We start from the raw sequence: 57,671 nt of genomic DNA on the forward strand, positions 1-57,671 counted from the left end.
TCACCCCAGGCGCAGGTGTAGGCGTAGTAGGGCTCACCACCGTCGAGGATGCACTCCAGCGTGGCGAGTGCCTTGCAGCGGTCCCGCAGCACGCCTATGGAAGGCAGCTTGGCGGCGATGTCGTACACAGTCACCTGGGGAACCTACGCCGAGACAGCACCAATATCGTCACGTACCTCCAGGCGTCCGCGAGACCTCGGCGGCGATGCACGCTCACTGCCGCATCCGCGCGCTACGCAGCGTCACGACAACCGGATCTCCGGCACCCGGTCGTGCCGATGAGCGTGCGTTCGCTTCTCGATCTTGGGCCTAGTCGACCACCGCTATCCTGATCATGGCGGGAGGTTCAGCGGCTCGCCATCCAGCGGTCAGCCGGGGCGCAATGCATATCAAGGAATGGGTCTTGCGCATAAGTCTATCTAGGTAGACTATAGCGTCATGGTCCGCACCCGACATCCCTCCCCGCAGACCGCGGCCGTACTCACCGCCCTCGCAGAGGCAGGCAAGGGCTGGAGCCACGGCTACGACCTGTGCCGCGTCCTCGACCTGAAGGCGGGCACCGTCTACCCGATCCTGATCCGCCTCGCCGAGCGGGGACACGTGGAGACCTCCTGGGAGACCGACCCGCCGCGCGGGCGGCCGGCCCGGCACCTGTACCGGCTCAGCACCGCGGGCGCCGAACTCGCGCGCGCCGTCGCCGCGACGGCACGTGCCGGGGACGGCGCACCCGCCCCGGGCGCGGCTCGGCTCGCGCCTGGGACCACCTGAGCTTCGACCGCTCGACCCCGACCCGCCCCTGCCGTTCGGAGGCCCTCGATGCTCGCTTTCCTCTTCATCCTGGTGCTGCTCCTACCGGTGCCCCTGCTCGCGATCGTGGTGCTCGCGGTCCGGCTGCGTGACGCCTTACGCCGGGGCGGTGCGCGCACGCTCGCCGCCCGCGCCCGCGCCGCGTGGCGAGACGGCACCAGACGCCCGGTGTGGCCGGGACTGATCGCCGTCGCCGCAGCCGCCGCGCTGCTCACCGCCGGCCTGGAGCGCCTGTACCTCGCCACGGTCACCAACGGCCCGCGCTGGGGCTTCGACGTGGTGCTGCTGTCCATGATGCTCGGAGTGCTCGCGGCCCTCGGGTGCGCCGCGTTCGTCGGCGCAGCTGCGGCCGCCGTGTCCCGCGCTCGCGGATTCGGGGCCGGCACCGTCGCCGGGCTGCTCGCCCTCACCGCCGTCGTCGTCGGCACCGCGGCCGCGTACCTGCCGCTGCGCGCCGCCTATCTGGCCGAGCCCGGCGTGTTCCCGGTCGTCGCGAACCTCGGCGACGGCGACCTGCTGATACCGTTCGACGTCCTCCTGGTCGCGCTGGCCTGGAACATGCCGTGGCCCGTCCTCGGAGCCGCGCTCGGCACCCGCACTGCGGGCCGTCAGCATGCGGCACGCGACGTCTGGCAGGTCCTGCTCGACCTGGCCACCGCCGACCTGCCCGACAACCGGTCCGCCTGGGGTGCCGCGCTGCGGGCCGAGCTCGCGGCGATCGACCCGCCAGCCGAGCGCCGCAGGTTCGCCCTCGGCGGGGTACGGGCCGCGTTGCGGTCCGCGCTGCCGCACGGCGCATGGCTGCTGGCCGCAGGGACGGCGGTCGTCGTGGCAGGTGCCACGTTGGCCGCCTCGCGCTGGTCGCTGGCGCACGACCGCGGCGGCATACTCGGCTTCTGGGTGTTCCTCCCGATGCCCCTCCTGCTGGCCGTCGCGCTCACCACGGCCTGGCGCAACCGATCCTTCGGCGCCGGGCTGCGCACCGGAGCACTGGCCGGGCTCGCCGCCCTGGTCGCGGTGCTCGCGGTCAGCCTCCCCGAGGCCGTGGTCTGGGCGAACCAGCACGCCGGTTACTTGAGCACTGGCGACGCCGTGCCGCCGACGTGGCAAGCCGCGATCCTCGACGTGCTGCGTCCGGAGTTCCTCCTCGGCATGATCTTCGAATGGACGGCGGGTACCGCTACCGGCGCGGCCCTCGGCACGGCGCTCGGAAGCCGGCGCACCCGCGTCCCTGGCTGACGTAGCCGGACACGATACTTGCCCACCGAACGTATACCGGCCCCCGATGTGAGGACGGCGTTCATGCTGTGCGGCGGCGCCGTCGAAGGCAACGTCAACCGCATCAAAATGACCAAACGGCAGATGTGTGCGGCCGAGCCAAGCTCGACCTGCTGCGCAAGCGCGTCCTCACCGAGACGTGACCATCGACTCCGGCCGATCACGGAATTCGTGCCAGAGCCAATTTCAGCCGGAGTTGACAATCGAGCCGCCAAGGTGGACGGCCACGCCAGCAGCGCCTTCGCCGGCACGCGCTGCGAGGCCGATCTGGGCTTCGTCGTGAACTCGCCCACCTCTCAGCTAACTCAACTGCCGATGAGCGTGCGCGGCGGATTCCGCCGCCACACACACCGGTTATCGGATTTCGATGATGACCTTTCCGAACGGGCTGGCCGACTCGTAGTGCCGGAACGCCGCGCCGGCTTCCTCGAACGGGAACACTCGGTCGATGACGGGCCGAAGCTGGTGCGCGGTGATGATCTCGTTCAGCTTGGTGAACTGGGCGTGACTTCCGACTGCCAACGCCCGGACCGTCGCGGCGACACCGAACAGCAGGCGAGGGTCGAGTGGTGGCCAGTCACCGGAGAGGGACCCTACGAACGCGACGTGCCCGTTGATGGCAAGCGACTTCAGTGACTGCTCCAATGTTCCGGCAGTGTCGACGACCCGGTCGACCCCTCGCCCGCCGGTGATGTCGCGGACCGCGGTGTGCCAGTCGGGAACGGCGCGATAGTTGACGACCTCGTCAGCGCCTAGCTAGGTCACGAAGGCGCTGCTCCTTTTCCGCCTGGCCGGTCGTGGCGATCACTCTCGCCCCGAGAAGCTTGGCCAGTTGTACCGCGAACAGTGATACGCCGCCCGAGCCGGTGGTCAGCACCGTGTGCCCGGGCTGGATCCCAGGACCGTCCCCGGTCAGCGCGTTCCACGCGGTGACCGCAGCGCACGGCAGCGTCGCGGCTTCGGCGTCGGAGAGGTGTTCGGGGACCGGGACGAGGGCTTGCTCCGGCAGGACGGCGAGTTCGGTGAGCATGCCGTCGAGGGAGCCTCCCAGTTGTGGCAGGTATGACGGTTTCAGGGGGCCGTCCAGCCATTGCGGGAACAGCGGGCGGTGACCCGGTCACCCGGTCGCACCCGCTGGACACCTGGCCCCACGGCGATGACCTGCCCGACACCGTCGGAGACGGGGATGACGTCCGGTTTGACCGGCAGCACGTACTGCCCCCGCAGCACCAGCAGTTCGCGGAAGCTGAGCGAGACGGCGTGGACCGCGACTGCGACCTCGCCGATACCTGGCGTGCGCGGTTCGTGGGTACGCAGCGACAGGCCATCGATGCCGTCGCCGCTGTTGACATGGTAGCTGCGCACGTACGGGGGCAGCGTCGCAGTCATCGCGGTCATCCCTCGATGAACTGGTAGTCGCTGGCGATGCGCCCGTCCGCGTCGAGCACGAGGATCTCCAGCCCGACACCGGCCACGTCGCCACCGTCGCGAGGCACCATCTCCCAGCGAAACTTGACCACGTCGTGGAGCCGCTCGGCATCCCCGCGGGAGCGGAACACGAAGGTGCCCGGGGCGATGAACTCCTCGTACGCGCGCGTCACCCGCACCTCCAGTTCGTCATGCCCGCGCGCCTCCAAGACGAGGCGATCGAACCCCAGGCCCTCGGCGGCCTGTCGCATTTCCTGAGGCGGCCGCAGGACATGGACCCCGTCGGGGGACCAGAGCTCGCGAACGGCGGCGCGGCGACGTTCCGGGTCGGGTTCGCTCCACACCGCGACGTAGCGGTCGGTGAGGTTCTTCAGGTCGATGTCAGCCATAGTGATCCTTCGGTCGTGGATGATCGTTGTGACCACGACTGTTCTGCGCCGGACGCGCCGCGACAATTCCCCGGAGGGAATCGCCAACCGGCGCGGCACCCGGTACACAGGAAGAATGATCACCGAATCCGCGAGCGGCGGACTCGCGGGTGCGTTGCGCACATGGCGCACCCGACGCCGCGTCAGCCAACTCGAACTGGCGGTGCGCGCCGGCACCACGCAACGGCACGTCAGCTTCATCGAGAGCGGACGCTCAACCCCCGGCCGGGCGATGATCATACGGCTGGCCGAAACGCTGGAGGTGCCGATCCGCGAACGCAACGAACTGCTCCTCACCGCCGGATTCGCGCCCGCGTACCCACAGCGCGAACTGGACGACCCTCAACTGGCACCGGTCCGAACCGCCCTCGAACGCGTCCTGCACGGCCACCTGCCGTACCCGGCCGTGATCGTCGACCGGCACGGCGACCTCATCTCCGCCAACGCCGGCTTCCACATGATCACCCGCGGAGTGGACCCACACCTGCTCACCCCACCCGTGAGCGTCCCCCGAGTCCTGCTGCACCCCCGCGGTCTCGCACCCCGCATCGTCAACCTCGACGAATGGGCCTGGCACATCATCGACAGCGTCCAAGCCGAAAGCGTCCGCAACCCGAGCGACCGGCTCCAGCGCCTCGCCGAGGAACTCGTCGACCTGGCACCCCCGCGGCCACGGCAACTCTCGCCACACCACCTCGGGTTCGCGGTGCCGCTGCACCTGCGCACGAGCGACCCGGACAACCGGGAACTGCGGCTCATCACCACACTCACCCACTTCGGCACCGCCACCGACGTCACCATCGCCGAACTGCGACTGGAAGCATTCCTCCCGGCCGACGAAGCGACCAGCGCCGCACTGGCCGAGCTCGTTACGTGGTGAACACCATCCGCTTATGGCCGCGAAGTGCTCGTTACGTTCGGTGACAGTTCTCCGGGCTGACTCGCCTCCGAACGTGCCGAGAAGTGCATCCCACCTCGAGGCGTTGCCACCGTCCGGTACCCCCGGGCGTTACTCTTCAGCGTTCAGCGTTCAGCGACGGACGGGCCGACTGTGCCGAGCCGTATGCGCGTGCGACCGTGGACGAAGTGGCGGCCAGCTGCGGACGGGACGGCAACCAGACGGTCTGAATGCCGAGTTGCTCGTTCATCGCAGCGAGCTGGTACTCGTGGCGAAGGTCCGCGGCCGTACGTAGGCCGCGGACGATGACCGTGGCGCCGCGGCGCAGGCAGTAGGCGGTGGTCAGGCCGGTCCAGGTGTCCACCTCGACATTGCCCCAGGCTGCCGGTATGGCGTCGCGCACGTGTACGGCCCTGGTCCTGGCCTCGGCGGTTGGTCGCTTGTCGGCGTTCACCGCCAGCAACACGATGATCTGGTCGAACATCACCCGGGCACGGGCCACCAGGTCGCGGTGCCCCGGGGTGAACGGATCGAACGTACCGGGATAGACCGCCAACGAACCCTGTACCGGCACCACTCCACGATCCGACGTAGCCGTCACCGCGACTCCAACCGCATGGCCACGATTATCCCAGCCGTACATGTGCCGACCCGACTTTGGGCCTTGTCGTCACCGACGACCACCGCCGACATCCTGATCTGCCGCCGTGCGTGCGCTGGGCCGAGGCATTTTCACAGGGTGCTGCCCCGAGGAGCTCATGTCGCCCGGAGCCAGCGGCTATGGATGTCCTCGTAACGCAACGGGTCGACGGCGGCCGGGTCGTCGAGGAGGGTGACCAGCAGTGCGCCGTTGGGGAGTCGGCGCGTGCGGGTGGCGACCTCGGGCAGCCGTGGCGGTGGCAGACGGCAGTCGGGTCCGAGGTAGGTCCACCAGCCGAGCTCAGCCGGCCAACCACCGGCCCGGTGCTGGGCGTCGTGGATGCCCCATTCCCATATCTGATCAGTCGACCATTCGTCGAGGACTCGGCCGACGTCGGCGTTCAGACGCTGCGCGACATCAAGCCACAAGCCGGTCAGGCGGCCGTGCAGCTCGCGGAAGGTGTCCGCCTCGGGCACCGGGCGGCGATAGCAGAAGCATCCGTCCAGCGCCCAGACGAGGCGCCCGTCTTCCCAGTTGACGAAGATGTCGACGTCGCCGTTCGTCCAGAACTGGCCGTGCTCTGTGCCCGTCGCCATCGCGGCGAGCGCCGTGTCGGGGTCCTCGACCGTGCGTAGGTGGGCGTCGGTATTGGTGAACAGGTTGATCAGCCCGTCGGGTCGCTGCGGGCGCAGGTTCCGCTCGGCTGCCAGTGCATACAACTGGCGAAGAGCCGGCCCGGCCGCCACAGGTACCCGCAGTTCCCAGATCCAGTCCGACCCCACGACCGCATGGTGCCGACACGCCCCTATCCCGGGCAAGCAAGTTACAAGATCCGCTCATGCCGGCGTCTACTGCTTTGGAGCAGAACCGAACGGGCGCTACTGAACAGCATCCTCTTTTGCCGCGAACCCCGCGCTGCAGCCCGTTACGGCAAGCGGATCGCGTCGGCGGCGGGTCGCGCCGATGCGCGGAAGATTGTCATCCTCGATGACGACGTTCGTAGACGCGGATTACTCGAAGCGTGGGATCCGCGCTCTCTGGCGTACGCAGCCGATCGGTCAGAAGGAAATCGGGCAAGGTGAACCCGGACGCATGCTCGTGCTCGGACAGCACGAACGTTCCGCCCCGTCTCTCAGGCTGCCATCCGTGCTTCAGGGCGTAGCTGATGACGGCTCGCACGTCGGCCGATGCCGGGTAGGCGCCGTCGGTCGCGCATGCCCCCCACGGTGCCGGCCAGGCGACCGACAGCAGGTCCGCCTGGAGGGCCTGGCTCGTCTTTCCAGCGCCCCAGACCCGCAGGCGAATGCACCGGTGGCAGTCACCGCTGCCCTGTACGTGATGAATCTCCGCGCGCCACGCAAAGATCCGCGCGCCGATTCGCAGCTGTCGTAGTCGGCTTGTGGGCAGCTGAAGGCGGATCCAGCGGTGCGGGCGATCGGCCCGGAGGCGGGTTGCCCGCACCGCCGGGAACGGCGCTAGCTGCGGTAGCGGAAGACGATCCGGCCTCGGGTCAGGTCGTAGGGGCTCAGCTCTACGAGCACCCGGTCGTACGGAAGGATCTTGATGTAGTTCTTACGGATTTTTCCGCTGATGTGGGCCAGCACCTTGTGGCCGTTCTGGAGTTCCACCCTGAAGGTGGCGTTGCGCAGGCATTCGAGGACGGTGCCCTCAAGTTCGATGCCGTTTGATGTTCTTGCCATAGTCAGCGCCTCCTCTCGTTCGCGGTCAGCGGAGGACCAGTTCGAGGTTGCTGCCGGTGCGCCAGGCACCGATGCCCTCGAACAGCGCCGTGGCGGCCATGTTGGATTCGGTCACCTCGGCCGATGCCGTTTCCTTGCCGATGCGGTGCAGCGCGCCCAGCGTGTGTGCCAGCAGCGCCCGGGCGATGCCGCGGCGTCGACGGTCGGCCCGGACGGCGATCAGCCCTATGCGTGGCAGCCGGGTCACCGTCGCGACCCGCAGCAAACCCAGGTATTGGCCGGACTGTGCCGCCACGGCGTATTTCGACAGGTCGAGCACGGGGCGGGCCAATACTTCGGCCGGCATGTCCTGCCATCCAGGGCCGGCCTCGACTTCGTCGCGGATCGTGCGGTCCAGGGCGCGTAGCGGAGCCTCCTCCGCACTGCCGAAGGCCCTTATCGTCACGCCGGACGGCGGCAGAGCCGAGTCGAGGCCCGTGGCGCGTGGGTCAGTGGGCACCGAGTACTCCCACTCGCGGCGCCGCGTCGTGAAGCCGGCTCGCTGCCACTGGGCGGTCAGGTCGAGGTCGGCCTCGTCGACCACCGTGTGCAGCGGCCTCCGCAGGGCCGTCAGCATGGCCTCGGCCAGCCGGTCGAAGGCCGCGCCGTGCCAGGCGTCGATGCTGACGAACATCCGCCCGTCGGGCCGGCGCGACGCCTCGCCGCGGCCGACCACGAGGTCGTCCTCCAGCGCATGCCATTGGCCGGGTGCGACGCGCGAGATCAGCACGGCGTGGCTGAATTCCACAGGATTCATAAGTTGGTGCCTTTCGGGATCGCCATTGTTGAGGGCGCTCCCGGCGACACCTACGTCAGTAGCCGGTCCGTGACGACGAGGGGAGCACCCACATCGATACAAACGTTCACGGGTCTCACCTCCTCAGGCAGTGTCACGGCGCGACGGAAGCTACCAGCCCGCCCGTCACACCGTCCAACCATTTTGCGGCGCGTGCACGATGCCGCACCCATTCCATGATCAAAAGAGGGAATGGCCATATCCCTACGGCCACGGCGCGGGCAGACCGCGCTCGGCCGCCGTCACGGGCGGGTGAGCCGATCCGCCGTCCGTCCACCACACAGCGTCACGGCGAACCTGCCGGCAGACGCGCGGACGTGCCGATGACAGCGCGTTGGCTCGGTCCTGCATGTCGTACCAGCGTTAGGGTCACGAGCATGACCGATGGAGAGGCTCGCGAGATCGCATTCGCCTTCCTTGCTGACCGCGGTGACAAGATCCGCACCGGTGAATGGGTGATCACCGGTGGGCGAGAGCACGAGACCGCATGGTCCGTTGGCTACCAGTCCCGCGCCTTCATCGAGTCAGGCGACATACACGATTCGTTGGTAGGCAACGGACCTGTGGTCGTGCCCAAGTCCGGCCCGGATCCGTGGCTGGCCTGGTCCGGTCAGCCGGTGGAAGAACAGATCGCCGAGGGGCGGCCCACCCTCGGCTGAACGCACTGATGGGCCGCGGAGCGGACGCTACGCAGCGTCACGGTCGTCTGCGCGACCGGCGCCCGTACGTGCCGATGACCGTGTTGCGGTGGTGCGGGTCGGCTGGCCTTCCGGCGGGTTGGTGATCTCGGCGGCATTGACTTCGTGCGGCGTGCCGCTGTTGGAAGGGGTGGTCGACATGACTCTGTTCGCAGCGGAGCTGAGGAATGGGAAGTATCGCCTCGCCGGGACCAGGAGCGAGCTCTACCACGCCGGTTACATCTACCTCGCCGAGCCGGAGACCGGGCTGGTGTCAGTGCTGCAGCCATCCAGCGGACGTCTCAGGTTCGTCACCTCGTCGATTAACCACTGGCTGTGCTCGCTGCACTTGGCCGGCATGTGGTTCTCGGGCTCGACAGCGATCCAGACTTGGGACGAGTGCCTGGCAAAGGAGCTGGCGTCGCGTAAGCCGAGCCTGCACCGCATGGTGGCAACCGGTGTCGCGCATGTCGGCGACCCCGGTTCCTGGGCCGAGCGATGCGGCAAGTTACTTGCGGGCGGTCCGCCCCCGTTGACGGAGGCGGACCGCCGGTGGGTCCGGTATGGGCTGACCGACCTGCTCGACGACCTGGAACACGCCAACGATCAGGGGGAGACAACCGTCATCGGAGTTTTCGCCTGGCGCCTGGCGGATGGCGGGTAAGGCGGCCCTGAAACTCAACGATCACTGGTCCCGCACCGGCAAATGGCTCCTGCGGGAACTGCGCGAGTTTTCGCCCGGAACGGCGGCCGAATGGCTTGCGGTCCAGGGAAACCCGGACGCCATCCTGGACTACGGGCGGCGATTGCTGGCGCGCCATGGTGGGCCGCTGTTTGAGGGGTACCACGCGAAAGGCGACATGCCGTAGGCTCACGCCTTGCCGTGCACGATCCACTGCTTTCCGTCGATCAGTTCCCGGACGGCGTCCAAATGACCGGCGTGGCAAGCGGTTTCGGTGATCACATGCAGCATGATCTCGCGGGCGGTGTGCAGCCGGAAACTGCCAAACTTGTTCGCCGGCCACCAGGCGGGCGGGGTGTCCATCGGGGTTTCGCGAATGACCGTGTTGGCCGCGTCGATGGAGGTGCGATACCGGTTCAGGATATCCTCCGGCGATACGGACGGGTCGACGTTCCACACGTTTTCGGTGTGCGGCAAGGCTTCGATCACCGAGGTTTGGCCGGCGATGACGGCGTTGAACCAGAACCGCTCGACGTCGAGGGCGAGATGGTTGACCAGACCGAGGCAGCTCCACCCGGACGGCAGCACGGGGCGGCGCAGGTCCTTGTCGCTCAAGCCCTCCAGGGCTCCGGTGATGTGACGGCGCTGACCGTCTAGATAGGACAGTAGGGTGGCGGCTTCGGTCTGCATCACAGGTTCTCCAGGTTCTCGTCGTCCCGCTCCAGCGGGACACGGCGTTCGATGTCGGTGGTTGTCAGGTCGGCGGTCGTGGCCGACGATTTCGGCGCCAGCACGTTGCCCTGCAAGCGGCGGCCGTTGGCGTCGTTCTCGGCTACCCAGACGTCGATGTCGGGTTTGTTTTCTTTATCGGTGTCCGGTTCCGGGTCGGTGCACACGAACATCAGGTACTTCATCAGGCTCTCCTTTCTCCTCATCTTGATCGCTACACCACAGTGACGAACGGGCCGGACCGGTCCGGACGCGTGCGGACAAAGTATTTTGAGAAGTTGAGTGCGTGCGCCTTCCTCAAGAGAGACGGGCTTGCTGGGCGTATGCCATACGGCCACTCGTGATCTTCTTGGTGTGGAGAATCTGACGACTGCGGCGGCCTCCTCTGCCGCCTTCCGCGCGCCCACTGTCGTAGATCCGTTGGCGGACGAGCGTCGCGCATCAGTCGACGGGGTACAGGCCGGCGGTCGGCTGCCGGCGATGTCCAGCCCACCACGTGCTTGACGTATCCGTCCCAGCACATGCACGACAGCCGGCCTTGGTGCTCAGCCGTCCTGGTTACAGTCGATGACACCCGAGCGCCGACGGGCGCACTCGCATGCCGAGGAGAGCTGGCTCGCCATCAAAGGTGCACGTCGAGCTGAAGTCGGTAGGCGGATGAGCTTCAACCGTGACCGGCGTGGATGAGTCTCGGGGACGTGGAGACAAAGAGGAGGCCGCGTTGGCTGCCCTGGGTCACCGCCGCAGCTCTGCTCGGCGGGTGCGGGTCGGCCGGGGGGAGTCCAGCCGGCGACGACCTTGACAGGCTGCGCCAGCAGGCGCGCGCCGCGCTGGACCGCTACGACCAGGCGGTACGCGAGGCGGGCGACACCGCCCGGTTCGTGCCGGTGGGGGAGCTGACCCGGCAGCTCGGCGACTGGGAGCCGGCAAACGGGATCTACAAGGCGAGCCTGGGGGCCGGCCGCGTCGAGGCCATCGGGGCGCTGCCCGCGGCGCCGACGCCGACCGGGAACCTCGTCTGGGCCAACGGCACCAAGCAGTCCGTACCGTTGATCTCGGCGGACGAGGCGCTGGCGCAGCTGCGCCAGGCCGGCGCCGGCGAATGCGGTGACTGCGCGCCGCTGAGGGTCACCGGTGCCCGCCTGACCACGATGAGGATTTCGACCACCCGCGGCGCCGCGACCGTCCCGGCCTGGGAGTACACCCTCGACGGGAGCGCGGTGCGGCTAGCCCGGCCGGCGGTGGCCGCCTCGTCCGCGGTCCAGGTGACGCCGCCGTCCTGGGACCCCTATCAGCCGAGCGGCGGGCTGGCGATCGAGTCGGCGACCACGACGACCACCGGCCGCGAGCTGACCGTCACCTTCACCGGTGCCCCCGACCCGGGCAGCCGGCCCTGCGGAGCCGACTACCGCACCGAGCCGGTCGAGTCAGACCTGGCCGTCGTCGTGATCGTCATCGAGCACCGGCACGCCGACAACGAGTCGTGCGCGGACGTCGGGGCGCGGCGCAGCGCCACCGTCGAACTGGCGCGACCGCTGGGGGAGCGGGCGGTCCTCGAGGTGCAGCAGGGCCTGCCGGTCCCGCTGACGATCCGCTGACGGTCCCGGGTCAGCCGAGCGGGACCTGGACGGCCACGTCGCGCCTGGGGTAGAACGCCTCCACCTGGTCCGCCCCGTACTTGTCACGGAACATCGCCACCACGTGGTTGACCCGGTCCGCCTCGGTGATCGGGGTGACGCTCGAGCTCAACGCGGTGCCGTTCGCGGCCAACTGGATCATCGGGGTCCGTTGGACGTTCTTGTACCAGTCGCTGTTCGACCCGGTGACCGGGACCAGGAACACGCTGTCTTCCTCCTGTACGAACCACACCGGATGGGTAATCTGCCGTCCGGACTTCCGGCCGGTCACGGTGATCTCGACTTCTCGGACGCCCTGCAGAGCGTCACTGATCGCGTTGGCCACGATGCCCTCCGACAGCTTCCCGACGTGCTCCCACCTGCCAGGCTATGGACGCCCGCGCCCACCTGCGGCGGGTTCCGGGACGTTGTCACCGGCACGGGCCACCGGGCCGCGTACGGGACGGGATCCTGGCCGCCATCGCGGCGCCGATCGCGGCACCGCCGGATCCGGCGCCCCGCCGGGCCGGCGGCCTGCGCCTCAGCCGGCCGCGCGAGTCGCGCTGACCGGAGAGCGGCCCCGTTGCCATGCCGCCGCCACCATCACCACGCCGGCCACGATCGCGTAGACGCCGATCACCTGCGCGATGACCACCGTCCCGACGTCCGGGCGGAACAGGATCAGCAGCCCGGCCAGCACCGACACGACCCCGACCACCGCGAGCAGCCGGGCGGCGCGCCAGCGGACCGCCGCCCAGATGTCCAGTACGCCGATGGCGACTGCCCAGAGGCCGACCAGCACCGCCAAGGCGAACGCGGTGATCGACGGCCAGAAGAAGGTAAACCCGGCGATCAGCACTCCGGTCAGCCCGGTCAGCAGAAACAGACCTCGCAGCCCGGGGGTCTGCCGGCGGCTGAGCCCCGCCCCCAGATGCAGTAGCCCGGTGGCCAGCGCGTAGACGCCGAACAGTGTGGTCAGGACCACCACCGTCGCCGACGGCCACGCCACGGCCAGCAGCCCGAACACGATCGCGGCCACGCCGCGCACGGCCAGCAGCCACACTCCGTTTCGCATCGCGTCACTCCTCGACGGCTGGGCGCCTGGGGTTTCGCACCGTTTACCTCGAAGGCTACGCACCTTTTGCCGTGAATGGAGAGGATTACTCACATCGGCCGGCGGGCGTGCGTCGAGCGGGCTCCGCTGCGCAAACGTGGGCGAGCCGGAGCCGGAGGAGGCTGCGGTGGCACAGCCGTACCCCCAGCCGTCCGCCCCGGGGCCAACGCGGGACCGTGAAGGGCCGTGCCGGGAAGATTCAGGTGCAACCCTGACCGGCGTGGAGACGTCTCAAGGATGTGGAGACGGCGAGGATGCGTCGGCGGCGCGTGCTGCCCTGGATCATGGTCGCGGCCCTGCTCGGCGGTTGTGGGTCCGCTGGGAGCAGCCCAGCCGTTGACAGGCTCGACGGGTTACGCCAGCAGGCGGGCGAGGCCCTGGCCCGGTATGACGAGGCGGTTCGCGCTGCGGGCGGCGCGCCCTTCGTGCCGGTGGGGGAGCTGACCCGCCAACTCGGCGACTGGGAGCCGGCGAATGGGGATTACAAGCAGGCACTGTCGGCCGGCCTCGTCCAGGCTGCCTCGACGCTGCCGGCGGCGCCGAAATCGGCGGGGACCATTGCCTGGGCCAACGGCACCAGTCAGGACGTGCGGCTGATCTCGGCGGACGCAGCGTTGGCGCAGCTGCACGCGGCGGGTACCGGCGACTGTTCCGGCTGCGCGCCGCTGAAGGTCACCGGCGCTCGCCTGTCCACGATGACGGTCCCGACCACCCGCGGCTCGGCGACCGTCCCGGCGTGGGACTACACCCTCGACGGAACGGCGGTGCGGCTGGCGCGAGCGGCGGTGGATCCCTCGGCCATCGTCCGGGTGACCCCGCCGCCCCGGGGCGCCGATCATCCGCATGAAGGGCTGGCGATCGAGTCGGCGACCACGACGACCACGAGCCGGGATTTGACCGTCACCTTCACCGGCGCGCCCGGCCCCAGCAGCAAGCCGTGCGGGGCCGACTACGGCGCCGAAGCGGCCGAGTCGGAACTGGCGGTCGTCGTGATCATCATCGAGTACCGACACGCCGAACACGAGGCATGCCCGGCCGTCGGAGCGCAGCGCAGCACCACCGTCGAGCTGTCGCGACCGTTGGGGGAGCGGGCAGTCCTGGAGGTGAGGCAGGGCCTGCCGGTGGGGCTGACGATCACCGGCTGACCCTTCCCGCTGTCCGGATCACATGACTGAGACATGCCGCACGGCAGGCTCGTCAAAGCACCTCAGATCGCACCACCACCACAATCACTGACGCAACCGTTCGAGCACCCGGCCGAGACGGCTGGGCGCCCGGTCACCGCCTCATCGGCCGTCGAGGCCTGATGCCTGCTACCCGGCCTCCCGCTTGTCCTCATCCCAACGGGCCAGCGCAGCGGAGAGCTCTTCCAGGAACGCGTCGACCTGCTCACGGTCGTATCCGTGCGCGACGACCGGAAGAGCCTTGGGGGCCCGTTCAATGTCTGCCTTCGCGCCGTAGCGCGCCATCACGACGTCCGAGGTCAGCGCCGCCTGGCCCCGCTTGATCAGGCGATCCACCCGGGCCGGGTCATATCCGTACGGCACAAGGGTGAAGCCCGGCGAGTCGAAACGTTGCCGGGTCAGGTGCCGAAAGTCCGTGAAGCGACTGCCGCCGAAGCGGGCCAGGGCCGCCGCTACCTTGCTCGCCGGTTGCCGGATGAAGTCCAGGTCGAGCAGGACCAGGCAGGGACGGTCATCGACGGGACTTCGGTGAGTCAGTGGACGATCGAGAGTCGAAGCGCTGGACGGCACCAGCAACAGCAACGGGGATGGCGCCTTTCGGCCGGCAAGAACCGGCAGCGGCTGGTCGAGAATGATCGCGTCGATCTCGGCCCAGGGCACCAGCCGGTTGAGCCCGGGCTGCCGCACGGTCAGCCCCTCGGGCCCGATGTGGAGCCTGAAGGGCCGGAGCCCGTAGAAGGAGAGCACGCCGCCGATCGACAGGAACAGCGCACCGGTGATCAACGCCGCGATCGAAGGGAACGCGTCGTCAGCTCGGCTGTACAGCGGCACGAACACACCGAACGCCAGCATCCCGATGCCAAACACCAGGAAGGAACGAGTCCTGCGAAGCTCCATGGCCCTGCCCGCTCTCCCGAAGGCCGCTGTGGCAAGCGTCGCACCAGAGCGCAATCGCTAGGGCGAGCAGTCACCCCACAGACCCGGTGTGCGCGGGCCAGCGGGCCGTTGATGGGCCGTTCGCCCTACCGCTCCAAGAAAGACGTGCGGCTGGGACCAACGCCTGTCCTGCACCCATCGATCTTGACTGATGGTGAGGCGGCGATCACACTTTGCGAAGCTGCGGCAGCCGGGGTCCGTCCGCCTCGACTGCGCGGCCGTCAGGATCGCCTCGCGGAAGGACTCTCATGAGGAGTACAAGAAGATCCAACGGACCGCGCCGCCTGTTGGCCCTGCTCGTGCTACCGCTGGCGCTCGCCGTCAGCGCACCCGGCCTGGCAAGTTCAGCGCCGGACAGCGCGGTGCTGCCCGACAGGTCGTCAACGGGCGAACAGAACGGCGTCGGCCTGATGCGCATCGTCGTCGCCGACAAGTCGGGCATCGACCGCCTCAACGAACTCGGCGTCGACCTCGCCGAGTACGTCAAGCCGGTCGACAACGGCATCGAGGTGCACGCGATCCTCAGCCCGGAGGAGAGCCAGGCGCTGCGGGCCAAGGGCTTCGACGTGCAGGACGCCATCTCCGACCAGAGCGACTACGCGGACAACATGGCCGAGCGGTCCGCCTCGATCCGCGCCGCGATGGCGGCGACGGCCAGCACCGACACCTTGACCGTGCTGCGGAACGAATGGTTCTCCAGCCTCGACAACCAGCTCTTCCTCAACATCGAGGTGAAGTCGAGCGCCGGCACCGACTCGACGACGGTGCTGACGGCGAGCTGGGACAGCGGGCCGGGCACGGAGATCGGCTCCGGCGGCACCGCCACCATGTCCCGGTTCACCGACGCCGGCCAGTACATGTACCACCGGTTCAGCAACCCGGTCGCCATCAACGCCGCACCGGCCAGGGCCACCATCACCAGCAACAAGGGTGGCTCGGTCACGGTCGACGTCGCGAAGTGGCTGGGCAGCCCACGTAAGGTCACCGGTGAGCACCCGTACGTGTCGGACTTCGTCGACCACTACATGGACCCGACGGAGGTCACCGCGCGGTTCACCGGGCTGGCCGCGGAGTTCCCGAAGCTGACCGAGCTGATCGACCTGCCGTACAAGACGAACGGCTACCGGCGCAACGCGCAGGCGCAGTTCGGCACCGCCGCGGCGAGCATCGTCTACGTCACCTCGACGGCGTACGGCTCTGAGGGCGGCAACGACGTCACCATGTCGCTGGTCAATCCGGCCACGGCGAACGCCCCGCTGACGGTGAGCGTGTCCGGCAAGGCCATCACGGTGAGCCTGGCCACCAACGGCTCCGGCGCGATCACCAGCACGGCGGCGCAGGTCGTCGCCGCGGTCAACGGCAACGCCGACGCGGCCAAGCTGCTCACCGCCAGTACGTACCGGGGCAATGCCGGCACGGGCGTGGTGGCCGCGGCACCGGTGACCCAGCTGGCGGACAACCTGAAGGCGCCGGCGAGCGTGTCCCGCGAGCCGTTCCAGATGAAGGCGCTGCGGGTCGGCAAGCACCGCGACGGCTCGAAGGTCGGTGTCTTCCTCTACTGCCAGGAGCACGCCCGGGAGTGGGTGACCCCGCTGGTCTGCGTGGAGTCGGCCGAGCGGCTGCTGCGCAACTACGCGCAGGACCCGAACACCCGCAAGATCGTCGACGACCTGGACATCTTCATCCTGCCGGTCGTCAACCCGGACGGCGCGCACTACAGCATGCACGACTTCAACATGCAGCGGAAGAACATGACCAACTACTGCCCGGCGTCCAACGGCGACCCTGGCCGGCGCAACTCCTGGGGCGTGGACATCAACCGGAACTTCTCGGTCGGTTCCGTCTACGACGGCTACGTCGGCGCGTCGGCGACCAACTGCACCGGCGAGACCTTCGCCGGCCCGGGCGAGCTGTCCGAGCCGGAGGCGCGCAACGAGGTCTGGCTGGTCGACCACTTCCCGAACATCAAGCTCTCGATGAACACCCACTCCTACGGCGGGTACTTCATGTGGCCGCCGGGGGCCTACAAGGCCGAGGGGCGGGAGGTGCTGCCGCGGGTCGACCAGGGCACCGAGGCGTACTTCTGGACCTCCTCGGACTACATCCTCTCCCGGGTGCAGGAATACCGGGGCACGGCGATCTGGCCGGGCCGCACCGGACCAGTGACGGACGTGCTGTACTCGGCGGCCGGCAACAGCGCCGACGAGCACTGGTACAACCGGGGCATCATCGGCTGGGACTTCGAGGTCGGCGCGGACATCTACAACCCGACGACCGGGCGGTTCAGCGCGGTCGGTTTCCAGCCGCCGTTCGCCGAGGGGCATGAGGAGGCGATGGAGTTCGCCAACGGCAACATCGCCATCCTCGAGGTGGCCCGGGCGTACGCGACGGACAAGATCCAACCGCAGACCAAGCTGCAGATCGTCAAGCAGGAGGCGGGTGTCACCGCGTTCACCTTCAGCACCAGCGAGCCGGCGAACCTCTACTACACGCTCGATGGCAGCCGGCCGACGTTCAACTCGCCCAAGCTGGCCCTGGCCGGCATGCGTGAGGGGGTCCAGAACATCACGGTGACCAGCGACACCACGGTCAACTGGTTCTCGATCGACATCGCCGGCAACGTTGAGAGCAACTACAAGCCGGACGGTGAGGGCAGCAACTACAGCAAGGAGAGGGTAGGCGTCCAGTAGGCGGTTCATCGCTTGAACACTGGTGGCCTTCGACCACGGGGTCGGCGGCCATCAGCGTGTGAAGGTCGTACGAATCCGGCTCCAGTCCGGGTGGCCGCTGATGAGGTCACCCCAGCAGGATTTCGTCTGGGCGACGGTAGGTGATGGCAACGTCGTAGTCTCCGGTAATCGAACTGAGGAGCGTGTCGAGGTCTCCGTTGTGGTCAGCGGCTGCCATGCGGAGTACCTGCTCGGCGAGGGTCTTCCCATCGATAAGCACAAGTGGATATTGATCCTCTATAACTTCGACTTGAGCTTGCCGGGAGAACGCTCCCGTTGTGACGAAGACTCCGATCCATCCGCGTCGTAGGCGGGCGACAACTCGTGCAACCTGGTCGGGACTAATCGATGAGGAGGGAGTTACGCATTTCGCTTGGCCGAGGATCACCAGGGGAAGATTGTTGGCGGCCGTGCCGACGTCGAGCCGGCCAACGAAGTCGACGCCGCCGTCGCCGCCCGGTCGAGTTAGCCAGCCATCGTGGTAGCGAGCACCGGAGCGGCCCAAGATCTGGGAAGTAACCCGAGCAGCCAGTAGCTCGAAAGCATGTTTGCGTCCCTCAAAGTGTCTGTAGAGACGCTGCAGCAGGTCGGCCTCTGCAGATCCTGCAGCCGGACGCTGGTCTTCCGCCGACCGCACCCGGGAGGACACGACCCGGCGCCGCGCACGAGGGATCGCGGCGCTGCCGTCTCTGATCCAGCGCCGCCAGGACGCGGGAGCGTGTCGCGTTGCCTGCTCGGCGTCGAGCTTTGGGTGACGGCGGTCGTCGATCCAACGCATGTCAAGGGCGTCGCCCGTGTCCGCAAGATCTATGACTGCCAGGTCGAGCACGAGATTCGGGAAGCTACGTCCGGTCTCGGGGTCACGTTGGACGACGTGTTCGAGCCGTTCGATGATTGCCGCACCGCAAAACTCGACGTGACCCTTCACGAGAGTGCGGCCGCCCCTGTTAACCGTGATAGCTCGATAAATCAACAGGGGTGGGGCCTGAAGCCGTTCGTGTGGGTCGGTGGCAGCGTGGAGGGCCCATGCATCGAGCAAAGCGCGGTTGCCTGCTGTTGCACCCGGAAGGCCGATCGTGGTCGGTTTGTGGTCTCCGTAATAGCGGACGTGGCCGTGGTCAAGGTCGAACTCGTCATGCCAAGGGTTGGTGACATGCCCTGCCTTCCAGGGACTCGACCGCAAGCTGATTACCGGCCTGCGACGTCGGTCAGGCGCGTCCACCATTGCTGCCGCGTTGATACCCGCTTCGAGCATCAACCGTGGAGTGCCATCCGCTTCAGGCGCGGCCGTCACGAAGTGATAGTTGAGGTAGCCGTCTAGCTCGACCTCGACTCGATTGGCACCCTGGGCGTAGCGCATGATCTCGAGCATCGGGACGAGGCGTGCGTGATCCACATGCACATACTGCCCGGCCCGCGCCGCAAGCGGTACTCCCCTCCGGCGTGGTCTCTTCTCGGCTGCGACGCTGATGCCGGACTGAGGTACCACTAGACTAGCGGGCCAGGCCCGGCAGGATTACGTCGGCGACGGCGTACGGTGCGGGCCGCCATGCTTCGGGCGGCGGAGTGATCATCGCCGAGTCGGTCCAGGCGAACTCCGTGGTGTCTGGCGGTACGGCCGACTCAATCCATCGGGCACTGACCTCGAAGATGCCGATTATGTGCGCGGGCTTGAGGCAGGGTGCGACGAAGGCCTCGTTTGCGAAGACAACCTGAGTCAGCAGCCATTCGTCGTCATAAGACCGGCTCTTGTCGTACTCGTTCCGGCTCAGGTGGAAGGTGCCGCGGCTGTTCGCACTGCCCCCCTTGACCTCAATGCGGAGCCTAGGGGGGCCGGCGAGCTCGATGTCGTAGCCGAACGCGTCGGAGATTGCCGCGACATGGGTCGGGTGCCGGCCATCGGCTCGCAGCGCCGCTAGGACCACCGCCTCAGCGGCGTCGCCGATGCGTTTACGGACTTCGGCGTCGCGGGGACCGCTCACCGCGCGGCACACATCAATGAGCATGTCGTCCAGCTCGGGATCGAGCCATTCCAGCGCGCGCAAATCGGCCGTTGGGATGTACTGGCGGGCGACCCCTTGGGGCGATACCGCGATGCGTAGCCAGGCGGGCGGGTCGGCGGTCAGCAGCACCTGGGCGATGTGGCGCAGCGTCGCGCCGTCGGCGATGCCGGCGATCCCGGCCAGCGGGGGCGCCAGCACAATGGCCTCGGCCTGCTCGGCGAGCCCGGCGGTCAGCAGGTGCTCGGCGGGGGTGGTTAGGTCGGTGGCGGCCGCGACGAAGGTGCCGTGGACGCGCGCGGCGCGGACCCAGTCGGCGACATCGCGGCGCGCCGCAAGGCGGACGGCATGGCAGAGCAGCAGGACGGCGTATGCCGTGCCCCGCTTAGGCAGCATCGAGCCGTGCCTTGATATGTGATACGACAGCCTGCATATCGTCCGATACTGCCGGCTGTTCGGGCGTGCCCTCGTCCGGCTCGGGAAGAGCGACGCGCACCAAACCTCGGTCGTTCATCAGCGCGGACAGCGCGACGATTTTCTCGCGCAGCCGAGCGTTGACGGTCTCATCGATGCTCTCCTCGCTGAGCAGCAGCGTGAAGCGGGTTGTCACGTGGTCGCCGAGCCCGAGCCGGTGGATGCGATCTTGGCTCTGCAGGAAATGGCCGGCGTTGAAGGTCCGGTCGAGATAGATGGCGTGGTGGCACCAGTGGTGCAAGCTGACGCCCTCGCCGCAAGCAGCCGGGTTGGCGAGCAGGACGTGACAGTCCGGGTCGTGTCGGAAGCGATCCAGCTCGGCCTCGCGGGTCAGCGCCCCGGCCGGAGCGCTGTCCTGCATCGGCACTCCCCCGTGCACGATGGCCGGCTGGCAGCCGTTTAGATAGGTGGCGAGCGACCGGATGTTGCGCACGAAAGTGGACCAGACGATGACTTTCTCGCCGCGGTCGCGCGCCTGCTCGGCCATCGCCTTGACGTGCTCGTATTTCCAGGGCGTCTCGTAGGCGCGGTAGCGGGCCAGCAGCTCGGCGAGCGGCTCGCTGCCGTCCAGGGCGAGCGGCGGGTGCAAGAATCCGCGCTCGTCGGCGTCGTCGGAGCCGGCGACCAGCAGCATCGGGTTGGTCGCAGCCTCCAGCAGGTACATAACGACCCGGCCGAGCCGGTCGAACTGCCGGCGAGCCGGGCGATCCAGCTCAAAGTCGCCGCGGTAGCGGCCCAGCAGAGCGTCGTAAATGGCCTGCTGGATCGGGCTCATCGCCCGGGTTACCACGTCGAAGGTGGTGCCGGGCAGGCCGAGGCGCGACTTGGGCGTGCGAACGAAGTAGCGCTGGATCGCCGTGCTCGTCTCGCTCAGCACGTCGTCGTCGCGGCCAGCGCGCTCGTTGTAGGCGCTGGCCGGCAGGATCTTCTGATCCTGCCCCGGGTAGAGGAAGCGCATGAGGGCAACCAGGTCGAAGGCACCCTGGGGCGCGGGGGTGCCGGTCAAAATGTCGCGGCGCCGGGCGGCGTAGGCGAGGTCGAGCACCGCGCGGCCGTGCACACCCTGCGCGCCCCGTTTGACCCGGTGCGCCTCGTCGAGGATGACGTGGGTGGGGCGTCGGCCAACGTACTCTCGGATGCGGTCGTAGTCGGAGGCGACGCGGTTGTAGTTGCTAAGCAGCACCTCGACATCGCTGTCGATCGACGCGGTTCCGGCGTGGATGGTGATGGGCGGTGGGCGCTCGAAGCAGGCCGCGGCATCCTCCCGCCATGCTTCGAAGGCGGCGAGGGGCGCGATCACAAGGAGCTGCTCGACCTCGCCGCGGGCGCGAGCGAGCGTGTAGTTCGCCAGCGCGACCGTGGTCTTGCCCGCACCAGGCACGGAGAAGTCGGCGCCATGCGGCAGCCGCTGGATTAGCGCGAGGTTTTCCAGCTGGAAGCCGCGCAGCTCGCGGCGGAAGCCGGCGGCGGCGAGCTCGGCCGCGAGCGCATCGGCGGCCATGTGCGGGGTGCCGGCGGCGACGTCCTCGCGACGTTTCTGGTCGCTGATAAGCGAGCGTATCTGCTCCTGCAGGGTCGGGCCGAGCTTGTGCTGCTCGTGGAAGATCGTCCGGACCTCGCGCAGCGCCGGCAGCTCGGCGAGAAACACATCGACGCGCACGTCCATGCGGTCAGCGGTGCCGCCGACGATGCCGCGGGACATGGCGGCCTGCAGGCGGGCCCAGGCGCCGGCGACTGTCGGGGCCTGGCGGGTGACGACGACGAGCGGGCGGCCCTGCTGGTAGAGCTCGGCGACGATCACGCCCGGCGGCCCTCGATCTCGTCCAGCAGCCCCTCGATTTCGGCGATCTTGAGGGCGAAGGCGTGCACGTCCCACTCGGTCTGGGCACGGGCCTTCGGGAGATCCTTGCGGATCCGTTTCAAGCTGTTGATCACCTTGTCGGCCTGGACGAGCGGCGCCTTGGCCGCCGACTGGTCCGCGGCTTCGTCCGCGGCCTCGTCGGCGACGGCGGTGATCGCGCTGCGCAACGAGCTGAGCACCTGGCGGGCGGAGACCTTGTCACCCTCGCCGAGCGGCAGGCTCTCATCGGGTGTCCGGGCGGCGACCAGACCCAGCAGCTCGTTCAGCGGCTGCGCGGGCGGGTCTTCGCCGAGCAGGTCGTCCAGCAGGTCGTCGCTCGGACCAGGAGCCGGGGCGGACTGGGCGGCGTCGAGCACCGGCTTGAGCGCCGCGTCGCGCTCGATCTCCCGCTGGATGAGCTCGGCCGCGTCGGCGCGTTGCAGGTGCCGCAGCTTGCGGTACTCCACGTTGGCCAAGGTGCCAAGAAAGTACGCCGACCGCACGCTGTCGGCCTCGGCCGGCGGCTTGTTCCGAATGTGCCGGGCGAGCTCGGCGAAGGCCGACTCGTTGTCGGTGAAGTCGACGTGCAGGCGCGCGCCCTTCGCCAGGTCGACCAGCTGGTGCACCTGCTGGAGCTTCTCGTGCAGATCCCGCACCTTCGCGACGTCGCTGTGCATCCGCCGGGCGACGCGTCCGAAGTCCTTGCCCTCGCGGTCGTAGAGCTCCTCGATGAGGAACGCCTCGTTGATCCAGGAGTACTCCTGCTTGAAGTCGCGCGCGATTTGCAGCTCCGCCTCAAGGTCGACCAGCTCGTCGGGCTGGGCGTCGTCCGGCAGGAGCAGGCACTGGACGTAGCGCGCTTTGAGCCAGTCGTCGTGCTGGTAGAGCGAGCGGAGGGCGGCGGTGCGCCGGTTGCCGTTGATGAGGACGCCCTCGGCGGTGATGATGGCTGGATCCTGCTGGCCGCGGTCCTTCAGGTCCTCCTTGAGCTCCTTGAAGCCCTCCTGGCCAGTGAGGATTCGATACTGCGCGTCCTGGGCGGCCGGGCCCAGCGGGTCAGCGGTGAACAGGTCTGGCTGGCCGGCCAGGTGGATCTCCCGGCGCTGTTCGGCCTGCGTGCGGTGGTTGAGCGTGGAGAAGCGCACCCAGCTGACCTCGACCTCGACCTGCGGGAGCTCCTTCTGCTCGCGTGGCCAGGCCGGAAGGAGCACGTGCCGGACGGGTTTGCGGGCCTGCAGCAATGCCACACGATCCTGGTCCAGCATCGGATTGGGCAAGCGGATCATCTCCTGTACGTGGTGAAACGGCCGACGCCGAATCTAGCCGAAATTGTGGTGCGGACTTGGCCGCTCCTGCGCTGAAATCCGACGTGCCCGACGTACGCCGGCAGGGCCTGCTCGTCGATGCCGAAGAGGCTGAGCAGGATGCCTGGGAAGACGCGTTGCTGCCTGCCATCCCAGTTCAGATCGGTCGCCTGGGTGTCGCTGTCGGGCGTGACGTAGACGCAGGGCGGGGGCACCAGTTGCGCGCCGATCTGCACAGCTCGGTCATGTTTCGGACAGAGGCGCTTGGGCGTGCCACAGAGGTGGTTGTGGAAGATGACGCCGTCCACCGTACGATCGGCCGGGTCGAGGAGGCGACTGCGCATGCGCTGGATGCCCTTGGCTACATGCTCGCCGGGCTCGGCCTTCATGCTGTCGCACAGCCACCAGAGGTACGTCTCCCGCGCCCAGTCTGGCACCGACCAGCGGATGCTGCTGTGTGTCCCGTCCGGGCAGCCCTTCTGAATGATCGCCACGTGACCGAACCCGGGGACCGCGAGCCGGTACACCGTGTCGTCGCCGTACTGCGGCTTGGTGACGCTGTCCACCAGGCCCGCCTGCTGCAGCGCCTCCAGGATGTCGAGCAGGAACCGGCGGCGGCCAGCGTTGCTTGCGCTCATGCTGCCGCGCATCGCTTCGATCGTCGCCGGCAGGGCATCGCGGTACTCCTCGGCGGTCAGCCCATACCGGGCAAGGATGTCGGTCTCCGCGACAAGCTTCTGTATTAGGTCGTCCACCTTGTGCACGACCTCCGGCGGGGGTGCCCCCGCGTGGCGACATGGCGCAGCGTATTCCGGCAACACCGTCTCCAGCCCTCCCCTCGCGTACGGTCCCGGTCAGTCCATCAGCAGCCGCTGGGCAATCCGCATCGGATTGCGGTCGAGTTCGAACAGGTCGCCATGCTCGATCCGGTAGCCGAGCTCCTCGGTGACCCAGGTGGCGACGAGCTCGTGGCGCGGCGTGCGCAGCTCCGGCTCGGGACGCCATAGCGGGTGTCGCAGGATGACGGCTTTGCGGCTGCCCGAGTGAGCGAGCACCGCGATGCCCTCGACCTCATGGTGCTGGATGCCCACGGGGGTGAAGGAGCTCATAAAGCCGGCGACCAGCGGGCCGGTGCGGCTCAGCCAGCGCTCCCAATTGATTGGTCGGCCCAGTCCCAGCTCGGCCATGTCCAGGGCCAGCCGCCAGTCCAGTGCGCCATGGATGCGCTGGTTGTCGAAGGAGCGTAGGCAATCCGGGCACGACGCGGTGCACTCCTCGGCGTGGCGCCGGCTCCGCCACATCGCGCCCAGGTCGTCGATGGCGCTTGCCAGCACCTTGGCGAAGAACTGGGGATCGCCGAGCAGGGTCGCGTACCCGGCACCGTTCTCGAGGGTGTCGGCTAGGAAGACCCGGTGCACCTGGTCGTCGCCGATCCGGGCCGGGTGCAGGCCCGCCGACAGCTCGTTGGGGTCGATGTCCAACTCGGCTTGCACGCCCCGGCGCAGCACCTCTGCGAACGACCACATCGCCGGCAGGCCGGCGGGCAGCACGGCCGGATCGGTCGGCACGATGCCGCCGGGAATGTCCAGGTGATCGGCGGTCACGACCAGCACGTCGGTCTTGCGAACCTCGCCGATCGCGGCGTCGATGCGGTGTCCCTGGGTGTTGGGAAGCTTGACGTCGTTGCCGTAAAGCGAGCTGTCCCGGACGACGATCGACCGGCCGGCCGCCTCCTCCATCGCGAACAGCCGGCCCAGATTGTCGTTGATGCGCAGGATGTCGGCCAGCTCATACACGTCGACGCGCAGGCCCTCCACCGTGGCGGAGCGGTCGGGGTTCGAGGCGACGCCCAGCTCCGGGAAACCCATGACGGCCACAGTCTCGCCGTCGACGTCGTAGTCGCGAGCGTGGTAGTCGGTGCGGAAGCCGAGCGGCTGGAACATCACGAATGTGGTGAGCTCCCCCTGGCAGGCCGGGCACGCTCCGGCGTCCACCCCGACCGACGTACGGCCGCAGTTCTGGCACTTGGTGATGTCGATGGGCTTGCCCAGCGGGTCGACGGGCAGCACCCGGGGCCCCTTAACTTCGTACGCGGCGAAGCCCACGGCCGTGTGGATCTCGCCGTCGCGGACGACCTCCGCGCCGGGCACGAAGCTGGCCACCGCCATGTCCAGGGACCTGTCGGACACGACCAGGTCGGTGAGGTCGCGCTTGTCCTTCGGGTAGCCCTTATAGAGGTTGCGGACGCGGGTGGGAAAGCCAAACATCGGCAGGACGCCAGCGTTGGCCAGCACCTCGCTCAGTTCGTTCTGCTGGTAGAACGGGTTGTCGAGGGCGGCGTCGATGTCCGTCACGAGGTCGTGGCGGGCCCAGCGTTCCAGCTCCGCGGTCTCCGCCGCGGTCATGCCGGTGCGCACGGTCAGCGCGGCGATGACCTCCGGCACGTCGGGCGCTTGGTCGAGCCACAGCTCGATCTGCGGCCGATAGGTGTCGGCCCACTGGTCGCGGACGCCGAAGATGCCGTGAATGCTTTCACGGGAGCGCGCCGGCTTGGGCAGGCACACTGCGAAGGCCCGGCGCAGCAGCTCGGCCGCCACGACGCGGCGGGCGATGCGGGTCCGTTCCAGGTCGAGGAACGGCTGCGGCGGGATGTCGCCGGTCATCCGCTCGGTGGCGTTGAAGTAGTAGTCGTCGTGGGTGCGGGAGCGGGCGACAGTGAGGGCGTACGAGTACGGCTGTCCCTGACGCCCGGCCCGGCCGACGCGCTGCTGGTAGTTGAACCGCTGCGGCGGCATGTTAGCCATGACCGTCGAGCGCAGCGAGCCGATGTCGACGCCGACTTCCATCGTGGTGGTAACGCTGAGCACGTCCAGCGGCGTCGTTAGCTTGTTCTCTAGCGGCTCCTTGAGCAGTGCCTCCTTAAACCAGCGTTGGCGCTGCCGCTGGACCGCCAGGGGCTTCGTCTGGCCGGTCAGCTCGGCAACGGCCATCCGGCGCGGCTCCAGCTCGGCGAGCCACGCGTAGTAGTCCTTCTCCTGGTCGCCGGCCTCGCGCCGCTCAAGATTGGGGTGGTGGCAGCCACGGGCGGCGCATACCCCAGCCGAGGGGTGCAGGTGCCGGTAGCTGCACCGGCGGCAGAACCAGACCTCTGTGCCAGCTTTGGTCAACAGGAACGGCGCTTCCACGCTGTCGACGCGCAGCCCCCACTCCGGGGCCACCCGGCCGCCGATCTCGCGTGTCACCCAGGTCTCCAGGACGCCCGAGCCGGCCAGGCCGTGTCGTTCGGCGACCGCCTTCAGGTAGCGCTTCACGGAAGCCGGGATGTCGAACGCAGGCGAGAAATACTTGTTGCCAGCATAGCGCCCCTGAATGCCGAGGACCCTGATCACCGAGCGGAGGATCTGCAGCGCGACATCCTCAGGGACGCCGGCATCGTCCAGCCGCGGGTTGCGCGGGTCGACCATTACCAGGCCGGTGGACTCCAGGTCGCGGGCGGCGCGGTCGAACACCGCCTCGGCCATCGTCGTGGCCAGCTCCCGGCGGTACCGCTCATAGCCCTTCATCTGCATCTCGGGGTGCAGGGGTCTCCAGAGGCCTGGCTGCGGCGGGTCGTACACCCGGTACCAGGGCTCCCCCTGCCACTTCTGCATCGAAGTGCCGGGGCCGGCGGGGTGGATGCCGCGCTGCAACATGGCCTTCTCGAGCCGGGTGGCCGCGACCGACCACGGCAGCTGGGCTGTTGCCTTGCTCGTCCGGTACGCCGCAATCAACGCTTCCGTCTCGGGCGGGGCGACGCCCAGCGCCGCCTTCTTCATCAGCGCCTGGAACAGCTCAGGATGTTCGCCCTGCATTGTGACGAACGCTGCCTGCCCCTCCGGCGTCGGCGTTCCGGTGAGCATCCCCAGCACGGCGTCGACCGCGTCGGCCGCGGGCTGCTCCAGCTCGTGCCGGATGAGCTGGCGTACGAGGTCGCGGTGGTGGTTCTTGGCGACACCGGCCGCGGTGCGGGCGGCGTCGTCACGACTGTCGGTGAACAGAATGGTGCGCGAATCGGCGGGGGTCGTGCCCATGCTGCGGAACAGCTGAGCAAGGTAGAGCTGGATCGACTGCGACTGCCCAGCGCGGTGTCCCCGGATCGGCGACCGCACGATACCGCGCCAGAACTTCTGCGGGTCGTTGTTGACGTTCTGGGTGCCGCAGCGCGGACACTTCTCCGGCAGTGCGGGTGCCTTGGCCCTGGTCTCTCCCATCGGGCTGACCCGCAGGACATACCCGGTCGGGTCCTGGTCGTCCTCCACGATCAGCCCCGAGGTCGGATCCAGCCGCGCCTGGGCGAACGAAAAGCTGATCTGGCGTCCCTTGGCACCCAGGCCCTCGAGCTTGTGGTTCCACGGCTTGCCCTCGGCTGGCTTCTCCGGCTCTGGCCAGTACCAGATGTATTCGCCGTGCGAGCGGCGGTTGACCGGGCGGGTCTGATCCGAGGGAATCTTGTCGGCCAGCGAGCCGAGGGCAACCATCGGCGGGACGCTGTTGGGGACGCGGTCGATGACGTAGCCGCCGAGGCTGACCTCGCCGCAGTCGAAGCAGTACAGCAGCTCGAGAACCCGCCCGCCGCAAGGGCACGTCGTGGCCGGCCGGCTGTACAACCGGCCGATCTTCCGATCTGCGTACGCGTGCTCCGGCCGCACCTCAGTGCAGGCCCGATTGGCGCAGGCCCACAGCCCGCTTGCCGGGCGTACGAACATGTGGGCGCGCAGCGGGATCGTGGCCGGGTCGCTCCAAGCTTCCGCTCCGGCTTCCAGCACGAGGTCGAACGCCTCGCTTGTGACGCCATCGGGGGTGGCCGGCGGCTCGTCGAAGAGGCGCCGCTCAATGTCGGGCAGCCGGCTCGCGCGCATCGGCGCGCCGGCGTCGGCGCGGCACGCGGCGGCGACGGCTTCGGAGAGTCGGTGCTCGGCGGCCAAGGCGCTAAGCGCAGCCGCGCGGTCGGTCCCGCCAGCGGGCAGAGTCTTGGCCTGTTCCTCGAACGCGGTGCGTGACAGCGGCTTGCGTTCGGGGATGGTACGGGGCGTGCCGGCCGTGACGAAGAAGCTGGACCGGTCGACGCCGAAGAACTCCTCCAGGTAGCCGCGGCCGTTGTCGTCGTCGGTGAGCGAGGCGCTGGTGGCCAGGCATCGCAGCTGCGGGGAGTCCGCGTCCAGCCTGAGCCGCGACAGCAGGTTGCGGACCACCATCGCGACCTCGCTGCCCTGCGTGCCGCGGTATAGGTGCATCTCGTCGATGACGATGGTGAATTTATTGTTCTCGTCGGCGGCGAGCCAATCCGCTGTGGCAGCGAACATCGGCTGTTCGATGTCGCGCATCAGCATCGCGTTGAGCATGGAGTAGTTGGTGACCATCAGGTCGGGCGGCGACGCAACCATGTCCCAGCGGGTCGTCATCTCCACCTGCCGAGGATCGGCGAACTGGGCGAGCATCTGCTCTACGGCGCGGCGGTCCGGGCCGTCCTCGTACGCCTTGGCCAGCTGCTGGAAGTCCTGGGCGGCGCTGTTGATCTCTGCGGCGGCCTCATGCACCTTGTCCTTGTCCTTAGGTCCGGGCAGCTCGCCGGATCCTGGGGTGGCACCGGTGTAGCGGCCGAACCAAAGCGGCGGCACCTCGCCGGTCTCCGCGATCCGGCGCAGCGCGCGGCGCAGCCGGGAGACCTGGTCCTCGACCAGCGCGTTCGTGGGGTAAAGCACGACGGTGCGCAGCGCCGCCGGCCGGGTCTCCGGGCCGCGCAGCGGCCGCCAGCTTAGGACGTTGCCTGCGGCTTCCCACCAGCGGACCGGCTCCGGCTGCTTGGCCCAGTTGAGCGCCTCCTGTACCAGCCGGGCGAGCACGGGGAGCAGGAAGGACTCGGTCTTGCCCGAGCCCGTGCCAGAGGTGACGACCACGTTGCGGGGCTCGCCATCAGCGGCGCTAAGCGACCGGATGAGCGCCTCGGCCTGATGGCGGCGCAGCATCATCTGCTGTCCCGGCTTTACGAAATCGCCGAACAGCGCATCGCCGACGATGCGTGCCGCGACCGGGTCCAGGCCGGCTTGCTGCGCCGCCTCCGACAGCGGGTAATCGGCGTCGTAGGGGACCACCGGTTCGAGCAGCACGTCTGTGAACAGCAGCCCGGGCGCCTCCAACAGCTGCCGGCGCTCGTCGCGCAGCGGCTTGTCGCGCAGCCAGTACGCCGTGTCGAAGTATCGCAGGTACGCGTCCTGCAGCTCCCGGTAGACCTGCGTCGGCGTCGGGAAACGCGGCCTCGGCGTGGCGGCGCCGTTCTGCGACATGACGGTCCTCGTCTCGGTGCGGTTGGGTGGATCAGCTGGTGAGGCGGGCGGTCAGCATCTCGGCGATCTCGGCGGGCACGCCGTGATAGCGCAGCACCCGCAGGGGGCCGAGCCCGCGGGGCGGGCGGCCGACACAGAGCACCGCGGCGCGGCCGTACAGCCCCGGCAAGTCGGCGCCCAGCGGGACGTCGAGGGCGCGTTCCGCGGCGCGGTAGGCCAGCAGCGGGCGGCCAGCCTGCAGGGCGGCGATGTGCTTGACCAGGTTCGCGGCACCGATGCGTGCGGTGCCGGCGGCCACGTCCTCGGCGTCGCGGAACACGTACGTCCTGCCGAAGGACTCCAGCGCGTACGCGCCGGGCTCGTCCGGCCGGGGCTGCGTCACCCAAGCGGCCGAGCCGAGATGGAACTGCTGAACGCTGCGTGCCCCCGGCATGCTCACCCGGGGCAGCGCGGCCAGCACCTCGCTGAGCCCGGGCGCAGCGCCGAGGATCGCCGCCGCCGGCCGTGCCGCGACCGTGACCTCGAGCTCGGCGGCCAGCGCGTGAACCTGGTCGGCGGTCAGCCCGCGCAGCACCCGCCGGCTCGGGCCTTCCGGGTCGGGTTGCACGTTAAGGCGACCCGGCGTGCCGGCGATCCAGTCCTCGACCGTGTTCACGTACCCGGCGGGCCAGTAGCCGACCAACAGGTACGAGCCATCGACGAGCTCGGCCAGCGCGGACGGGGCAATCTCCCAGTCGAGCGGCTCGAGGCTCCGCGGGTCGCGCCGGATCTGCACGTGGCCGAGGGATTCGAGCGTACGGGCGAAGACGTGGACGAACAGCAGCGAGCCCTCGATCTGCAAGGCGGTGCGCTCGAAGGATGAGTATCCTCCCCCGCCGGCGTGCATCAGCGCGTCCAGGCCGATGTCCCAGGTCAGCTTGTCCGGCTGCACGGGGGCTACCTGGTGCACGTCCACGTGGTAGCGAGATTCGAGCTTGTCACGCGCCTTCTTCTGGGCCTCGGCCGCCCAGGGGGTGTTCGGGAAGCGCTTGACCAGGCCGCAGCGACGGCAGGTGCCCTCGACGGCCAGCGCCTTGCCCCCGGCGTACGGCAGATCCCAATAGTGCGCTCGGGTGACCAGGCACGAGCTCGGGTCGGGCGCGGCGAGCGTCGTCGCAGGCAGGGCCGCGCCCGCGGGCGGCCGCGGCTCGGTCCACCAAAGGACCTGCGGCACCGGCCGGCGCGGCGCGGCGTCCCCGCCGATAACGACTACGCCGTCGACCACCGCCGCCGACTCCTCGGCGTACGCGTCCGCGCTGAGCACGCCCCGCCCGTGCTGGGTCCCAGGCAAGTAGGCGAGCCGGGTCGCACGTGCCCACAGCGCCAGGTCGACGTAGTCGCCGGAGCGCAGGAAGAAGGGCAGCCGCTGGGTGGCGTCCTTCGTCCTGTTGACGAAGAGCAGGGCCTCGTAGTCGCCCTCGGCGAGGTCCATGTCGGCGAGCGGGAACACCAGGGCGGCGCCGTCCGACTCGCAGGCGGCGATCACCTGGTCGAGGACGATCGGCGTGGCGTCGTCGAGGGCGCCGAGCGCGCCGGTGTCCTTGCGGATGATCTCTAGCTTGATGTGGTCTGCACCCACGGCCACGGCGCGCAGCTCCGGGGGCGCCTGGGCGGCGTACTTGCGCATCCGGCCGGGCAGCTTCATCCCTCCGGCGAGGGTGAGTTGCGATGAGACCGAGGGCTGCAGCACGTTGAGGTCGTCACGCAGCTTGGCGCGGGCTTCGGGCGAAAGTAGCCCCAGCACCTGAACGTCGGCGAACAGCGTCCAGTTCGGAGGCACGCCTTCCTGGCCTCCAGGGACCCGCCGGTAGCCAGGGCGGGCGACCTGAGCGAGCACGGCGTCGACCTCGTCGGCCAGCCCGTCGAACGCGAAGACGATGCCGTCCTCGGCGAGCTGCAACCGCTCGACTTCAAGAAATTGCCCGAGCGCCTCGTCCTTGCGCATCGGCAGCACCTGGCGCGGACGGCGCACGACGGGTGCTCCGCCGTCGATGTCGGTCAGGCGCAGGACGCCGTCGAGGATGGAGGTCTGGGCCAGGTCCGCTGGGCGGTGCAGGCGGTGCCAGCCGTTGACGCCGGGCATGAAGTCGAGGACCGGCTGCTGGTCACCGACCGCGCTGGCGATCTGAAGGTGCCGCGGCTCGTCGTGGCCGGGCAGCTTGACCACGAGGCTGAACTCGACCTTTCGGCCGAACAGGTTGGAGCGGATGAGGGCGACCAGCCGGGCTTCGCCGCCGCGCGCACCGGCCGCTTGCGATCGGGGCGCGGCATCCCGGTCGTTGCCGTCCCAGGTCTGCAGCTCGAGCGCGACGACGCTGGCGATCCGCTCGCGGGCGGCAGGCTGCCGGGCCCAGAGGGTGGCCAGGTTCCGGCTGATCGGCGGCGGCGTGCGCTTCATCCAGTCGTCGAGGTACGGCTCGATTTCGCGCGGCGTGACCTCCCGGCCAGGGTCTAGGCCGTACGTGGCGAAGAACCGGGGCAGCTTGCCGCGGTCGTGCTCGCGGACCAGGGCCTGTGACATCGACAACCCGACGTAGCGGTGCGACAGGGCCACCGCGGAGGGCAGCCCGAGCATGCCGTCCAAGCCGGTCAGCCACAGCCCGAGCACGTTCCAGAACAGCTCGACGTGCTGCCGGTACTGGGTGGCCAGACGCTCCTTCTGCTGGGGGTCCTCCAGCCGCAGCAGCTGAGAGAGGGGGCCGAAGTAGTTGCTCGCCGCCATGGTGACGTCGCTGCCCATGCGCTCCGCGGCCATGCTGAAGACCGCGAGGAGGGTCAATACAGGCGGGGCCGGCAGGTCCATCCGCTCGTCGCGTCGGGTCTGCTGCCACCGGCGCAGCCACTCGCGGGTGCGCTGCAGGGTCAGGCCGAAGATGTCGCTGTAGCGCGTGTGCAGCGACAGCACGCCGATGACCGAGCGTGCCAGGGAGTCCCACACCTTGTCGGTGGGCAGTTTCAGCCGATGCCCGATGCGAGCGAGGGTGTCCTCGTCGAAGTCCAGGTAGACCGGGAGTCCCGCCATGTCCGGGGTGAAGAAAACGTCTGCAATGGCTCGGTTGAAGGCGCTGTAGATCTTCCATCGATCTACCGGCTGACGTTGCATGTGCTGACCAGCTGTCGCTTCCGTATCGGCGGAATTGGGTCCCAAAGTGTAAGGGACGGACCACGCTCTGAACAATGACCGTTCTCGACGCAACCGATTTGCTGGAGGCTGACGATATTCGGCAAGTTCCTCAGCCACGGACTTGACTTTCGAGCATTCAGCCACAATTCGGACGTTATGGAGTCATCGGCGATATCATGAGCTGACCCTGAACACCAGATTCAGGTGGACACCTCCGCCGCCCAGACGGCCTGACTCGGCAGAACAGATGATCAAACCTCCCACCGGGGTGGCGCGCATCGTCGACCGCGCGCCCCTATAGGCTGCCCAGCGACTATCGACCGAGGAGGACGCGTGGAAGGTACGGCCATCCGGGCGGCGGAGTTCTTCGCCGGCATCGGGCTGGTGCGAACCGCCCTCGAGCCGCTGGGCGTCCAGGTCGTCTGGGCCAACGACATCAAGCGGGCCAAGTTCAACGCCTACCGCGAGAACTACCCGGACGCTGACAAGCACTTCAAGGTCGCAGACATCCGCAAGATCGAAGCGACGGACCTGCCACCCGGAGTAGACCTGGCAACAAGCAGCTTCCCTTGCATCGACCTGTCGCTCGCGGGCAATCGACTCGGCCTCGACGGCGCCCAGTCGGGAATGTTCTTCGAATTCGCGCGGATCTTAGAAGGTATGCCGCTGCGCCCGTCGGTTGTACTGCTGGAAAACGTGCACGGATTCGCCACCAGCCACGGCGGTAAAGACATCGAACGCGCCTTCGAGAGGCTTTCCCAGCTGGGCTATTCCCTCGACGTGCTCGCGATCGACGCCAAGCATTTCGTCCCGCAGTCGCGGCCGCGCATGTTCATCGTCGGCATTTCCAAGGACAAGCTGCCAAAGAACTCCCACGTCGGTGTCCCAGCCCGTAGCGACGTGCGCCCGGCCTGGGTGACCGCCCTGCACGAGCGGCATAGCAACACCTACGACATGCACTACCTGGATCTGCCGCCGCTTCCGGAAGGCCCCAAGGACCTCAGCGGGGTGGTAGATCAGGACGTCCCGGCAAGCGCGTGGTGGGATGCGAAGCGGGTGGAGGCCTTCGTCGACTCGCTCAGCCATGGGCAACGCATCCGATTCGAGGCGCTGCGCGATGGGGACACCATTTCCTACCGGTCCGCCTATCGCCGCACCCGGCAGGGCATCTCCATGTGGGAGCTGCGCCGCGACGCCATCGCGGGATGCCTGCGCACGACCGGCGGCGGCTCCAGCAAGCAGGCGCTCGTTGAGGTCGGCATGCGCCGCGAGCCCCGGGTTCGCTGGATGACACCTAAGGAGTACGCGCGGCTTATGGGTGCCGGCGACTACAAACTGGTGGCGGGCACCCCTAATCAGCAGCTGTTCGGCTTCGGCGACGCCGTCGTGGTCGATGTTGTGCGGTGGATCGGACAGCACTACCTAGTTCCGGTCCTCACCCCCGAGACGACCGACGAAGGTTAGCCCTCCGGTGCCGCTGCTGCCCACGCCACCGCCCTCGTCGGCTACCAAGACGATGAAGGCCAACCGCAGCACCGGAACCAAGCCAGAGCTCGCGCTGCGGCGGGCGCTGTTCGCTGCCGGCCTGCGCTATCGCGTGAACCTGAAGGTGAGCGTCCCGGGCCGGACCGTTCGCCCGGACGTCGTCTTCACCCGGACGCGTGTGGCCGTGTTCCTCGACGGTTGTTTCTGGCATGGATGCCCCCAGCATGGCCGCATGCCGAGCGATCCAAGCGGCTACTGGCATCAAAAGATTGACCGGAATCAAGCGCGCGACAGCGCGGTTGACCAGGCGCTGTACGAGTCCGGCTGGCAGGTGGTCCGGCTCTGGGAGCACACCGCTACCGAGGAGGCGGCGAAGCTGGTACGTGCCGCTGTCGCCGAGCGATCCGGCGCGTACCGGTGACGCAACCCCAGCGGGCATCATCGACGAGATGCGCGCACGGGCGGACTCGCAGCGACTGTTCGCCCTCAAGGAACGCTGGGTGTAAGCCTGCAGGCACTGCTTCATGCAATGCCGCCAACTGCAGACGATGAGCGAATCCACCTACCAAAGGGGATCGTGATCCTCTCGCCCCGCGGCTGGCGTTTGCAGGAACCCGGAGACCGGCCAATCCGGGTCTCGCCCGGAGGAATGGAGCGCCACTAATCTAACTGGCCCAGACTCGTTCGCCCTGGCTGGCCGAAATCCGCCTTGGTTTCCGGTGCCTGGAATGATCCGGGCCACTGGCTCGCCACCCAGATTGCCGACGCGCTTGCTGTAGTAGTAGCCGTCAAGAACCAGATCTGCTTGGGCTAGCTCATCGAAGGCAACTCCCGATCTTTCGGACGAGCTTCCCTGGGCGTAGGCGCTCACTACTGCCGCGCCTGTCGTGGCTCTGCCACGAATACGCCGAGTCCCTGGTGGCCATAGAGCTCACCCGTCTCGATGAGGATTGTGATGGCCTGGCGGACGGTCGACTGGCTGCCGACCTCGTACATCTCGGCGAGTGCCTTCGTGGACGGCAGCTTGTGACCGGGAGGCCACTCGCCTGAGGCGACACGCTCCCTGATGTCGGCGATGATCCGCCGGTAATGCGGCTCGAACTTTCGTGGTGCGGGCATGCGAGGTACTCCCAGCTAGGCCCACACATCTGATCACGGTAGCCGGGAGGACTTCAAGAGCAACGTTGACTTTACCAGTAACGCCGGTAAAGTGCGAAGGCGAGGAAACGCCCCAGCTAGGCACTGTGGTGGATCCTTCGTCGGAGCAGCAACTCGCCTCGACCAGGCGGATGACCCGGGTGTGCGCTGGCCAGCGCGCTGCTCCGACGCTCACTAGCTTCCCGCGACAGCCGTTGCATCGACGGCGGCACGAGCAGAAGAGAGGACTCCCGGGCCGCGACCAAGCGGTGGGAGTAACAGGCAGGCCCGGGGTGGGTGCCGGGCTCCGGTCGGTACGGACGCGCGGTCGTACCGACCGTCCCCGCCCGCCTCGGCGCCGCAACCAACCGACAAGGGAGGGACATGGACTCGATCGACGACATCCTTGGTGAACTACCCCTACCGCCGTACGTCACCGCCGAAGACCTCACCTTCGCCGTCAAGGCCATCACCGTGCACGCCGCCGAGCAGTGGCCCGACGGCCCCCGCTGCCGCAACGACCGCGCCCCGCACCCCTGCCGCCTGCACCGCTGGGGCCGACGCGTCCTGATCCGTCGCGGTCTGAGCGAGCGCGAGATCGAGGCCTTGGTCTCCGAACAGACAGCGATGCGGCCATGATTTACGTGACCGGGGAACGCCTGCAACCGCACCAGATCCGCGCCGCATTCTTCGACACCCGGTGGCGTGGCCTCGACCCCGACCAGGTCCACGCCTACCTCAACCAGCTCGCCGACGAACTCGATCGCCTGCACCGCGAGGTGACCACCGCGAACGCCGAGGCCGAACGCATCCGCCAGGCCCTGCGCCAGTGGCGGTCCCGCCACACCGGCTGCCGCTACACCGATCCAGACTGGTTACTCAATGGCCGGTGGCGACGGTGACCGCACCCCGCTGGATCATCCACTTGCCCACCATGCTGAACAGCCTAGACACCGCAGCCGCCCTGGCCGTCGCGCTACGCGACTCCCTCGGCCACGTCACCGCCGTCGACTTCGGCGAGACCACCCTCAGCGAAGAGGACGCGCAGCACCTCCGCCACCGCGTCTGGTGCGACTCCAGGCTCGATGGCGGCCGGCGCTGCTACCTACGCGACGGGCACCCCGGATCGTGCGGGACCGCGGGGGAGGGCAGACACCGGTAGCGTCCGCAAGTGCGCGACACCGAAGACCTTCTGGTCGCCTTCACGCCCCCCGGCCGTATGCGATGGAGGGCACCACCCTCGCTCGCCCGGCGTGCAAGTGTCCTCGACCGCGGCATGGTGGCCTACGTCGGCTGCACCGCGAACCTGCCGCAGAGACCTCCGGCATCACCTGACAGGCGATCGGGACTTGCCGGTGCTACACGAGCAGTTTGGCCAGCTACGCAACACTTCGGACAGCGCAGCACCGTCTGCTTGTCCGCGAGTATCGGTGGTAGAAGGCCAACGGCTGCGGCGGACCATGCGGCCCGCAAATTTCCGGGTGAGGCCTCTGTGGGCGTTCATGGCCCGATCTCCGATCATAAGGTGAGCCGGCCCTCGACGTCGCCTCCGCGATCCAGATCAGGGAGGACAATGGGCAAATCCGGTGGGCGCAAGAGGCGTCAGGGGTCTACATAGGTCGCGGGACTCTCAACATCGCCGGACCGCTTCTGCCAACGGCAAATGACCGGCTAAGTCCTTTCGGGACACGGGCTCTCTCGAGGGGTCGCTCGATCCCTTCGCGCCCGGTACCCTTGGCGCACCAGCGTCGCATCGGATGGATGGTGTGGTTGTGAGCAACCCCGGCGAATCCGGCAGTGTAGCTCCGACGATGCTACGAGCCGACGAAGAAGCGCTACTGGGGTGTATTGCCGATGGCCGTGCGGTGCTCCTCCTCGGCCAGGGTCACACTGCAGGCCTAGTCGATAACCTGATCCGGGATATCGCCGCCCTTTCTGGCACGGAGCAGCAGGGAAGCCTGCCAGAGCAGCTACAGGAGCTTGGTACGGCCAGTCGAGTTGAGGACGTTCGCCGTGCTTTCAGTCGGCAGGCCCCGGACGAAGAACTACTCCAGGTCGCCAGCTGCCCGTGGAGCTTAGTCATTGCCTCAGCCGTCGATCCCGTACCCGTCGAGGCATTTGCCCGTGCTGGCGGCAGAGCAGGTCGACGCATACGGGTGCTGAATCCGTCACAGGCCACGTCGCTTACAGCTTCCGTCAACCCTGCCGCGTTGACCATCGTTCGGTTGTTTGGCTCCGCAGACGAGCAGGTCCCCGCGCATCTCCCACCACTTACACGGGCTGCGCTCCGCCAGCGGCAGGCCTTTGATGTCGGCCCCATCCTGCAGCAGGTGCCGTTCCTCGCCTCTCGCGGGTGTCTGGTCGTCGCAGGCGTCGGCGAGGACGACTGGCTACCGATGGAACTCCTCGCACTTGCATGTAGTTCGCTGCCACCCGGTTCAGTTCACTGGTTTCTCGGCCACGAAGGCTCCGCCGACCCTGCGGCCTCCCCAGATTTCGGCGATACGCTCACCGTTCACGAAGGCACCCTGGCAGAGTTCCTGGTGCGCGGGGCAGCGGGTGCTGCAGGCGAGAAGCTTGTAGCAGCGCAAGACGCTTTGTTGTCGCCAGACGACCACATCATTTCATTCGGCCGTCCCGGTGACTTAAAGCAGATTGTCCTCTCTGCTCAGGAATGGCGCAGTATGTCGCAGGCCGCAGTGATTCTCGACGACGCTGCGGTGGCACCGCCTCCGCCGCTGCTGCCAGACGAAGACCGTGCGGCCTTTCGCTTTTTTTTGCGGGGTGTACAGCGACCACCAGACTGGACCGGTGTCGTCCGTGGCTACCTGTTTGAGCGGGAGATTGCGGGGCGATTTGCGGAGAGAGTGGAGGAAGCCCTCACCGGGATCGGTGCCGTTAATCCCTCTGACGCTCGTGAAAAGTATACCGTCTACTACTCGCGACGCCCTATCCTCCTGACTGGTCCGCCAGCTTCCGGCAAGAGCCGCCTAATCCATTGGCTCGCTGTGCATCTGCGTCGGCGGGGACACGTCGTGGTCTATGTGGCACCAACCGCTGGTCGCGTCAAGTCGGAAGCGCTGGAGCGGGTGTGTCGTCTATTGGAAGAGAAGGGCGCCCCAGGCGTCGCGTTGCTAATTGACGACCTAGACAACCTGCAGTACTCACAGTTAGCGGAGATGTTGGCGGCGGCAGGGCGCAATGCCGTGGTCGTTGGCTCGGCCCGCGTCGCCCCGCAGACCGTTGATCCCAACGTTGATCCCCGTAAATCGGGCGGCAAGGAGCCGGACTTTACGTCCGTTAGCGTTGGACGTCGTCTCGCGGGTCGGGAGATCGAAGGTTTTCGCAGATACCTGAATGAACGTGGTGAACTTTCGGAGGGCTTGACCCCAACCCGCATGCGCGAGCCCTACTTCCTGCTGCTGCTGTATTTCTTGCTGCCCGACACTAGGGGCAACGTCCGACTAAGGGTCGGCGAGGCATATGACCGCCTCGCTCGCGCGTTGGATCTTGCAGCCCGGGCGACCGATAGCGGCAGTAATGGTGGGGACAGCAGGTTCCAGGAACAGCTGCGAGCGGCGGCGCGTCAGCTCTTTCCGAACATGGAATTTGCCGGACGGCAGGATAACCGGTTGGGTTCACCGTTCGATCACTCAGACTACACACGCGATGCCCTCGACCTGTGCCTGGTCTGCGCCCGGCTCCACCGTCCAATCTCGGTGGACCTGCTTCTGCGTGCTCTGGGAGCGGACTTCGTCCGCCGGTATCCGGCGTTCAGCCGAAGCCTCGGCGAGTCCGAATTGTTGAACGAAATGGTGGACGAATACGGTACTGTTACGCTTAACACCGATCATCCGGAGCTCGCTCGTTTGGCGCTCGGAAGCGTTAGGCCCTCGCCGCCGGATCAGCTGAAGCTAATCGAATTACTCGTGCAGGCTGTGCGTTGGAGTGAAAGTAACTATCCCGGCGACGACCAAGGTCAGGACTTTTGTATAGAAATTTTGCAAACGATCGGACCGCGGGGAGAACATGCGGACGCTTACTCCAGCCCGGATAGCTTATCCCTGCTAGCCCGGATCCTCCGAAACATCAGACAGGACCTGCAGGTTCGCATCCCTAAATTGCTGCTGCTCGAGGCCCAGGCACTACGCCTACTCGCTGACCGCGACGGGGACCACGGTGCCTCACTTGGATACATCGCGCTTGCAGTTGATGTGCTCGATCAAGCAGAAGATGTCTTACTGAGTCGCCGCGCGACGGACGCGCGCAACGCCGAGCTGCTGAACGTGCTGACCACTCGCGCCGCCGTACATGGGTATGCAGTCGGTGCTCACCTGCGTCGCCTAGGCCAGCTGAACGATGTGCATTCTGACAACGACGAGCAACGCGGCCTTCGGCTAGCCATCGAGGAAGAGCTAGAGAGGGTAAGTCTTTACGTCGGCCGCACCCGCGCTCTCGGCAGGGCGAGCTTTTTCCCTCTTGATATCAGCTTCTGGAGTCTGCGAGATGTTCTAGAACAGATGCCAGGCCTTTCGAACGTTGAGCGCGCGCGCCTGCTCGCCCAAATGTCCTCGATACTCGAAACTGCCGTTGAAGAACCTCTTGAGCCTCGGCAGGTTCAACGCTTCCGTCAACGCCGAATCCAGCTGGCTGAGCTCGAGGGACGGCACGAGATTAGTGCTGAAATGGCCCTGGAGATGCGCAAGCAGGGCGATTTCACGGGCCACTGCCAGATCATCAGAAGACGCGTCTACTCCCCGACGACGCGGAAGGCTCACTCGCCTGCGGCTGCGGCTGAGGGCCTCGCCTCGCTACTTGGTCTCGATAATGCTGTCTGGCGAAGCCGAGAAGCTATGGCGCTTGCTCATCATCTCTGGATGGATGCGCATCTGCCTGAGGGCCAGGTTGGGGGAGCGGATCCCGTCTTCGCCCACTGTTCACGGCAAGAGTGGAAAGAGTGGAGCCTAATCCTTCATGCTCGACGCAATTTCCCTGAGGACGAAGACAACGCGTTTGTAATCTTCTGCCTTGCCTGGGCCCTGTTTCAGCTTGATGAACCTCACGCCGCGCTGGCGCAGGTGGCTGTCCTTGAGTCAAATTCGTCCGGCAGCCGGCGCCGCGTCGGCTGTCTAGCGGTCTTGGCCGACGATAATGGTGTACCTAGGTCATACCGCGCCATTGCGCGCCGACGCCAGGCCGATAACTGGATCTGTTATTTGCCCCAACTGCTGACGGAAATCCGTATCCCCTTGGCTATTCTGGGTTCAGAGGCTGATCTCCAGGTCGGCAGTGAAATCTCGGCGTTTGTCGGCCTTAATTACCGAGGCCTGCTTCCCTGGAGCCGACGGACCGATGGTTTGGCATCGCACCGAGTGCGGAGGGACCGGAGTGATGCTCCCAGCTCGGAGCCGTCAATACCCAGGCAAGCTGGTCCCCCCACCCCGTCGCCAGCCATGATGCCTCGACGTCGAAATGCCCCTGCGTCATGAGGCAGGCCGACTGGGCGCAGCGATACCAACAAAGAGGCAGTTGGCTCCGCGACTATGGTACTCAGGGAGTTCCTATCCCGGTTGTTGCGGCCAGCCCCGAGCTGCGGCAAGTGTGTGACCTGCTCGAGGATCTTTCGAGTGGCCAGCGGCGATGTGTACTCCTTCACGGACCGAAGGGTAGCGGCAAATCCACAGTTGTGGCGGCTGCCATGGCTGCTTTTGCCGAACTCGGAGTCCAATATCGGCAGCTTCAACCCAAGGGGGAGCATGGCGCAACTATGGAGCGGATGGCCCGCGGGCAACTTGAGGCGCTGGTGCTGGTCGACGACTGCGATCGGATACCTCCCCGAACCCTGCGGAAGCTAGTGGAGAAGCGCCGCGGCTGCCTTGGATTGCTTCTTACCGCCAATCAGATCTCAGTCGATATATCGGCGCACCTTTCAGAAGAGGGTGACTATTACTTACCCATTCCGCCGCTTGAGCAGCGTCCCGACGAACTGTTACTGATCGCGAGTACTATTTGGCAACAGCTCGTTGGCCCGAGGGGCGACGACTTGGCCCGCTCGTGCGATGAGTTAGCGGTCAGGGCGCTCTCGGAGGGGCCATATCCAGACGGCGCCTGGTCGCTTCAGCGAGTGCTGACCGACGTTATAGGCCTACTAGAAAGTAGTGGAGACCTCGTAGCAGGCCGTCTTCAACGCTCAATTTCATACGCCGATATCGCCCCTCTGCTGCTTCGGCTCGCACGAGAACGAGTCGCTGTAGCGCATGTAGCGCCCACCAATGCGGTACTCGTTGTAGAGGGCGACACGGATGAGTCATACCTACACAGCGCCGCACGCCTGGCTAATGAGTGGAAGGGGTGGCGGCTGCTCGATGGTCTTACGGTGGAGGCAGCAGCGCGCGGGCGGGGGGGAGGGGGCACAGAGGTTGTACGTCGGGTACAGAACCTGCACCGCGAAGGTATTCCTGCGCTCGGCCTCTTTGACTATGACATACCTGGCCGGGACGCATATGATCTCGCCGGCAGGAACGGCCTTCAGAGGCTCCTGCTGCCGGTCGAGTTCGATCCCCTTAGGCGAGATTCTCAATTTGCAATCGTGGAAATCGAAGACCTCCTTCCAGTCGAGTTGTTAATTCAGTATTACGAACTCCATGACGATAAATCGCCGGAGGAGCAGCACTGGCGCTTAGGCCACCTGCGCATTGTGCCACTCGGCGAAAACAAGGGCGAGATCGCGGGTTGGGTCAGCGGTGCCGCCACATACCAGGATCTGGAACGGATGGTGCATCTCCTGGTCCAGGTCCGCCAGCAGTTGAGGTTGCCCTGTACTCGCGAGATGGCTGACAGAGGCTGGCTCCGCCTCCTCCAGCACCAACCCGTGGCCCGATCGCTGTCCCTCGACAACGGTAGGCGCCCGCTTGTCCCCGAACAACGCGGAGCCCCGAGTGACTTGCTCCCACGGTAGGCATCAGTCCCGTGATCGAGGTTTCCGCACGGCGCAGCTGTTCGCCCCCTCCCCAATCTAGGACCAGTGTGTTAGCGGAAGGTTTCAGACGTACCGACTCGCGAACATGCCCGTCGTTGTGGTCCTTGCGTTGCCCCGAATTTGCCTATCGGTGGCCAGCCAACCGGAGATTCTCGAGTGCTGCATCGAGTTGGTGTACGTCATCCGGCCAGAACGGTTCGAGCGCCTGCTCCATGTCGTAGTGGCTGCACGTCGCGCCGGATAGCACGTTCAGGATCTGCCAATGCCGACGGTCGAGGCCGAGGTCGCCAGCGTCGCGTCGAACTGCTCCTCGATCAGGTTGTGCAGGTGCTTGAGGCAGTAGCCGATTGGCTTGTCGGTGTCGCTCACAACGGCATCCCCCGGGCAAGGCCTTTTGCCACGATTTGACTTGGTGTCAATTGTTGTCGGGCCCTGGTTCGCTGGTGCCGCCAAGGTCACCTGCATGACTGCTTCTAATCCTGGCCTGTCCCGCTTCCGCCGTACCGGGGCGATCACGGCGGCTGCGCTGGCCGCGCGGTGACTCTCTGTGTCGTTCCGGGGGCCCGCGCCGAGGCCGCCGGCGACACGCTTCCGCTCGGCGGCGCCGACCTGACGGAGGTACTCACCAGCCGCGCCCTGGCCGACGGCGTCACGCTGACCCGGATCGAGCGGGGCGGCGAGCCGGCGCCGACCGGTCAGATCGACACCACCACGCGGGGACCGTGGGTGGTCAACGTGCTCACCATCGACCCGAGCCAGGCCCGCGGGCACCTGAAGGCTGCGTACGGCCCGAACTTGAGCCAGGTCGAGAAGACTACCGAACTCGTCCACGCCTCCGGCGCCCTGGCCGGGGTCAACGCGTCGTTCTTCACCTTCACTGCCAGCCAGCTATACCCCGGCGACCCTGTCGGGCTGGGGCTGTTTGGCGGGAAGCTGCTCAGCGAGCCCACCACCGACCCGGCAGAGGTCAACTTCGTCGTCGGCGCCAACAGCAACCGCGCCCTGACAGGGAAGCTGACCTGGTCGGGCAGCGTACGGAACCGACAGACCGACGCCAGCCTGCCGCTGGAGTTCATCAACCACCCGCCGGTCGTGCCCGCCGGCTGTGCCGCGCTAGCCGACCAGACGCAGTGCACCCTCCCCGGCGACGTCGTCGAGTTCACCCCCGAACTCGCCTCGTCGACCCCGTCCGGCACCGGCGTGGAGGTCGTGCTCGACCGGCTCGGCTGCGTGGTGCGCACCTCGACCACCTGGGGCACCACCCTGGCCGCCGGCCAGACCTCGCTGCAGGCGACCGGGCGGGACACCGCGGCCGGCCGCCGCCGGGCAGGGGTGCGTGGACCGGATCCGTACCGCAGCGGGAACTGACCGTTGTCATTGATGAGAGCTGCAGCAGCGGCCACGTCCGTACTCAGCACCGGGTGCACCGGCCCCGTACGACGGGCGGTCGCACCTTCACATGCCGCCCACGGCCAGGGCTTGTTCGCCACGGCCGTGCGCGGCGCCTGCAGCGGCCGGGATCAGCCGCCATAGAGCCGGTCGATGTGCTTTAGTCGTTGGGTGCCCGGTCGCAGAACTGCGCTCCGGCGAGCACGTGGTTTTTCAGTCGCGGATGTAGTGCTCACCTACCTCGTTTATCAGCCACTCGCAAACCTCCTCGGACACCGTCCACGGCCGGTTGACCATGAGCTTCTGGACCTTTGCGAGGTCGGTGCCCGCCGGTGGAGGAGGCAGCGGCTTCCCCCTCCAGAACTCGTGATCGGGATTGTTCAGCGCAGCGAAGACCGCAGCGACGTGGGACGGGTAGCCCGGCGTGCACCACCAGCCAGTTGCCCACGTGGTGCTGGCGACGGCCGGCGTGTAGAACACCGACCGGGGATCGTGCTCGTCCATGCACACCAATAGGTAACCCGCCGCCATGTTCACCTGCTCGCGGTAGGCGGTGATCTCCGTGTCCGGCGTGACGTCGTCTGGCACGTCCCCGTCGGGGTGAGCCCGAGCGTTGGCGAGGGTGCGGGCCACCACCTCGTAGATCGTGAGCCCGGTGATGAGCCGGCGCTTCGGGTTGGTGAGCCAGCGGTAGAGGTTGTAGACGACGGCTTCCAGGGAGTCGCGGTCAGCGTCCGCGATCTCGCTCATGGTGTGGACGCCTTGTTGGCGGCACCATGTCCTCAGCCGGTCGCGGACCTTCGCCGTCGTGTGGGTGTTGATCCGGTACATGTCTGCGTCCGAGAGAGCACCGATGTCACGGCCGGCGTGCCAATCCTCCACCACGGTGTTCCGCCACCACCGCACCGTGATGCCGACTGCAGCCATGTCGATCATCTGGACGAGGTTGTCCGGGTCGAACCCGTGCTGAGCCAGCAGGTCACTGAGGACAGCCGGGGAGGGATACCGCGCGTCGTCCACCTCGTCACTCACACCGGTGCCCTCCATTCCTCAGCCGCCCTCCCTATGGCACACCTGGTGCCTGACATGTTGTGGTGTTGAACGAGCGAAACTTGCCGACTATTTCATAGGCTCGCCATGGAGGGCGGCAGGTAGCGCTCGAAGAATCTTCGCCACCAGCTCACCCCGGCTGCACACCCGAACCCTCTCGAACACCTGCTCATGTATTCGCGCACCTTGTGCCGCGATCAGGTGCAGGCACCCCGCGATCTCCGTCGGCGACAGCCCCCGCGAGTGTTGGCGGCCTCAACCGCGAGCTCGTACGCGGACTCGGTGGCCCCGGGTTGACCGCCCTCGGCGTGGTGGCCGCGGTGCCTCCGGAGCGCCGGAGGCGCGATCACCCTCGCCATCCCGAGCGCGAGGTTCGATCGCGACCAGCTACCGACGTGGGTCGCGGCGATGTCGGCCGCCGTGACCCGGTCGAGAACGACCTCACCGCGCGGAGTTGACCGAACAGGGCCATGCCCCGGTGATGGGATCCGCCGGAGGCCACGTCTGGGCTGCCAGACCGGTGCGGTTGTCCACGGCGGCGGCCGCACGGGCGTAGGGGCGGGGCGTCGATACCGGTACGTCGGCCCGGCGGACGTGCGGGCGTCGGTCGTCGGCGCTCCCGAGGGCTGGCCCATCCGATCACCGGTCGATCTCGACGCCTACCTGGCGGCCGCCGATCCGCGCGACCGTGACGAGCCGTTCACCTACGTCATCGACCCTGGCGGCACGCTGCGCCTCGCGCCGAGACGCAGCGAGCACGTCGCCTGCGCCGGCGGTGGGGAGGTCCTCGGCGCGGGGGAGATCGCCTTCGCTGGCGAGCGGGACGACTGGGTCGTGACCGAGGTGAGCAACCAGTCCACCGGCTACTGCCCCGGTCCCACCTCATGGGCGCCGGTGGCGGCCGCTCTCGATCGGGCGGGTATCGGCCGCCCGGCAGGCTTCACCGCGGCCGTCGTCTTCCGGCGCTGCCTTGACTGCGGCGAGCGCAACGTCGTCCGCGACGACGACTACATCTGCGCGCTCTGCGGCGCTGAGCTGCCGGAGGTTGTGGAACCCCGGCTGACGGCCCAGCCGCCGACCGACCAGCGTCTACGCTGACGACCGGCGCGGCTGATCGTCACTTCCGCCAGGCGGGCGCCATCCGCTCGGACATCTCTCGCCAGAACGTCCGCAGCTCCTCCCGGTTCACCGCCTGCCAGTCCGCCCGCCCCGGCGCGCGGAACCAGTGCCCGACCAGATCGATCTGGTGGGCGCAGAACGCCTCGTCCATTTGGTACGGCAGCTCGTCTCCCTTCGGCGGCAGCGGGCACAGCCGGAACGGGCAGTCGTCGATGCAGGTGGAGCCGGGTTGGACGTCGTGGGCCTGGCGGCGGCTGAGGGTGACCCGCATCGCGCTGCGGTCGATGGTGAGGCACGGGGGCAGTTCGGCCCGGCTGGCCCGGCTGAGCCGGCGCGCCCGCTCGGCGTTGTCCTGTCCCCGGTCGGCGAGGTTGAGCAGCAGCATCACGTCGGCCAGCAGCCGTTGGGCGCGCGGTTCCAGGACGGCCCAGCCGTGCGACGGCGGCAGCCAGGAGTCCTGCATCCGGCGGACGCCGGGCTGCGGGCTGGCCGCTCCGACCCGTCCGACGATCTCCCGCTCGTCCACCCAGCAGTACCGTTCCGGATGGCGGTCGGTGAGCGCCTCGACGCACAGGTCCGCGACCTCGAGGACGAGCGGGTGGGCCGTACCGCTGCCGGGCTGCGGGGCGCGGTGCCCGCCGCCGGCGATCGAGGTCCAGAAGGTGACCAGCCCGCGTGGGTCCGAACCGCGACCCCGCTCGCGCAACGTCTCGCTGGGATCCCGGGGCAGGGCCAGCAGGGTGAGTGCCTGGAGGAGCACCAGGTGCGAGTACCAGAACCGGGAGTACCGCAGCGCCTTCTCGGCCTCCTCGATCAGGATGCTGCGGTGCACCGGGTACGTGCGGCAGTTGGCCGCCAGCCGGAATCCCTGCGCGAGCGTGAGCTCGTAGACGCGGGCCCCGTCCGTCGCGTCGGTGGCCAGGCGGTGCACCCACCGCCGCAGGGTCTCCCGGGCCACGCCCCGCCAGTCCGGTTCGCCGGGGGCGTCCGCACCCTCGGCGAAGAGGAACAGCGACGGGGCGATCCAGGTCCGTAGGTCCTCCAGGCGTTCCCGGCCCAGCGTGTCGGCCATCTCTGGCGGCTCGTCGAGCAGGTCGTGCAGCGCGCGGACGGCCGCGTCGCCGCCGCTGGCGATCTCCCTGGCGGCCGCCAGGCGGGGCAGGTAGGAGGTCTCCTCGGCCATCATCTGGAACAGCTGCCGATACTGCGGCTCGGGCTGCTGGCCCCGGGGCCCGCCGACCTCCGGGGGCCGGTTTCCGAGCTGCCGGGCGGCGTCGCCGTACCGGAGCACGAGGGCGATCTTGGCGTCTTCGAGCGGGCGGTCGGTGACCGAGCCGTCCCCCTGGTAGGTGGGCCAGGCGCTGCGGATCGCGTCGGCGAGTTTCCGGTGGAGCGGGTGCCCGGTGGCCGCGTCCATCTCCAGCGCGGTCGTGAACATCTCCAGGGCCCGGGTGCGGTTCCGCGTCCGGGTCGCCTCCGCGCAGAGCCGCTGGACGAGGCTGACCGACCGGTTCCGGGTGACCGTCGCGTCCTCGGCGCTCGAACGGATGCGCACGGTCTGCCGGACCGCGTCACCGAGGCGGTGCAGCTTTCCGCCTGCGGAGGGCGGCATCCGCCGCCCGTCCAGCCGTTCGAACACCCCGCCGCTGCGGCTGTAGAGGGGGAGGGCCGCGAGCAGCTCCCGTCCCGGGCCGTGGTTGCGGGTGAAGGCCCGTTCGAGGAAGGCGTCGTCGCGCAGGGCGGCGGCGAGGAAGCGCGCGCCGAGGTACGCCTGGATCACCCCGTGCTGGAAGCGCACCCCGTCCTGCCGTTTCACCACGATGTTGAGCGCGTCCCCGGTGGTCTCGGCGAGCCCGATGTCCTGCGGGTTGTCGGCGCTGAGCTTGTGCAACCGGGCCCGGAGTTCGGCCAGGATCCACTGGCGGCCGGCGTCCGGCGTGCCATCGGCGCCGCGGAGTGCGGTGGTCCTCACCGACTGCTGGTTGTCGCGTAGCCCTAAACAGGCGAGCGCGGAGAGCACCTCGATGGCGTCGGACCGTTCGGTCGGCGGCATGCCGTAGTCCTCGTACAGGTCCCCGGCGAGGGTGGCCTCGTACCACTCCTCCAGCAGACTCCAGCGCAGCGCGGATCTGCCCTGCCCGGCGGGCTCTACGCGGTCGAGGTGGTCGACCTCGTATAGCTGGCCGATGACGCGCAGGTAGAACGGTGATTCGGCCACGTCGGCGGCCTTGACCAGCCCGGTGATCCGGTCCGACCGCTGTCCGTCCGAGCGGCGGCTGCGGCTTTGCACGTACTCCAGGGCGGCGCCCTGGGCGAGCGGCTCCAGTTGCAGCAGCAGCGCGTCCAGCCCGCGCAGCGGATCAGCGGGGCGCGACGCGACCACCAGCGGGAGCCGCTCGCGGACCGCGCCCCGGATGGCCTCTCGCAGCAGGCTGTCCCGGTCGGCGAGCTGGGCGGTGTCGGCGAGGACCTCCTCCAGGCCGTCGGCGAGCACGACGATGCGGTTCTCCAGCCAGAGCCGCCGCCACACCTTGTCCGCCTCGCCGGTGGCGTGCAGTTGGGTGTCGATGGTGCGCTCGAACTGTGCCTGGGCGAGCTGGTGGAAGTTCAGCTGCTCCGGCGCGGTGACGGTGCGCAGGTCGACCCCGATCGGTACGACGTCGGTGGCCATCAGCAGCTCCGCGAGGCGGACCAGAGTCGCCGTCTTGCCGGTGCCGATGCCGCCCACCAGCATCAGCGGACGGCGGTGGTGCTCGTCGCGAAGCCGTTGGATCATCAGTTCGCACAGTTCGTCCCGGCCGACCACGTGGACGCCGCTGATGTCGCGTTCGGCGGTGGGGATCACCATCTGGCGGTTGACTAGGGCGTTGCGGTCGTACCAGCGGCGGACCCGGAGATACCGCCAGAAGATGAACACCGCGAGGCCGAGTCCCACGATCAGCGGGCCCTTGACGAAGCCCTCCACCTGCCCGCAGTAGTACGACCTCGGCGGCTGGCCCGCGCACCAGCGCGACATCGGCAGGAAACCGGGCTCGGCGTCGAGGACGGTCAGCACCAGCGAGTAGATGGTCCACGCCACGAGGATCGTGGCGGTGGCGATGATCGCCCAGCGCAGCCCGTGGTGGTGCCGCCAGGTCATCCGGTGGTCGGGCCGGTGGTCCGTCCGCCGGCGGAGGCTCCGCTCGGTCCGGCGTTCCCGTCGGGTGCGCCACCTGCGCCGCCGCTGGCGTAGCCACAGCCCGGCCGCCCAGACCCGGCCACGTCTCGGCCCGCGCATGGCCACCCCCATGATCGACATGGTCGGCTAGCGGAGGGAAGCGCGCCGTACCTCCTCGCTCAACCCAGGCTAGTGCCGGTTCCCGCAGGTCAGGGCGAGGTTCGGGCATTCTCGCGGCGTCCGCGCAGCTGGCTGTTGCCTGGAGTTGGGCAGCCTGAGTCGCCATGCCGACATGGCTGCGGGCACTCGTCGGGGATAGTTGCGAAGGTGGCGACCGTGAGCGATGAGGGCGACGACCCGTACCTCGAGCTGGAAGATCTTGATGGTGCGGACGCCGACAGGTGGGTGCGGGACCGCAACGCGGAAACCGTGGCCGCGCTGACCGAGGGCGAGCGGTTCGCCGCCCTGCGGACCGAGATCCGGCAGGTGCTCGACGCCGACGATCGCATTCCCTACCCGGGATGGCGCGGGGATCGCCATTACTACAACTTCTGGCAGGACGCCGCACATCCCCGCGGACTCTGGCGCCGCACCACCCTCGACCAGTACCGCCGGCCGGAGCCCGAGTGGGACGTGCTGCTCGACGTCGATGCGTTGGCCGCCGAAGAGGGTGAGAACTGGGTCTGGAGCGACGTGACGGTGCTGCGGGCCGATTATCGACGCTGCCTGATCAGCCTGTCCCGAGGCGGCGCGGATGCGGTGGTGGTCCGCGAGTTCGACCTCGTCCGCCGGACCTTCGTCGAGGACGGCTTCCGGCTTCCCGAGGCCAAGAGCGGCGTCTGCTGGATCGACGCCGACCACATCTACGTGGCCACCGACTTCGGGCCTGGTTCGCTGACCACGTCGGGGTATGCGCGTATCGCCAAGCGATGGCGGCGAGGCACGCCATTGTCCGAGGCCGAGATCGTCTGCGAGGGCCGCGCGGACGACCTGGTGGTGTACGCCTCGCACGACCGGACGCCCGGGTTCGAGCGCGACTTTGTGGGCCGCATCCTGGACTTCTACCGCAGCGAGCACTTCCTGCTGACGGAGGCGGGCGAGCGGATCCGGATTGCCGTGCCGGAGGACGCCCAGTGGGACGTGCACCGGGAGTGGCTGGTGATCCGGCTGCGCTCGCCATGGACGCTGGGTGAGGCGACCTATCCGGCCGGTGCCCTGCTGGCGACCCGCTTCGACGCGTTCCTCGCCGGTGCGCGGGAGATGGCGGTGCTCTTCCAGCCCGACGCCCGCACGGCGCTCGACGGTTACGTATGGACCCGGAACCAGCTGATCCTGGCCACCCTCGCCGATGTGCGGAGCCGGTTGGAGGTGCTGACGCCGGGCGAGACGGGCTGGCGGCGGGAGCCGCTCGCCGGGGTGTCGGCGGACGCTCACAGCTGGATCGTGGACACGGACCCGGACCTCGGCGATGACTATCTGCTCGCCTCGGAAGGGTTCCTCCAACCGGCGACGCTGCGGCTCGGGCAGGTCGGCGGCTCGGTCGAGATCCTCAAGCGGGCGCCGGCGTTCTTCGACGGCCAGGGCTTGGCGGTACGCCAGTTCTTCGCCACCTCGGCCGACGGTACGCGGGTGCCGTACTTCGTGGTGGGGGAGGGGGACGCGCCCAGCCGGGCGACGCTGCTCACCGGGTACGGCGGGTACGAGATCTCCCAGACCCCCTACTACAGCGGGGTCACCGGCCGGGGCTGGCTGGCCCGCGGCGGTACGTACGTTGTGGCGAACATCCGGGGCGGTGGGGAGTACGGCCCGGAATGGCACCGCGCGGCGCTGCGGGAGAACCGGCCGCGGGCGTACGAGGACTTCGCCGCGGTGGCGGCCGACCTGGTCGAGCGGGGGGTCACCACGCCGGCGCAGCTCGGCATCGAGGGTGGCAGCAACGGCGGGCTGTTGATGGGGGTGATGCTGACCCGCTACCCGTCGCTCTTCGGCGCCGTCGTCGCGCACGTGCCGGTGCTGGACATGCGGCGCTATCACCGGCTGCTGGCCGGTGCCTCGTGGATGGCCGAGTACGGCGACCCGGACCGGGCGGAGGACTGGGCCTACCTGCGGGAGTATTCGCCGTACCACAACATCCGCGGTGGGGCGCGGTATCCGCCGGTCCTGTTCATCACCTCGACCCGCGACGACCGGGTGCATCCGGGGCACGCCCGCAAGATGGCAGCCCGGCTGCGCGAGCACGGCCACGACGTGTCCTACTACGAGAACGTCGAAGGCGGGCATGGTGCCGCCGCGAACAACGAGCAGCGCGCGTTCATCTCGGCGCTGACGCTGGAGTTCCTCTGGCGGAGGTTGACCGAGCCGGTGAGCTTGGCCCTACCGCGCCAGGCTTCGGTCGTCGACGCGGGGGAGCGGGCTCAGACCGTCGATACGCAGTAGCGGGCTGGCTGCCCGCTCCGCGGCATCAGGCGTGCGGAGCGGGCAGTTCCGTGCTCAGGCGCCGAAGTCCAGCAGGATCTTGCCGACCTTGCCCTTACCCTCGAGCCGCTCGAAGGCCGACGTCACCTGCTCGGCCGGGAAGATCTGGTCGATGACCGGCCGGACCCGTCCGCTCGCGAGCGCGGGCAGGACCTCCCGTTCGAAGGCGCGGACGGCTTCCGCCTTCTGCTCGATGGGCCGGGCGCGCAGGACGGTGCCCTGCACGCGCGTCCGCTTCTGCATGAGCCGCAGCAGCGGGATCTGCACCTCGCTGCCGGCGCCGACGCCGACGATGATGATCCGCCCCCGGACGGCGACCGCGTCGAGGTTCCCCGGGAAGTGGGGGGCACCCACCAGCTCCAGGATGACGTCGGCCCCTCGACCGCCGGTGAGTTCGGCGACCTCGGTCGCGAAGGTGGCGTCCTGGACGACCTCTGCGCCGAGCTCCTTCACCGCCTGGTACGACGACTCGCTGCGCACCACGCCGATGACCCGCGCACCGGCCGCGAGGCCGATCTGCACGGCGGCGCTTCCGACGCCACCGGCGGCCCCGTGCACCAGGAGGGTTTCGCCCATCTGCAGCCCGGCCTGCGACCGGATCGCGTCGTGCGCGGTCATGTACGCCTCCGGCGCCGCCGCGGCGTCGGCGTCGGACAGCGAGTCCGGCACGCGGGCCAGGTGCCGCTCGTTGACGATCACCCGGTCGGCGAGGCCGCCGCCACCCACGAGGCCGAACACCCGGTCGCCGGGCTGCCACGTGGTGACCGCGTCACCGATGGCCTCGACGACGCCCGACACCTCGAGCCCGGGAATGTCCGCGGGGCTGCCCGGCGGGGCCGGGTAGATGCCGGTGCGCTGCTGCGCGTCGGCCGGGTTCATTCCGGCGTAGCGGACGCGGACCCGAACGTCGTTGCCGGTCGGTACCGGGTCCGGCCGCTCGACGAGGTCGATGACCTCGTTGCCGCCCGCCCCGGTGAAGACAACCGCCCTCATGACTGATCAATCCTTCCGTTCACGCGTCCAGGAAGCGCAGCGCGACCTGCGCGATGCCCTCGGCATCCAGCTCGTAGTGCCGGTAGAGGTGGGTCGGCGGCCCGATCAGGCTGTACTCGTCCTTGATGCCGTGCCGGTGCAGCTTGGTGGCTACCCCCTCCTCGGTGAGCACCTCGGCGACGGCGCCGCCCAGCCCGCCGAGCACGTTGTGCTCCTCGACGGTCATGAGCCGACGCGCCCGCGCCGCCGCCAGCACGGCGTCGCGGTCCAGCGGCTTCACGGTGTGCATGTCGAGCACGCCGACCGAGATGCCCTTGGCGCGGAGCAGCTCGGCCGCCGCCAGCGTCGGGTGCACCGACGACCCGGTGGCGATGAGCATCAGGTCGCTGCCGTCCCCGTGCTTGATGGCGCGGCCCAGCTCGAACTCGCAGCCGTCCTCGTAGATGATCGGGTCGCGGCCGCGGCTGGCGCGGAAGTAGATCGGTCCGGGGTGGTTCACCGTGGCGCGGATCGCCGCGTGGAACTGGGCCGGGTCCGACGGAGCGACCACGGTCATGTTGGCCATGCTGCGCATGATGGCCAGGTCCTCGGTGGCGTGGTGCGAGGTGCCGTAGAAGCCGAGGCTGATGCCGGCGTGGTGGCCGATCAGGCGGACCGGCTGGTTGCAGTAGGCCAGGTCGGTGCGGATCTGCTCGCAGCACAGCAGCGCCAGGAACGATGCGAACGTCGCGGTGTACGGCAGCACGCCGGTGGTGGCCAGGCCGGCCGACGCCGACACCATGTTCTGCTCGGAGATGCCGAACTGCAGGAACCGCTCGGGGTGCTTCTCCTGGAAGCGCACCAGGCCGTTGGAGTACTTCAGGTCCGCGGTGGCAACCGCGATCGGGTGTCCCTCGTCGGTCAGCTCGATGAGGGCCTGCGAGATGGCGGCGAACCCGGGCGCCTGGTCCAGCAGCATGAGCAGGTGCCAGGAGTCGGGGTGCAGCTCGGGCTCGGTGGTGGTCACGCGTTGCTCCTCAGGTGCGCGAGGGCGAGTTTCTCGTCGTCGGGGTGCAGGTAGCCGAGGTGCCAGCCGAACTGCGTCTCCATGTAGGGGATGCCCTTGCCCTTGACGGTGTGGGCCACGATCACGGTCGGCTTGCCCTCGTGGCTGGCGGCGGTCGCCTGGCGCAGCGCCTGCAGCACCTGCGGCACGTCGTGGCCGTCGATGTCGATGGTGTTCCAGCCGAACGCCTGCCACTTGTCGAGCACCGGTTCGATGCCGATGACGTCGTCGACCTTGCCGTCGAGGCTGTACTCGTTGCGGTCGACGATCGCGATGAGGTTGCCGGTGCGGTGGTGGGCCGCGGACAGCGCCGCCTCCCACACCTGGCCCTCGTGCTGCTCGCCGTCCCCGAGCAGGACGAAGACGTTGTAGTCGAGGTTGTTGAGCCGGCCGCCGAGGGCCATGCCGAGGCCCGCGGACAGGGCGTGGCCGAGCGAGCCGGAGCTGAAGTCGATGCCCGGCACCTTGCGCATGTCCGGGTGGTCGCCGAGCGGGTTGCCGAGGCGGGTGTACTCGTCGAGCACGGACTTGTCGAAGAAGCCGTACTCGGCGAGGAACGGGTAGAGCGCGATCGCCGCGTGGCCCTTGCCGAAGAGGAAGCGGTCGCGTTCCTGCCACTGCGGCTCGCCCGGCTTCAGCCGCATGATCTCGCCGTAGTAGAGCGTCGCGAGGATCTCGGCGCACGAGAAGGCCGAGGCGTAGTGCCCGGTCTTCGCGATGCCGGTCAGGCGCACCGTCTCCTCGCGGGCGAAGAGCGCCTTCTCCTTGATGCGGGCGATCAGCTCGCCGTCGTCGGCTGCTGCACTCACTGGTTCTCCTCCACGAATTCCGGAACCTGTCCCTCGACGGGGGGAGGCGACAGGGAGCACACGATTTCGAGCGTTTCCGAGCCGTCGTTGACCTGCCCGTGCACGCGGTTCGCGGCGATGTAGACGGACAGCCCGGGCTCGAGGCGGATGGGCTCGTGGTCCTCGAGATACATCAGGCCGGTGCCGCGTACGACGTAGTAGGCCTCTTCGTAGTCGTGCCGGTGGCGGCGGACCTCCTGCCCCGGCTGCATGACGCACAGCGAAACGCCGACCCCGACGGAGCCCACGGTCTTCGGATGCACCAGTCGGTAGACCGGCGCCCCGAGTGCGAGGAACTCGCGTCCCTGCTCACGGCGTACGACGGGGGTTGGGCCGTCAGACAAAGCGGTTCTCCTAACTGGAGTGGCCGAGCGAGCGGGAGACCTCGGCGGCCGCCTCCCGCACCATCGACACGTGTCGCTGCCGGTTCTCGCCGAGCAGCACGGGGGATACGCCGGCCAGGGACAGCGCGGCGCTGACCTTGCCGGTGTGGTTGAAGACGGGAGCGGCGATCGACGCGATGCCGAGGGTCACGTCCTCGTCGCTGATGACGATTCCCGCGTTCGCGTCCGCCGCGAGGGACTGCCGCACCAGCTCCGGGGTGTTCAGGGTCTTGCCGGTGTAGGTGGTGAGCGCCGCGCGGAACAGGTACTCGTCCCAGAGGGATTCGCCCCCGAAGGCGAGGAGGGCCCGCGGTGCGCCGCCGACGTGCAGCGGCAGCCGGCCGCCGAGCCTGAGCTCGAGAATCTGGACCCGCGCGCCGTCGATGCGCTCGATGCACACCGCCTCGAGCCCCTGACGTACGCACAGGAAGACCGTTTCGCCGGTCTGCTCGTGCAGCCGCTCCATGACGGGAAGTGCCGCCTGGCGCTCGTCGAACCGCCGAGCAACCGCCGCACCCAGCCGGAACACCTTGAGCCCGAGCCGGTACTGCCCCCGCCGCGCACCTGGCTCCACCCACCCGAGTTCCTGCATGCTCTCGAGGAGGCGGTACACACTCGTACGCGGCTCTTCCAGCGCTTCGATGAGCGCGGCGATCGGCATCTCGCCCTGGTCGGCGAGCAGTTCCAGCACCCGGTCGGCCTTGCTGAGCACATTCACCGGCGGCATGAAGTCTCCCCTTCGTCCCGCGTAGCGGTCAGGCTGACCGTAGAGCGGGACTATAGCGGAGCGGCGTGACCGCTGGGAAGACCACAGTGCATATTCGCTTCCGACGTGTCGTAGCCGAGCTATTGCAGGTCGTAGGGATGCGCCCGCCGCATCTGGAGCGGACTGTCGGGATCCACGCCTGGTGGCGGAGGTGCGACGGCAAGAAAGTTTGTACCGCCCTATGGACATCGCGTCCGTGCGGTGGAACAGTACTGCCACCGAGTCGATGTGTGACAGGAGATACACATGGCTGAGATGCCGATGAACGCGCAGGGTCTGACTCGCCGTGGTCTGCTGCGCCGGGGAGGACTGCTCGCCGCGCTCGCCGTGTCCGCGCCGACCCTCCTGGCCGCCTGCGGCGACGGGAAGTCCGCAGCGGTGCCCGCGGTGGGTGACAAGGTCGGTGGCGCGCTGAACTTCCTGTCCTGGGAGGGCTACGACCTCACCGGATCGCAGAAGATGAAGGCGTGGCAGGGCGCCAAGAGCGTCAAGGTCAACCCCACCTACATCTCGACGAGCGACGACATCCTCGCGAAGATCAAGTCCGGCTCCAGCGTCGGCTACGACCTCATCACCTATTACCAGGCGTACGGACCCCTGTACTCCAAGCAGCCGTTGGAGATCATCGAGCCGCTCGACCTGGCGCACATTCCGAACGCCGCGAAGCTCTTCCCGTTCTTCCGCGAGGGTGACGCCGCGGCGAAGTTCTGGAACATCGAGGGCAAGCAGTGGGGCATCCCGATGTTCTGGAGCGCCACCACGCTCGACTACCGCACCGACCGCATGCCGAAGCCCGAGTCGTGGCTCGACCTGCTGAAGCCCGAGTTCAAGGGCAAGATCGGCTGGGTCCCGGACGCGACCGCCGCGTTCACCCTCGGCGGCCGGATCCTCGGCTTCGACGTCCCGAACTACACGCAGGACCAGTTCAAGCAGATCGTCGACCTGCTCCGCCGCTTCCGCGGACAGATCAAGGGGTTCGCGCCGTCCTTCGGTGACCTCACCAACCAGCTGGTCAGCGGTGAGGTGATCGCCTCCTTCGCCGGCTGGTCGACGGTCGCGCTCTGGGCCGGCGACAAGGGCGCCAAGGTGGAGAGCATCATCCCGAAGGAGGGCACCTACACCTCCTGCGACGCGTGGGCGGTGCCCAAGACGACCCGCAACCGCGACACCACGTACGCGTGGGTCAACGAGGCCCTCTCGCCGGAGGTGCAGGCGGAGACCGCGGTGGCGCTCGGCACGGGCGTGACCTCGCCCGAGGCGGTCAAGTTGCTGCCCGCCAAGCAGCAGAAGCTCTACCCCTACGACAACCTCGACGAGTTCTTCACCCGCGCCCCGGTCTTCGGCTTCCCCGACAAGGGGCGGTCCGGGATCGTGCAGCACGAGGAGTGGCTCAGCGAGTGGTCGAACATCCAGGGCGGCGCCTGATGGCCGTCGCGGTCGCCCCGCCACAAGCGGACGTCGCCGCCGCACCGCCCCCCGCACCGGCTCGTCGCCGAGGGTGGCTGCTGACCCTGCCGGCGGTTGTCGTCCTGGGCTTCCTCCTGGTCGCTCCCTTCCTGGTGTTCACCGTCTACGCCTTCCTGCAGGGCGGGTTCTACGAGGTGACGAGCACCGCCACCCTGTCGAACTTCACCTCGGCCGTCGGCTCGGAACTGACCCGTCGGCTCACGCTGAACGCCCTCGAGATCGGGTTCGTCACCGCGGTCCTGAGCCTGGCGCTCGGGGTGCCGCTCGCCTACGCGATCCGCTACCGCGCCGGGCGCCTGGAATACCCGCTGCTGGCGCTCGTCGTGTTCTCGATGTTCACCAGCTACCTCGTCCGGATCTACGCGTGGCGGGTGATCCTCGGCAACAACGGGCTGCTCACGCAGCTCCTCGACCCGATCGGGCTGGCCCCGCGGGACGGCTCGCTGCTGTTCTCGAAGCCAGCCGTCGTCGCCGCGCTCGTGCACATCTTCGTGCCGTACGTCGCCCTCGTCGCCTACGCCGCGTTCCGCAACATCCCCGGCGACTTCTTCGACCTGGCCGCCGACCTCGGCGCCGGTCGGGTGCAGCGGTGG

General features: G+C 68.2%; 47 protein-coding genes and 3 pseudogenes (1 of these 50 running past the window's edge). 22 read left to right on the plus strand and 28 right to left on the minus strand.

The features are described 5' to 3' along the window. Positions 1 to 438 precede the first annotated feature (438 nt). Together ACFYOS_RS27940 and ACFYOS_RS27945 are read left to right on the plus strand one after the other, a co-directional pair. Positions 439 to 768, plus strand: coding sequence for a PadR family transcriptional regulator (locus ACFYOS_RS27940; RefSeq protein ID WP_387147830.1), 330 nt, complete (start codon positions 439 to 441; stop codon positions 766 to 768). A gap of 48 nt (positions 769 to 816) precedes the next feature. Continuing rightward, positions 817 to 2,046, plus strand: a complete 1,230-nt coding sequence (locus tag ACFYOS_RS27945) for a hypothetical protein (protein ID WP_387147833.1) — start codon at positions 817 to 819, stop codon at positions 2,044 to 2,046. 393 nt (positions 2,047 to 2,439) lie between these two features. Here ACFYOS_RS27945 and ACFYOS_RS27950 read toward each other — a convergent pair. From ACFYOS_RS27950 to ACFYOS_RS27965, 4 genes and pseudogenes are all read right to left on the minus strand, one after another. Then, positions 2,440 to 2,781: pseudogene (locus tag ACFYOS_RS27950) on the minus strand (zinc-binding dehydrogenase); the annotation flags it as partial. Positions 2,782 to 2,830: 49 nt separating this feature from the next. After that, complete coding sequence (locus ACFYOS_RS27955; RefSeq protein ID WP_387147836.1) at positions 2,831 to 3,115, minus strand: hypothetical protein; 285 nt, start codon at positions 3,113 to 3,115, stop codon at positions 2,831 to 2,833. Between the two features lie 41 nt (positions 3,116 to 3,156). After that, positions 3,157 to 3,474 carry an alcohol dehydrogenase catalytic domain-containing protein gene (locus tag ACFYOS_RS27960; RefSeq protein WP_387147839.1) on the minus strand — a complete coding sequence of 106 codons (318 nt, stop codon included), beginning with the start codon at positions 3,472 to 3,474 and terminating at the stop codon, positions 3,157 to 3,159. Positions 3,475 to 3,479: 5 nt separating this feature from the next. Then, positions 3,480 to 3,902, minus strand: coding sequence for a hypothetical protein (locus ACFYOS_RS27965; protein WP_387147842.1), 423 nt, complete (start codon positions 3,900 to 3,902; stop codon positions 3,480 to 3,482). A 115-nt stretch (positions 3,903 to 4,017) separates the two neighbouring features. On the opposite strand from ACFYOS_RS27965, the gene ACFYOS_RS27970 reads away from it, so the two are divergent. Further along, a complete protein-coding gene (locus ACFYOS_RS27970; RefSeq protein WP_387147845.1) occupies positions 4,018 to 4,821 on the plus strand; it encodes a helix-turn-helix domain-containing protein in 804 nt (267 codons plus the stop codon). Positions 4,822 to 4,957: 136 nt separating this feature from the next. On the opposite strand, the gene coaD is transcribed toward ACFYOS_RS27970, so the two are convergent. The 4 genes from coaD to ACFYOS_RS27990 form a co-directional block, all read right to left on the minus strand. Next, positions 4,958 to 5,416 (minus strand): pantetheine-phosphate adenylyltransferase, encoded by a 459-nt coding sequence (gene coaD / locus ACFYOS_RS27975; protein WP_387147848.1) that lies wholly within the window; start codon positions 5,414 to 5,416, stop codon positions 4,958 to 4,960. Between the two features lie 179 nt (positions 5,417 to 5,595). Further along, positions 5,596 to 6,261, minus strand: a complete 666-nt coding sequence (locus tag ACFYOS_RS27980; RefSeq protein WP_387147851.1) for a hypothetical protein — start codon at positions 6,259 to 6,261, stop codon at positions 5,596 to 5,598. Between the two features lie 693 nt (positions 6,262 to 6,954). Next, positions 6,955 to 7,179, minus strand: coding sequence for a translation initiation factor IF-1 (infA, locus tag ACFYOS_RS27985; protein ID WP_151462372.1), 225 nt, complete (start codon positions 7,177 to 7,179; stop codon positions 6,955 to 6,957). Positions 7,180 to 7,204: 25 nt separating this feature from the next. Beyond that, entirely contained in the window at positions 7,205 to 7,975 is a 771-nt protein-coding gene (locus ACFYOS_RS27990; RefSeq protein ID WP_387147854.1) for a GNAT family N-acetyltransferase, read from the minus strand. Positions 7,976 to 8,391: 416 nt separating this feature from the next. Here ACFYOS_RS27990 and ACFYOS_RS27995 point away from each other — a divergent pair, with 416 nt between their 5' ends. The 3 genes from ACFYOS_RS27995 (at position 8,392) to ACFYOS_RS28005 (ending at position 9,560) form a co-directional block, all read left to right on the plus strand. Continuing rightward, complete coding sequence (locus tag ACFYOS_RS27995; protein WP_387147857.1) at positions 8,392 to 8,673, plus strand: YrhB domain-containing protein; 282 nt, start codon at positions 8,392 to 8,394, stop codon at positions 8,671 to 8,673. An 88-nt stretch (positions 8,674 to 8,761) separates the two neighbouring features. Next, positions 8,762 to 9,355: a hypothetical protein gene (locus tag ACFYOS_RS28000; protein ID WP_387147860.1), complete on the plus strand. Its 594-nt coding sequence runs from the start codon at positions 8,762 to 8,764 to the stop codon at positions 9,353 to 9,355. Further along, positions 9,345 to 9,560, plus strand: coding sequence for a hypothetical protein (locus ACFYOS_RS28005; protein ID WP_387147863.1), 216 nt, complete (start codon positions 9,345 to 9,347; stop codon positions 9,558 to 9,560). The genes ACFYOS_RS28000 and ACFYOS_RS28005 overlap by 11 nt, the downstream gene beginning before the upstream one ends. A 2-nt stretch (positions 9,561 to 9,562) precedes the next feature. On the opposite strand, the gene ACFYOS_RS28010 is transcribed toward ACFYOS_RS28005, so the two are convergent. Next, positions 9,563 to 10,063: a DinB family protein gene (locus ACFYOS_RS28010; protein WP_387147865.1), complete on the minus strand. Its 501-nt coding sequence runs from the start codon at positions 10,061 to 10,063 to the stop codon at positions 9,563 to 9,565. Further along, positions 10,063 to 10,287: a hypothetical protein gene (locus ACFYOS_RS28015; RefSeq protein WP_387147868.1), complete on the minus strand. Its 225-nt coding sequence runs from the start codon at positions 10,285 to 10,287 to the stop codon at positions 10,063 to 10,065. Before ACFYOS_RS28015 ends, ACFYOS_RS28010 begins: the two co-directional genes overlap by 1 nt. A 513-nt stretch (positions 10,288 to 10,800) precedes the next feature. Between ACFYOS_RS28015 and ACFYOS_RS28020 the strand changes: the two genes are divergently transcribed. Continuing rightward, on the plus strand, positions 10,801 to 11,700 hold the full coding sequence (locus tag ACFYOS_RS28020; protein ID WP_387147871.1) for a hypothetical protein: 900 nt from the start codon (positions 10,801 to 10,803) through the stop codon (positions 11,698 to 11,700). A gap of 10 nt (positions 11,701 to 11,710) precedes the next feature. On the opposite strand, the gene ACFYOS_RS28025 is transcribed toward ACFYOS_RS28020, so the two are convergent. After that, positions 11,711 to 12,064: a nitroreductase/quinone reductase family protein gene (locus ACFYOS_RS28025; RefSeq protein ID WP_387147874.1), complete on the minus strand. Its 354-nt coding sequence runs from the start codon at positions 12,062 to 12,064 to the stop codon at positions 11,711 to 11,713. Positions 12,065 to 12,259: 195 nt separating this feature from the next. Continuing rightward, positions 12,260 to 12,793, minus strand: coding sequence for an HdeD family acid-resistance protein (locus ACFYOS_RS28030; RefSeq protein ID WP_387147877.1), 534 nt, complete (start codon positions 12,791 to 12,793; stop codon positions 12,260 to 12,262). Positions 12,794 to 13,101: 308 nt separating this feature from the next. Between ACFYOS_RS28030 and ACFYOS_RS28035 the strand changes: the two genes are divergently transcribed. Continuing rightward, positions 13,102 to 13,977, plus strand: coding sequence for a hypothetical protein (locus tag ACFYOS_RS28035; protein WP_387147880.1), 876 nt, complete (start codon positions 13,102 to 13,104; stop codon positions 13,975 to 13,977). A gap of 168 nt (positions 13,978 to 14,145) precedes the next feature. Here ACFYOS_RS28035 and ACFYOS_RS28040 read toward each other — a convergent pair whose 3' ends face one another. Beyond that, entirely contained in the window at positions 14,146 to 14,913 is a 768-nt protein-coding gene (locus ACFYOS_RS28040) for a hypothetical protein (protein WP_387147883.1), read from the minus strand. Between the two features lie 287 nt (positions 14,914 to 15,200). On the opposite strand from ACFYOS_RS28040, the gene ACFYOS_RS28045 reads away from it, so the two are divergent. Then, the gene (locus ACFYOS_RS28045; RefSeq protein ID WP_387147886.1) at positions 15,201 to 17,642 is read left to right on the plus strand and encodes a M14 family zinc carboxypeptidase; all 2,442 of its coding nucleotides are present in this window, start codon (positions 15,201 to 15,203) and stop codon (positions 17,640 to 17,642) included. Between the two features lie 106 nt (positions 17,643 to 17,748). Here ACFYOS_RS28045 and ACFYOS_RS28050 read toward each other — a convergent pair whose 3' ends face one another. The 7 genes from ACFYOS_RS28050 to ACFYOS_RS28080 all read right to left on the minus strand — a co-directional run bounded on the left by ACFYOS_RS28050 (position 17,749) and on the right by ACFYOS_RS28080 (position 32,683). Then, positions 17,749 to 19,053, minus strand: coding sequence for a restriction endonuclease (locus ACFYOS_RS28050; protein ID WP_387147889.1), 1,305 nt, complete (start codon positions 19,051 to 19,053; stop codon positions 17,749 to 17,751). A gap of 121 nt (positions 19,054 to 19,174) precedes the next feature. Beyond that, positions 19,175 to 20,077 carry a protein NO VEIN domain-containing protein gene (locus ACFYOS_RS28055; RefSeq protein WP_387147892.1) on the minus strand — a complete coding sequence of 301 codons (903 nt, stop codon included), beginning with the start codon at positions 20,075 to 20,077 and terminating at the stop codon, positions 19,175 to 19,177. After that, positions 20,067 to 21,956 (minus strand): DEAD/DEAH box helicase, encoded by a 1,890-nt coding sequence (locus tag ACFYOS_RS28060; protein ID WP_387147895.1) that lies wholly within the window; start codon positions 21,954 to 21,956, stop codon positions 20,067 to 20,069. Before ACFYOS_RS28060 ends, ACFYOS_RS28055 begins: the two co-directional genes overlap by 11 nt. After that, positions 21,953 to 23,272 carry a ParB N-terminal domain-containing protein gene (locus ACFYOS_RS28065; RefSeq protein WP_387147898.1) on the minus strand — a complete coding sequence of 440 codons (1,320 nt, stop codon included), beginning with the start codon at positions 23,270 to 23,272 and terminating at the stop codon, positions 21,953 to 21,955. The genes ACFYOS_RS28060 and ACFYOS_RS28065 overlap by 4 nt, the downstream gene beginning before the upstream one ends. A gap of 5 nt (positions 23,273 to 23,277) precedes the next feature. Then, a complete protein-coding gene (locus ACFYOS_RS28070; RefSeq protein WP_387147901.1) occupies positions 23,278 to 24,063 on the minus strand; it encodes a hypothetical protein in 786 nt (261 codons plus the stop codon). 90 nt (positions 24,064 to 24,153) lie between these two features. Further along, positions 24,154 to 29,622: a DEAD/DEAH box helicase gene (locus tag ACFYOS_RS28075; RefSeq protein ID WP_387147904.1), complete on the minus strand. Its 5,469-nt coding sequence runs from the start codon at positions 29,620 to 29,622 to the stop codon at positions 24,154 to 24,156. Positions 29,623 to 29,653: 31 nt separating this feature from the next. Next, positions 29,654 to 32,683: a hypothetical protein gene (locus ACFYOS_RS28080; RefSeq protein ID WP_387147907.1), complete on the minus strand. Its 3,030-nt coding sequence runs from the start codon at positions 32,681 to 32,683 to the stop codon at positions 29,654 to 29,656. A gap of 435 nt (positions 32,684 to 33,118) precedes the next feature. On the opposite strand from ACFYOS_RS28080, the gene ACFYOS_RS28085 reads away from it, so the two are divergent. Next, entirely contained in the window at positions 33,119 to 34,249 is a 1,131-nt protein-coding gene (locus ACFYOS_RS28085) for a DNA cytosine methyltransferase (protein WP_387147910.1), read from the plus strand. A 7-nt stretch (positions 34,250 to 34,256) separates the two neighbouring features. Continuing rightward, positions 34,257 to 34,691, plus strand: a complete 435-nt coding sequence (locus ACFYOS_RS28090) for a very short patch repair endonuclease (protein ID WP_387147913.1) — start codon at positions 34,257 to 34,259, stop codon at positions 34,689 to 34,691. Between the two features lie 449 nt (positions 34,692 to 35,140). On the opposite strand, the gene ACFYOS_RS28095 is transcribed toward ACFYOS_RS28090, so the two are convergent. Beyond that, the gene (locus ACFYOS_RS28095; protein WP_387147916.1) at positions 35,141 to 35,389 is read right to left on the minus strand and encodes a GntR family transcriptional regulator; all 249 of its coding nucleotides are present in this window, start codon (positions 35,387 to 35,389) and stop codon (positions 35,141 to 35,143) included. A 402-nt stretch (positions 35,390 to 35,791) separates the two neighbouring features. Here ACFYOS_RS28095 and ACFYOS_RS28100 point away from each other — a divergent pair, with 402 nt between their 5' ends. From ACFYOS_RS28100 to ACFYOS_RS28130, 7 genes and pseudogenes are all read left to right on the plus strand, one after another. Next, positions 35,792 to 36,046 (plus strand): hypothetical protein, encoded by a 255-nt coding sequence (locus tag ACFYOS_RS28100; RefSeq protein WP_387147918.1) that lies wholly within the window; start codon positions 35,792 to 35,794, stop codon positions 36,044 to 36,046. After that, entirely contained in the window at positions 36,043 to 36,309 is a 267-nt protein-coding gene (locus ACFYOS_RS28105; protein ID WP_387147921.1) for a DivIVA domain-containing protein, read from the plus strand. Before ACFYOS_RS28100 ends, ACFYOS_RS28105 begins: the two co-directional genes overlap by 4 nt. Then, the gene (locus tag ACFYOS_RS28110; RefSeq protein WP_387147924.1) at positions 36,297 to 36,569 is read left to right on the plus strand and encodes a hypothetical protein; all 273 of its coding nucleotides are present in this window, start codon (positions 36,297 to 36,299) and stop codon (positions 36,567 to 36,569) included. The genes ACFYOS_RS28105 and ACFYOS_RS28110 overlap by 13 nt, the downstream gene beginning before the upstream one ends. 595 nt (positions 36,570 to 37,164) lie before the next feature. After that, positions 37,165 to 40,896, plus strand: a complete 3,732-nt coding sequence (locus ACFYOS_RS28115) for a hypothetical protein (protein ID WP_387147926.1) — start codon at positions 37,165 to 37,167, stop codon at positions 40,894 to 40,896. After that, positions 40,893 to 41,126 (plus strand): annotated as a pseudogene (locus tag ACFYOS_RS28120) (ATP-binding protein); the annotation flags it as partial. The gene ACFYOS_RS28115 and the pseudogene ACFYOS_RS28120, both read left to right, overlap by 4 nt. A 48-nt stretch (positions 41,127 to 41,174) precedes the next feature. Then, positions 41,175 to 42,365 (plus strand): hypothetical protein, encoded by a 1,191-nt coding sequence (locus ACFYOS_RS28125; protein ID WP_387148011.1) that lies wholly within the window; start codon positions 41,175 to 41,177, stop codon positions 42,363 to 42,365. A gap of 558 nt (positions 42,366 to 42,923) precedes the next feature. Continuing rightward, a pseudogene (locus tag ACFYOS_RS28130) lies at positions 42,924 to 43,725 on the plus strand (phosphodiester glycosidase family protein); the annotation flags it as partial. A gap of 263 nt (positions 43,726 to 43,988) precedes the next feature. Here ACFYOS_RS28130 and ACFYOS_RS28135 read toward each other — a convergent pair. Then, on the minus strand, positions 43,989 to 44,807 hold the full coding sequence (locus ACFYOS_RS28135) for a hypothetical protein (protein ID WP_387147929.1): 819 nt from the start codon (positions 44,805 to 44,807) through the stop codon (positions 43,989 to 43,991). A gap of 612 nt (positions 44,808 to 45,419) precedes the next feature. Here ACFYOS_RS28135 and ACFYOS_RS28140 point away from each other — a divergent pair. Continuing rightward, entirely contained in the window at positions 45,420 to 45,923 is a 504-nt protein-coding gene (locus tag ACFYOS_RS28140; RefSeq protein WP_387147932.1) for a hypothetical protein, read from the plus strand. A 19-nt stretch (positions 45,924 to 45,942) separates the two neighbouring features. On the opposite strand, the gene ACFYOS_RS28145 is transcribed toward ACFYOS_RS28140, so the two are convergent. Continuing rightward, positions 45,943 to 49,242 carry an NACHT domain-containing protein gene (locus tag ACFYOS_RS28145; protein ID WP_387147934.1) on the minus strand — a complete coding sequence of 1,100 codons (3,300 nt, stop codon included), beginning with the start codon at positions 49,240 to 49,242 and terminating at the stop codon, positions 45,943 to 45,945. Positions 49,243 to 49,437: 195 nt separating this feature from the next. Here ACFYOS_RS28145 and ACFYOS_RS28150 point away from each other — a divergent pair, with 195 nt between their 5' ends. After that, positions 49,438 to 51,537: a prolyl oligopeptidase family protein gene (locus ACFYOS_RS28150; protein ID WP_387147937.1), complete on the plus strand. Its 2,100-nt coding sequence runs from the start codon at positions 49,438 to 49,440 to the stop codon at positions 51,535 to 51,537. Between the two features lie 54 nt (positions 51,538 to 51,591). On the opposite strand, the gene ACFYOS_RS28155 is transcribed toward ACFYOS_RS28150, so the two are convergent. The 5 genes from ACFYOS_RS28155 to ACFYOS_RS28175 all read right to left on the minus strand — a co-directional run bounded on the left by ACFYOS_RS28155 (position 51,592) and on the right by ACFYOS_RS28175 (position 55,572). Then, positions 51,592 to 52,569, minus strand: a complete 978-nt coding sequence (locus ACFYOS_RS28155; RefSeq protein WP_387147940.1) for a zinc-binding dehydrogenase — start codon at positions 52,567 to 52,569, stop codon at positions 51,592 to 51,594. A gap of 19 nt (positions 52,570 to 52,588) precedes the next feature. Next, positions 52,589 to 53,575: a transketolase family protein gene (locus tag ACFYOS_RS28160; protein WP_387147943.1), complete on the minus strand. Its 987-nt coding sequence runs from the start codon at positions 53,573 to 53,575 to the stop codon at positions 52,589 to 52,591. Beyond that, positions 53,572 to 54,423 carry a transketolase gene (locus tag ACFYOS_RS28165; protein WP_387147945.1) on the minus strand — a complete coding sequence of 284 codons (852 nt, stop codon included), beginning with the start codon at positions 54,421 to 54,423 and terminating at the stop codon, positions 53,572 to 53,574. Before ACFYOS_RS28165 ends, ACFYOS_RS28160 begins: the two co-directional genes overlap by 4 nt. Continuing rightward, positions 54,420 to 54,725 (minus strand): cupin domain-containing protein, encoded by a 306-nt coding sequence (locus ACFYOS_RS28170; protein WP_387147948.1) that lies wholly within the window; start codon positions 54,723 to 54,725, stop codon positions 54,420 to 54,422. The genes ACFYOS_RS28165 and ACFYOS_RS28170 overlap by 4 nt, the downstream gene beginning before the upstream one ends. Before the next feature lie 91 nt (positions 54,726 to 54,816). Continuing rightward, positions 54,817 to 55,572 (minus strand): IclR family transcriptional regulator, encoded by a 756-nt coding sequence (locus tag ACFYOS_RS28175; protein ID WP_387147950.1) that lies wholly within the window; start codon positions 55,570 to 55,572, stop codon positions 54,817 to 54,819. A gap of 285 nt (positions 55,573 to 55,857) precedes the next feature. On the opposite strand from ACFYOS_RS28175, the gene ACFYOS_RS28180 reads away from it, so the two are divergent. Next, complete coding sequence (locus tag ACFYOS_RS28180; protein WP_387147953.1) at positions 55,858 to 57,036, plus strand: PotD/PotF family extracellular solute-binding protein; 1,179 nt, start codon at positions 55,858 to 55,860, stop codon at positions 57,034 to 57,036. Beyond that, positions 57,036 to 57,671, plus strand: partial view of an ABC transporter permease gene (locus tag ACFYOS_RS28185; RefSeq protein WP_387147956.1) — the 5' portion only. Its footprint extends 279 nt past the window's final position; the window shows 636 of its 915 coding nt (coding positions 1–636); the start codon lies at positions 57,036 to 57,038; its stop codon lies off the right edge, out of view. Before ACFYOS_RS28180 ends, ACFYOS_RS28185 begins: the two co-directional genes overlap by 1 nt.

This window comes from Micromonospora sp. NPDC005806 (assembly GCF_042871425.1).
GTDB lineage: Bacteria > Actinomycetota > Actinomycetes > Mycobacteriales > Micromonosporaceae > Micromonospora.

Bases quoted from the DNA above. Each gene is read 5' to 3' on its own strand.
- ACFYOS_RS27945 (WP_387147833.1), top strand. From the start codon at position 817: ATGCTCGCTTTCCTCTTCATCCTGGTGCTGCTCCTACCGGTGCCCCTG.
- ACFYOS_RS28050 (WP_387147889.1), bottom strand. From the start codon at position 19,053: ATGCTCGAGATCATGCGCTACGCCCAGGGTGCCAATCGAGTCGAGGTC.
- ACFYOS_RS28175 (WP_387147950.1), bottom strand. From the start codon at position 55,572: ATGCCGCCGGTGAATGTGCTCAGCAAGGCCGACCGGGTGCTGGAACTG.
- infA (WP_151462372.1), bottom strand. From the start codon at position 7,179: ATGGCAAGAACATCAAACGGCATCGAACTTGAGGGCACCGTCCTCGAA.
- ACFYOS_RS28010 (WP_387147865.1), bottom strand. From the start codon at position 10,063: ATGCAGACCGAAGCCGCCACCCTACTGTCCTATCTAGACGGTCAGCGC.
- ACFYOS_RS27955 (WP_387147836.1), bottom strand. From the start codon at position 3,115: ATGCTCACCGAACTCGCCGTCCTGCCGGAGCAAGCCCTCGTCCCGGTC.
- ACFYOS_RS28045 (WP_387147886.1), top strand. From the start codon at position 15,201: ATGAGGAGTACAAGAAGATCCAACGGACCGCGCCGCCTGTTGGCCCTG.
- ACFYOS_RS27960 (WP_387147839.1), bottom strand. From the start codon at position 3,474: ATGACTGCGACGCTGCCCCCGTACGTGCGCAGCTACCATGTCAACAGC.
- ACFYOS_RS28005 (WP_387147863.1), top strand. From the start codon at position 9,345: ATGGCGGGTAAGGCGGCCCTGAAACTCAACGATCACTGGTCCCGCACC.
- ACFYOS_RS28030 (WP_387147877.1), bottom strand. From the start codon at position 12,793: ATGCGAAACGGAGTGTGGCTGCTGGCCGTGCGCGGCGTGGCCGCGATC.
- ACFYOS_RS28075 (WP_387147904.1), bottom strand. From the start codon at position 29,622: ATGTCGCAGAACGGCGCCGCCACGCCGAGGCCGCGTTTCCCGACGCCG.
- ACFYOS_RS28115 (WP_387147926.1), top strand. From the start codon at position 37,165: ATGGATGGTGTGGTTGTGAGCAACCCCGGCGAATCCGGCAGTGTAGCT.
- ACFYOS_RS28145 (WP_387147934.1), bottom strand. From the start codon at position 49,242: ATGTCGATCATGGGGGTGGCCATGCGCGGGCCGAGACGTGGCCGGGTC.
- ACFYOS_RS28095 (WP_387147916.1), bottom strand. From the start codon at position 35,389: ATGCCCGCACCACGAAAGTTCGAGCCGCATTACCGGCGGATCATCGCC.
- ACFYOS_RS28080 (WP_387147907.1), bottom strand. From the start codon at position 32,683: ATGGCGGGACTCCCGGTCTACCTGGACTTCGACGAGGACACCCTCGCT.
- ACFYOS_RS27970 (WP_387147845.1), top strand. From the start codon at position 4,018: ATGATCACCGAATCCGCGAGCGGCGGACTCGCGGGTGCGTTGCGCACA.
- ACFYOS_RS28155 (WP_387147940.1), bottom strand. From the start codon at position 52,569: ATGAGGGCGGTTGTCTTCACCGGGGCGGGCGGCAACGAGGTCATCGAC.
- ACFYOS_RS28125 (WP_387148011.1), top strand. From the start codon at position 41,175: ATGGAGCGGATGGCCCGCGGGCAACTTGAGGCGCTGGTGCTGGTCGAC.
- ACFYOS_RS28180 (WP_387147953.1), top strand. From the start codon at position 55,858: ATGGCTGAGATGCCGATGAACGCGCAGGGTCTGACTCGCCGTGGTCTG.
- ACFYOS_RS27940 (WP_387147830.1), top strand. From the start codon at position 439: ATGGTCCGCACCCGACATCCCTCCCCGCAGACCGCGGCCGTACTCACC.
- ACFYOS_RS28040 (WP_387147883.1), bottom strand. From the start codon at position 14,913: ATGGAGCTTCGCAGGACTCGTTCCTTCCTGGTGTTTGGCATCGGGATG.
- ACFYOS_RS28055 (WP_387147892.1), bottom strand. From the start codon at position 20,077: ATGCTGCCTAAGCGGGGCACGGCATACGCCGTCCTGCTGCTCTGCCAT.
- ACFYOS_RS28015 (WP_387147868.1), bottom strand. From the start codon at position 10,287: ATGAAGTACCTGATGTTCGTGTGCACCGACCCGGAACCGGACACCGAT.
- ACFYOS_RS28100 (WP_387147918.1), top strand. From the start codon at position 35,792: ATGGACTCGATCGACGACATCCTTGGTGAACTACCCCTACCGCCGTAC.
- ACFYOS_RS27990 (WP_387147854.1), bottom strand. From the start codon at position 7,975: ATGAATCCTGTGGAATTCAGCCACGCCGTGCTGATCTCGCGCGTCGCA.
- ACFYOS_RS27995 (WP_387147857.1), top strand. From the start codon at position 8,392: ATGACCGATGGAGAGGCTCGCGAGATCGCATTCGCCTTCCTTGCTGAC.
- ACFYOS_RS28105 (WP_387147921.1), top strand. From the start codon at position 36,043: ATGATTTACGTGACCGGGGAACGCCTGCAACCGCACCAGATCCGCGCC.
- ACFYOS_RS27965 (WP_387147842.1), bottom strand. From the start codon at position 3,902: ATGGCTGACATCGACCTGAAGAACCTCACCGACCGCTACGTCGCGGTG.